Below are 57,671 nucleotides of genomic sequence, written 5' to 3' on the forward strand. Positions count from 1 at the left end.
ATGTGTATAAGAGACAGGATCAGGATATTTCTGTTTTATGGCATCCACAAGCTCTCCTATACTCTTTATATCACCCACTCCAGCCATATCTTTTATACACAGAACAATCTCATCCGTGCCACCGCAGAGCTCAACTATATCCTTTACAACATTAAGATAATAATCCACTGTTGTCCATTCAGCACTTGTGTAGGATATCGCAGGTTCAAAGAGTCTTCCCCTCTTCATAACAACCTCTGCAACTAGCCTCATATTCCTTATATCATTTAAAAAGGAAAAACATCGCCATACATCGATATCAACCTGCGAGACCACATATTCAATTACATTTCTTGGATAGGGTCTGTATCCCCATAGGTTTGTCTCCCTTATCAGGGTCTGGAGCATAACATCAGGCATGAGTTCCCGGAGAATCCTTATTTCCTCAAAAGGACTTTCCCTCCTGTTCATTATTCCAACATGCCATCTGGCTCCACCGTGGCACTCTGCGCTGAAAAGACCCATCTGGTTGTAATAGGGAGCAAGGGTTTTAAGATCATAGATCCTAAGTCTGTTTTTGAAATCAGATTGACCTGCATCCCTCATACCTACAGAGACAAAGCAGACTCCGTTGAGATTCCTTAGAGACCTAACAATTTCTCTCGGTGACATCCCGGGTTTTACAAAGACATAGTTTTCATTGCTCTGAACTTTAGACTTTGGATTTTCAATCTTTCTCATCATCACATCCATGGCTGTGGTCCCAAAGCAGAAATCTCTGCCACGTATCTGGCTACCTTTAATGCCTCATCCTCTGAGGTTTTTTCTGTAAACATAGAAATAAGTTCATTCATATGCTCTTCAATAAACCTTGTCGAGAAATCCCCTTTTATGAAAGATGGATGTCTTATTATGCTTAAAAGTAATGGTGCAAGAGTCTTTATACCCTCTACCCTGAGACCTCTGCTCAGTGCCCTATCCATTACCCTTATTGCATCTTCTCTGTCAGCTCCAGCTGACATAAGAAGCATAAAAAGAGAATCATAATATGGTGGTATGTCTGCACCTTCATAAACTCCTGAAGAAATCCTTACACCAGGACCATGGGGTATCTCCAGTCTTGTGATTGTACCAAAGGAGGGACTGAATGTCTTTGGATCCTCTGCATTGAGTCTCACTTCAAGGGCCCATCTATTTGGATGGATATCCAATTGTTTAAAAGGTAATTTTTTATCCATAGCCACATCAAGCATAAGGCCGACAATATCAAGACCTGTAATTAGCTCAGTAACACCATGTTCAACCTGAAGTCTGGTATTCACCTCAAGAAAATAATATTTCTTTGTATTTGAATCAAAGATAAACTCAACAGTGCCTGCAGAGGTATAATTGATCTCCCTCATAAGTCTTAAAGCAGTAAAACATATCTCCTGTCTAAGGTTATCATCAAGTGTTGGTGAAGGAGCCTCCTCTATAATCTTCTGGTTTCTTCTCTGAATAGTACATTCCCTTTCGAAAAGATGCACAATATTTCCATGTCTGTCACCAATAACCTGTACCTCTATATGCCTTCCTCTTTCAATATATTTTTCCACAAGTATGGTATCATCACCAAAGGCCTTTTTTGCCTCTGAACGAGCCTGATTAAAGGCAAGTTCAAGCTGCTCTTCTCTTTCAACCTTTACCATACCCTTTCCACCGCCACCTGCAGCAGCCTTTATCATTATGGGAAATGCAACGCCTTCATCCTTCATCCACTTTTTAATGGTAGCAACATCTTTGACATCTGTAATACCAGGTATAGTGGGCACATTAGCCTTCTGGGCAATCTTTTTTGCACGTATCTTATCACCCATAAGTCTTATTACCTGGGGCTCTGGACCAATCCATATAAGTCCGGCATCTATAACCATCTGGGCAAAGTCAGGATTTTCAGCAAGAAAACCCCATCCCGGATGAACAGCATTTGAGCCACTTTTTAAAGCTGCCTCTATCATCTTCTCCATATTAAGGTAGGATTCAATAGGTGGAGCTTCACCTATATGGATCGCTGTATCAGCCATAAAGACATGGTGAGCTAATCTATCAGGTGTACTGTAAACAGCTGTGGTCGGTATCTTCCTGTCCCTGCAGGTTAGCATAACCCTAACTGCTGGTACTCCCCTATTTGCGACAAGAACCTTTTTAATTTCAGGCATAATAAATTCTCCTGTAAATACAAAAAAATCCTAAAAAATAAATTAATAAACCTTTTTGAAAATTATAGAGACAAAAAGCAAAATACTTACTGGCGGGGTGGACGGGGCTCGAACCCGCGACCTTCGGCGTGACAGGCCGACGTTCTAACCAGCTGAACTACCACCCCAGAATATATGGTAGGCGGAACAGGGATCGAACCTGTGACCTCAGCCTTGTAAGGGCTGCGCTCTCCCAACTGAGCTATCCGCCCGGAGTGTTTTATTTTAACAACAATACTTATGGATTTGTCAATTATAAAATTTTGAAAATAATCGGAAATAGATTAACACAATCTATTGTCAACCAGGATATTTCATGTTATCCTTATTTCAGGATGTATTCCAGAATACTCGCCACTGTTAATGAACACCTTACCTCTGAGATTGCAGGTCTCTATAGCCTTCATATTGCAAAAGCCTGTAATGCTGTTCTTTACCTGGCCTATATTGCAGAGAAAGGCACCATAGAGTCTGATCTGAAAAAGGCCGAGTCTGCCTTAAAGAAGCTTTTTTACAATGCAGAAAAATCCGGTCTTAAGGTTGAGGCCATATTTGATACAGGAAATTTCAAACAGAAAATAAAGGAGATCGCTGAAACAAAAAAAATTGATATTATATTTGCAGCAACAAGCAGAAGCGGCAAAACCGAATATGGCCTTGGTTCTTCAGCAAAAGCTTTGCTCCGATTACCTTTATCTGTATGCCTCGTACGGGTTGTCCATTTTGGAAAAATTCATCCAGGAAGGATTTTAATTCCTTTGAAATCAAAGATAGATCATATTGAAGAAAGGGCTTATTTTTCCGCCCTTCTTGCAAAGGCCTTTGGCAGTTCAATCCATTTATTTCATATCACAAGGCCTTCAACAGGATTCTTTCATGGTGAAATACACCTTACAGCCTTTGAACTTGAAAAAAGACTGAGCAGGGATATGCTTTCCTTCATAGATAAACTCCAGGAATTAGGTGTAAACTTTGAAAGAAAGTTGAGCCACGGTGCTCCATCGAAGGACATAACCATTGAGGCAGCCTCAAGGAGATTTGACCTTATAATGATGGGAGCGTCCACAAGAAGCTTTATTGGTTCTCTTATTGAAAAGAGTCCCCTTGAATATGTTATAGAAAAAACTCCCTGTAATCTCCTTATCTTCAAACCAAAGAGATGAGAATAAACACTCTTCCAGCAGATGAGGTGCTGAGTATTCTTGGAAGCTCTTCTCAAGGTTTAACAGAGGAAGAGGCAAGAAGAAGACTTTCAGAATTTGGCTATAATGAGATAGAGGAGATAAGAAGAGAATCTCTTTTAAAAAAATTCTTTGAACAGTTTACCCACTTTCTTGCCCTGCTGCTCTGGATAGCCTCCCTTCTCTGTTTTATATATGAATGTCTTTATCCCGGTGAAGGTATGCTTAACCTCGGGATAGCCATTGTGTCCGTTATATTTGTCAATGGAGTCTTTACTTTCATTCAGGAATACAGGGCTGAAAAGGTCCTCAGGATAATGAAGGGTCTTCTTCCATTCAGGGCAAAGGTATTGAGAAATGGAATTTTAAGAGATATTGATGCAAGGGAGATTGTTATTGGTGATATTGTTTGCCTTAATGAAGGTGACAGGATACCTGCTGATATGAGACTAATTGAGTCTGCTTCATTAAGGGTGAGTCAGGCAACACTTACAGGAGAATCAGAGCCAATCATTAAGACTCCTGAACTCTGTGAAAGTGAATTACTGACAAGTCCGAATATCCTTTTTGCAGGCACCTCAGTTATATCAGGTCATGGCAGGGCTGTGGTATTTGCAACTGGCATGAGAACAGAATTCGGTAAAATCGCCCATCTCGCAGGAACTGTGAGCCCTGGAATAAGCCCTCTTCAGAGGGAGATTAAGAGGATAACCAGGATAGTAGGTATAATCGCAACACTCATGGGAATTGTCTTTTTCATTACAGGCTTTCTGGTAAAGAGAACCTTTTTTGAAAACTTCCTTTTTGCTATAGGAATCATAGTTGCAAATGTTCCGGAAGGATTGCTTCCCACAGTTACCCTTTCCCTTGCGATGGGCAGTCAGAGGATGGCAAAAAGAAAGGCACTCATAAAAACACTCACCTCTGTAGAGACCCTTGGCTCAGTAGATGTAATATGTACTGATAAGACTGGAACCCTTACAATGAACAGGATGGAAGTAAAAGAGGTCCTGAACCTCAATGAGGGAAATACTGCTCCATATCCATCCCTTTATGATATAGCTCTCCTGTGTAATAATGCAGAAATCATAAACGATGAACTAAAGGGTGAACCTACAGAAATTGCTCTGTTCCGATGGGCATCAAAAAAAGGCAATCCCTCCAAAATCAGGATAAAGGAGATACCTTTCGATTCAGAAAGAAAGAGGATGAGTACAGTAAACAAAATACAGGAAAAGATATTTTTACTGACAAAGGGTGCACCAGAAAGCCTCCTCACCATAAGCACCCATTGCCTAATAGGAGGGGAAATTAAGGAATTAACACCAGCAGAGCGCGGAAAACTTATTGCGATTTACAATTCAATGATGGACAGGGGATTAAGGGTTCTTGCCTTTGGTTTCAGGGAACTCAATGAAGATGAACTCATTGAGAGTGATATAGAAAAAAAATTAGTACTTGTCGGCCTTATAGGCCTGCAGGACCCTCCAAGGCCTGAGGTACCCGAGGCAATCCGAAAATGCAGAGCGGCAGGAATAAAAGTCATAATGATAACAGGCGATAGCTCAAGAACAGCACTATCAATAGCCAGACAGATAGGTCTTGTAAGGAATACTCCAAAGATAATAGAGGGCAGAGAATTTCACAGCCTCACAGACAGAGACTTAAGGGAGGCAATGAAAAGCGAAGAGATCATCTTTTCAAGGATGACACCTAAGAATAAACTCAGGATAGTTAACATACTCAAAGAAGAAGGTCACAGAGTGGCTGTAACAGGTGATGGAGTCAACGACGCACCTGCATTGAGAAAGGCAGACATTGGCGTTGCAATGGGAAGTGGTACAGATGTGGCTAAGGAGGCAGCAGATATGATTCTTCTTGATGATAACTTTGCCACCATAGTGAATGCAATTGAAGAAGGAAGGGCTGTTTTTGAGAATATAAGAAATTTCATCACATATATATTTGCATCAAATATTCCGGAGATTGTTCCCTATATTGCCTATGTATTACTTGGAATACCTCTACCACTCACAATCATGCAGATACTTGCAGTTGATCTCGGAACAGACCTCTTTCCTGCCCTTGCCCTTGGAGCAGAAAAACCATCTAAGAACCTGATGCAGAAACCTCCAAGACCACCTGAAGAAAGGCTTTTAAACTGGAAGGTTTTATCACGAGCTTATCTCTTTCTCGGTCCAATAGAGGCAATAGCAGGACTTTACGGATATTTTTATGTACTTAAATCAGGTGGCTGGCTATGGGGTACAGTGCTGTCATCTAAGGATATTTTATATCTCAAGGCAACCACTGCCTGTCTTGGAGGAATAATTATAACTCAGATAGCCAATGCCTTTGCCTGCAGGTCATCAGCTGAATCTGTTTTCAGGCTCGGAATATTTTCAAACAGGCTTTTAATCTTTGCTATCTTCATTGAAATAATAATAGCACTCCTTATTATTTATACAGGAACTGGCAATACCTTCTTTGGAACAGCACCTCTTGAGCCAGAGGTATGGCTCGTGCTTCTACCCTTCAGCATAATCTTATTTTTTGCTGAGGAGTTAATAAAAAGTCTTTTCACATTCCTGCCAGGAAGGAGATAGACCGCAACTATCGGGGCTAAATTTAAGTAGTCGCAGAACTTTTTATATTAGAAAAAAAGTATGTCCGGCATATCCATTAAATACCAGCAATTAGGACAAAACCGTCTATAGGGTTACCACTCCTGGTCTTAAATTTCCTTACCTCAAATTCAATAATTTTATACCCAGTGTTTATGACAAGTTCCATAATCTCTTTGGACTCGAAATGGTGTGCAAGATAGAGTATGTTTCCATCTGAATCCCTGACATAGAATGTGCCCTTCTCTAGCCCACAGCTTATACCCTCTTCATATCTCTGTCTGTAAAGGGGAATGTTGTAATTCTGTAAAAAATCAGCAATATAAAGTAGCCCATTATTTCTCAGCAAATCTCTTATCCTTCTAAGCACTTCCACTCTTAAAGCCTCATCCACTAAAGTAGTCATGAAGGCATTCATAATTGCAATATCATAGCAGCCATCAATGTGTGAATTACATATGTCAGCAGTGATAAAGTTTACATTCGGCAGCCTGAGTGACTGTGCCTTCTGGTTTGCCCTTTCAATGGCAGATTGATTAATGTCTACTCCTGTAACACTGTAACCTAGTAAACCAAGAGCCAGAGCAATGTTCCCGTTTCCGCAGCCAACATCAATAATTCTATACTCTGGCTTTAAGTACTTGAATAATAAATAATCTGGTTTTACAGTTGATGGTATGCTTGCTGTCTTGCTCCAGAAATTATCCATATGACCACCTAAATTTACTTACACACTATCTGTAATTAATGAATTCTTTTGGAAGACCAATAGATATCCTTTCACGCCCGAATGCCACAACAGAAAGTTAAAGCTGGAGATATTAAGGTCATTATATTTTTATCTACTTGATAAACAGAATTAAAATCAGAGGCCTGTTACCTGCTATTTTTAAATCATTCCGGCACCGGAGTACCGTTAATGAATATCTCTAAAATCTTTGCTATCGAATTTATCTTGCCAGCTAAAATTCTTTTCTGATAGTCTGGATGGTTCCTGTCTATTTCCTCAGCAAACCAGTTGAACTTCATCACAAGGTCCTCTATGGAATCCACATAGAGACCTACTGCACAGTTATATGAAGGACACTCAAGCACAACAGGTTTTGCATCCTTATCTTCAGGAGGATAAATCTCTCTGTCAACACCTTTTGAGAGATAAAGTGCCATCTCTTCAGGTTGCTCGAAAAATAGAAGCCTGCGTCTCTCATCAGGTGGGTAGAGGCAGCTGTGACATACAGGAGGTTTCATGTTATTATTATACAAGATAAGGTTGTTTTTTATCTATTTGTTCATAAAAAGCTTCTGTGCATAGGGCCCCAAGATTCATATGTTCCGCTAGCCTTATCAAAATGATAAATTGTAACAGATGCATTACTAAAAACCTCTCCGGTAATTAATGCACCAACAACTGGTCCTCTGTAAAATAGATGAATTCTGTCAGCACCTTTCTCCATGGCTCGGGCTTTGAGTCTGTGCAATTCTCTTACAAAATTGTCCAGATCTTCTTTTTTCAACTCTGGAGATGAATATTTTATCAGTTCTGAATTAATACCGTTTTCCTGCAAAAAAAGTCTTACCTGGTTTTCGCTCTCTCCGGGCCCAAAATCTATAAGGATTGCTACCGGTCTGTTTCCCTTTGCAGCTTCAAGACTCTGAATTAATATCTTCTGTCTCTTCTTCTGCGTATATATCATCCACCATGAGGATATTACAGGTAAAGAAACAATTATGCCAATGATTATATTTATCCTATCAAGCAGATCCCATAACATATCCTTATGACCCTTTATGAAAGATTTCGGAGAAGACCTTTGTTAATTCAATCGGTATTATAAACTTTGTAGATTGAGATGTGCCAATACTCCTTAAAGTCTCAAGATACTGAAGGTTCATTGTCTTCTGGTCAATGTCCCGTGCCACTGAGAATATTTTATCAAGGGCAATTGAGTAACCCTCTGCCTCAAGTATCCTTGCCTGACGTTCACCCTCTGCTCTTAGTATCTGAGCCTGCTTTATACCCTCTGCCTCAAGTATCTTTGCCTGTTTTTCTCCCTCTGCCTTGAGTATCTGTGATTGCTTCACTCCTTCTGCCTCTGTTACCATGGCACGCCTGGTCCTTTCAGCTGCCATCTGCTTTGTCATTGCATCCTTTACCTCTTTTGGAGGTGTGATCTCCCTTATTTCCACAGCAGTAACCTTAACACCCCACCTGCTTGTAACCTCATCTAGTTTTATTTGCAATTGTTTGTTTATCTCTTCTCTTTTGGAAAGCACATCATCAAGAGCTATATCGCCTATCACAGCTCTTAATGTTGTAGTTGCAAGTCCCCTTGCTGCAATTTCGAAATTCTGAACGCTAACTATGGAAATTACAGGATCTATTACCCTCATATATATTAGAAAATCTATTGATATGGGAGCATTATCCTTTGTTATACAGGTCTGTTCAGGTATATCAATTACAAATTCTCTTAGATCAACACGCACAGGCCTATCAATAAGTGGAATAATTAGTGTTATACCTGGTCCCTTTGCTCTTTCAAGAACCCTTCCCAGTCTGAATACAACAATCCTTTCATATTCTTGCGCTATCCTGATAGCCGAAACAAGAAAGAGGATTAAAAAAGTAAGAATTACTACAATTGATATGGACAGATTCATTATAGACCCTCCTTTATTTTTTTGTTTATGTCTCTCAATTCGTCTCTGATATCAATAAAAAGATAAATCAAAAAAGCACCAAGGATTACAGCAGCTATACCGAATACTATAATAATTAAAAAACTTATAACATTAAATCTGCCAAATCCCGGTATAGATGCCATCAAGTATGCATACAGAATAGTCGTGATTATCCCAAAAATTACCGCAATACCTACCAAAGGCTGCCCAATTTTTAAGATAAAGTTTTTCATACACTTCCCTCCTATTATTCATTAATTTTAATCTTTGTCTTTTCTATCCTAATACCGTACCTAGTAGCACCATAAATCTTAAATGAGCTTATTTGGCAAAAGGGTAAATATCTTTCATCAATTTCATCTTTGATTGCCTTGTTAATCTTTGTTATATACTGTCTTAAAGATTCAATACCTATTCCATCCCTCCACTTTTCTTTTAAATCTTCAGCCTTAAATGGCTGACCCCAGTAAATCTTCTTATAATCCTCTGCCATCTTTTCAAGAGCCTGCCTTGAGGAAAAGTCAATAAGAACAGGAAAACAATCAATACATTCAAGACAATATAATCTTTCAGGATATTTACAATGCTCTGTCTTTTGTCTGAGAAAGGCTGTATAAATCATTAAGTGCACAGGAATCATTTCTACTGTATGAGAACCAACCATGACAGTCCTTTCCCTGAGGTTTACTTGAAGAACTGGCTGGAGCATAGCGATGTCTATTTCTTTCTGGCCTTCTTCAACGAGCTCTTCAAATTCTTTACCATGAAACTCAATTTTACTTCCTAATCTAATAAAAGGCAATTCAGCAAGTTCAATCTTCGCATTGTCGGTGTTGAGCTCTATAATCTCTCCATCAGACCTTCTGGCTTTAATAATTTTATTTAGCTTTGGCTTATAAAAAAACTCTGGATTTGATTCAAACTCTTGACTCACCAGTACATGATAAAGTCTATCCCAGGGTCGTCCAAAAAGCTGAAGCGCTGAACCAAGATAAAAACCCATTGTCTTTCTTCCACCAGCCAGGGAACAGTGAAGTCTTGATCTCGTATCTTTAGCCTTATCTCTTATAAAACTGGTAATAAAATTACCAGCTAATGTATTATCCTCTTTATCTCTTATATCCTGTAACTCCTCTCCAAAAGCATTCTTTATTACCAATATTGAATCCTTAGTTAGAGGGATCTCAGGAATGCCATATTCTTTCTTAAATTCTTCAAAAATCCTCCTTTCAAAAAAGGCATCTTCAATTGCCTTCTTGCCTGTTGAAGTCGTAATTACAAATATCTCATCTGGATAGACAGGAGGTTCTTTTGTTACAAGGGCATAAAGGGTTTCTGTAATTATCTGAGGTGTTGCACCTGCAACAAAAATAAAAACCTCTTTAAATTTTTCTTCCTTCATGAAAGAATTATAAAAAAATAAATAATCTAAGGCAAGGCTAGAAATGTTTCAGAAATATTTCCAATAATATCATAATCTTATTTGCACTCTGGATATCCGGTTCAGGTTCATGAGTCTTTATGAAAAAAAACATATTAAAACCACCATTACTGATAAAGAATAAAGCAACCTTCTTTACTTTTCGATGAAAAAAAGAGGCGATTCAGCTTAGAAAATGAACCTAGGGACGGTCAAAGCCTTTGCTGATATGTTATTATATTAAAATGATTGGATTTTTACTGAAAAAAATCTTTGGCACCAAGAATGAGAGGGAGCTCAAAAGACTCTGGCCTATTGTCCACAGAATAAACTCCCTTGAACCAGCTGTAGCAGCTCTTTCCGACCTCGAACTCAGAAAGAAGACCGATGAATTCAGAGAACGACTCATCAATGGTGAGACCCTTGATGACCTCCTTCCTGAAGCCTTTGCTGTTGTAAGGGAGGCAGGAAAAAGAACTATCAATATGAGACACTTTGATGTACAGCTCCTGGGAGGTATAGTGCTTCATGAAGGAAAGATAGCAGAGATGAAAACCGGAGAGGGTAAGACCCTTGTCGCAACCCTTCCCCTTTATCTTAATGCTCTTGAGGGAAAGGGCTGTCATCTCGTTACTGTGAATGATTATCTTGCAAAAAGAGATGCCCAGTGGATGGGTCCGATTTACAATTTTCTTGGACTTTCTGTAGGTGTGATTCAGCATGACGCCTCCTTTCTCTATGACCCCAATTATCGCTCCACTGACAAGAGATTTGACAGGCTAAGACCCTGCACCAGAAAAGAGGCCTATCTGGCAGACATAACCTATGGCACAAATAATGAGTTCGGCTTTGACTATCTAAGGGATAATATGAAATATGATATAAATGACTACTGTCAGAGAGAGCTTCATTATGCAATAGTGGATGAGGTTGATAGTATACTAATAGACGAAGCAAGGACACCACTCATAATATCAGGACCTTCAGAGGAATCAACAGGGAAATACTACCATGTTGACAAAGTTGTAAGAAAACTTCAGAAGGACCTTGACTTCACGATTGATGAAAAGGCAAGAACTGTTATACTGACAGAGGCAGGAATCCACAGGGTTGAAAAGCTTCTGGGTGTTGATAATCTTTATGATCCATCAAATATAGATCTTGTCCATCATGTCCTACAGGCACTAAAGGCCCATCACCTCTTTCACAGAGATGTGGACTATGTTGTAAAGGATGGAAAGGTTATTATAGTTGATGAATTCACAGGTAGGCTCATGCCGGGAAGGCGTTGGTCAGATGGTCTCCACCAGGCTATTGAAGCAAAAGAGGGATTAAAGATTGAAAGCGAAAACCAGACCCTTGCAACCATAACATTCCAGAACTACTTCAGAATGTATAAAAAGCTTGCTGGGATGACAGGTACTGCTGATACCGAGGCAGAGGAATTTGCCAAGATATACAATCTTGATGTGGTTATAATACCAACCCATAAACCGATGATAAGGGTTGACCATCCAGATCTTATTTATAAGACCGAGAAGGCAAAGTTTGATGCAGTGGTAAAAGAGATTGAGGAATGCCATAAAAGAGGTCAGCCTGTCCTAGTAGGAACAATATCAATAGAAAAATCAGAACGACTTAGCCAGATGCTGAAGAAAAGGGGGATACCCCATTCTGTATTGAATGCCAAGTATCATGAAAAGGAGGCTGAAATAATTGCACAGGCTGGAAGGCTTGGTGCTGTAACCATTGCAACAAATATGGCAGGTCGAGGCACGGACATCATTCTCGGTGGAAATCCTGAAGGTCTTGCGAGGATCTGGCTCAGGGAGAAAAAATCCGACTGGACGGACGAAGAATTTCAGGAGGCCTTAAAAAAGGCAGAGAAGATATGTGCAGAGGAAAGGCAGAAGGTTATAGAAGCTGGAGGGCTTCATATAATAGGAACAGAAAGACATGAGGCAAGGAGAATAGATAACCAGCTCAGAGGCCGTTCCGGAAGGCAGGGTGATCCAGGTTCATCAAGGTTCTATCTATCCCTTGAAGATGACCTAATGAGAATCTTTGCCTCGGATAGAATCTCTGGCCTGATGGATAGGCTCGGCATGGATGAAACAATACCAATTGAAAACAGGCTTGTCACAAAAGCAATAGAGAATGCCCAGAAAAGGGTTGAGGCACATAATTTTGATATAAGAAAACACCTGCTTGAATACGATGATGTCCTCAACAAACAGAGGACAGAGATATACAGGTTCAGAAGGGAGATACTTGAAAGCGACAATCTAAAGGATCACATCCAGGGCATGATTGAAGATACAGTGGATGAACTCATAAACCTCTACTGTCCTTCTGAATCCCATTTTGAAGAATGGGATCTGAAAGGTCTCAGGGATAATCTCTGGAGTATCTTCTCCTTTAATGAAGAACTTAAACCATCTGAGAATATGAGAGACCAGATAATTGAATCCCTCTTTGAACTTTACAATAGAAAGGAACAGGAAATAGGCCCTGAATTCATGAGATATCTTGAAAAGGTATTCCTTCTCAGTGTTGTTGACAGTCAGTGGAAGGATCATCTTCTTGCCATGGATCATCTTAAGGAAGGGATAGGACTCAGGGGGTATGCTCAGAGGGATCCCCTTGTGGAGTATAAAAGGGAAGCATTCCATATGTTTGGAGAACTCAAGGAAAGAATAAACAGGGAAGTCCTAACAAGACTCTTCAAGGTAGAAATAAAGAAAGAAGAGAAGGCTCCAACTATTAACCTGAGAAGACCTGTTTTTGCTTCAAGCAGCCTGAGCTATAATAAAGATGACGGAAGGGGGCCAAGGGAACCGGTACATGTTAAGAAGATAGGAAGAAATGATCCATGTCCCTGCGGAAGTGGAAAGAAGTACAAAAAATGCTGTGGAGTGAATGCGTAAAATCATACTCATAGGAAAAAATTCCTCAAGGGATGATTACTGGCAGGTTCTACGGGAGCTAGGCCAGGAGGTCCTGAGATTTACAGATGTAAAGACTGCATTAAAATTTCTTAATTCCTCTAATAACAATGCAACACTAATAGTGATTGACCGCGAAGAAATTAAAAATCCACACCATAGAAAATTTAATTATCTTACAAGAAGCATACCAAGAATAATTTTATATGAAAACAACCAGAAAGGTATTCTCCAGCATCTAAGGCACTCCTTCACCTTTCCCCTTTACATACCTAAACCAGAAACTCTACTTCAGGTTTCGAAAAACCTGATCAATATAAAAAATATTCATGAAGAGAATGAATTATTAAGAGCAGAAAACAGAGGTACAAAAAGGGAACTACAGTTTTTTGAAGAGATAAGCAAGATACTGACCTCTTCACTGGAACTTGACGAGATGCTTAAATTCATTATGAAAAAGGCTAAGGAGATAACCCGTGCCGATGCCTGGTCAGTACTTCTACTGGATGAAGAAAGCAATGAGCTTATATTCAAAAATATTGAGGGAAAGAAAAAAAAGGACCTTTACCAGATGAGGGTAAAAATGGGTGAGGGAATAGCCGGATGGGTTGCAAGGGAAAGAGTGCCTGTAATAGTTCCAGATGTATCCAAGGATAGCAGATTCTCCTGCAGAATTGATAAGGTTATTCACTTCAGGATAAGATCTCTACTATGTGTGCCAATCATAAGTAAAGATAAATGCATTGGTGTCATAGAACTTGTCAGCAAGAACAAGGAAAAACCATTCACAAAGGATGATCTTGATTTTATGCTCAAACTCGTTGACCATGCTGCTCTTGCGATTGAGAGAGCAACCCTCTATCAGAAAATGGCAGAGCTTGTCATAACAGATGACCTCACAAAATTATTCAATACAAGATATCTACACAGAACCCTTGATACAGAAATATACAGGTGTGATAGATATAAGACATCGCTTTCTCTTATATTTATGGATGTTGATCACTTCAAACAGATAAATGATACATACGGACATCTTGTTGGAAGCAAGCTCCTTGTGGAAATTGCCCAGCTTCTTTTAAAGCATTTAAGGTCAGCGGATATTGTTGCCAGGTACGGTGGAGATGAATATGTAATAGTCCTTCCTCAGACACCGCCTGATGCTGCTGCAAGGATAACAGAAAGACTCAGAAAAAACATTGAACAGAACATCTTTTTAAGAAAGGATGGTTATTTTATAAAAGTCACAGCTAGCTTTGGAGTTGCCTCCTATCCCGAGAGTGCAAAAACAAAAGAGGAACTTCTCAGACTTGCTGATGAAGCAATGTACCGGATTAAAAACACGACGAGAAACGGAGTTTATGCAATAATCTGATGGCCCTATTCAATTACGCTACAAAGGAGATCATCCTCAAGATTGTCTATTACGGTCCCGGGTTAAGTGGTAAAACCACGAATCTTGAGGTCCTCCATAAATCCTTCTCACCTGAATCGGTGGGAAAGCTCATATCGCTTTCAACAGAGGCAGACAGGACGCTTTTCTTTGACTTTCTTCCAATAGAACTTGGCAGAATAAAAGATTTTACCCTCAGATTTCAGCTCTATACAGTTCCAGGACAGGTAAGATATAACTCAACAAGAAAGCTGGTCCTTAAGGGTGCTGATGCAGTTGTGTTTGTTGCTGACTCCCAGCGGCAGATGAGAGAACAGAACATAGAAAGCTTCCAGAACATGAGGGAGAATCTTATTGAAAATAATATTGACCCTGATGATATTCCAGTTGTCCTTCAGTACAATAAAAGAGACCTGCCAGATATATTATCGGTTCAGGAACTTAATAATGACCTAAATCTTAGATGGTATCCATACATTGAAGCAGTGGCAATTAATGGAACTGGTGTCAAGGAGACCTTTCAGGCGGTAACAGAACTACTCATTAAACACCTTTCAAAAAAATACTCTATTAAAATGAAAGAGGCCGGAATTATAGAAGTAACTCCGCCAGTACAAGCAAAAGAAGGTCCAGCTCTTACTGAAGAGAAAAGAGCCCCAGCGATTGATTCCCATTCCATAATAGAAGATATTTATACAGAACTCAAAAGACTGTCTGAGAGGATAGAAAAGATTGAAAAGATAGTCATTGAAAAAAATCAAAAGGCTCTCACTTCTGAAAGCATCGAGAGTCAATTAATTCAGATACAGAAAAATCTTTCAGAACTTTATAAATCCCATAGGGATATGATAATCCAGTTAAGAACTGTATATGACATCCTGAGCAAGGCTAGACTTGAAAAAAAGGGTATATTTTTCTAACCATGGATGTATCAGATTTTTTCTTAAAACTTCTTGTAATTCTTCTCAGCGCAAAACTATTTGCAGAGTTATTCGCCTTAATGAACCTTCCTACTGTTCTCGGAGAGGTTGTAGCAGGAATAATAATAGGGCCGAGCCTTCTTGGAATAATCGTCCCTGATGCAACATTTTATCTCCTTGCTGAAATAGGAATCCTTCTTCTTCTCTTTGAGGTTGGACTAGAAACAGATGTAGGTCAACTTGTTAAAGTAGGTCTTCAATCATCGCTCGTTGCTCTTACGGGTGTACTGCTGCCAGCCCTTGCCGGCTTCTGGATAAGCAATCAAATCTTTCATCTTCCATTTATTGTATCTCTTTTTATCGGAGGAACTCTGGTGGCAACAAGCATCGGTATTACTGTTAGAGTGCTTGTTGATCTTAAAAAACAACATACAAAGATTGCAAAGATCGTTCTGGGTGCCGCTGTTCTCGATGATATTGCCGGTGTTATAATACTGGCTGTGCTTTATGATTTCGCTGTCACTGGAAAGATTGAGATTATCAATACTGCAAAGGTAATGGGATTCATTACAGTCTTTTTATTAATTGCACCTTTGTTTACGAAGCTTCTTGTTCCAGTTATATCAAGACTTTCCTCCATAAGCAGGACAAAGGGTATGATACCAACTATTATCGTCTCCCTGATTCTCGGGCTCGCGGTCATATCCCATGGTGTTGGAGCTCCTGAAATACTCGGCTCATTTGCAGCAGGAATTGCCCTTGCAAGAAGATTCTTTCTTCCACTTGGTGCTACAATAGAACATTACAGCCATGAGCTTGCAGAAAGAATAGAGGTGAATATGAAGCCAATTATAGACCTCTTTGTACCTGTGTTTTTTGTAATAGTTGGTGCATCAATTAATTTAAAGGTGATTGACTTTACATCTCCCCTCTTCTGGCAGATAGCCCTGTTACTTACTCTTGGAGCAGTTACAGGCAAGATGTTGAGCGGCATATGGGTCAGAGGGGGGATCAAAGCAAAGCTTTCCACCGGAATCGCAATGGTTCCAAGAGGAGAGGTTGGCTTAATATTTGCAGAGGTTGGTAAAAAAAGTGGAATATTTGACGACACCATTTATGCGGTAATGGTATTCGTGGTTGCCCTGACAACTTTATTTGCACCATTATTATTAAGGTATTCAATGAAAGGAGAGAAATAAAATTGAATTAAGACAATTTAATTTAAATTTTATTAAGAGACCCTGGCTGCTAGATAATGTCTTTCTGAATGCATTATTTCTTGCCTGTAAAAAGCCTTGAGCTTCAGATAAAGTTCTGATAGCTCTTTTTCAGGCTCAGAATCCCAGACAATTCCACAGCCAGTATAATAGGATAATCTATCACTGCTACCTATAGCAGTCCTTATAAGGACAGAGAGGACAAAATCTCCATCTGACCTGAGCATACCACCGCAGCCACAGTAATAACTCCTTGGATGTGGCTCAAGACACTCTATCACCTCAACAGCCTTTTTCTTAGGCGCACCAGTGACAGAGGCAGGCGGAAAGGTTGCCTTTATTATATTAATAAAATCGCTTTTTGTAACTGCCTCCACTGTTGAATGCATCTGAAAAAGGGTACGGTATTCGGTAATCTTAAAGAGCTCTGTAACCCTGACGCTTCCGGGTTCGGCAATCATGCCAAGGTCATTTCTCATCATATCAGTAATCATTAGGTTTTCTGCCCTGTCCTTTTCACTATGAATAAGCTCCCGGGCTGAACTGGCTGTACCCTTGATTGGTTTGCTCCTGATGACCTTTTCCTGCTTTTCAAGAAATAACTCCATAGATCCTGAAATTATATAGAAATCTCCTGTATGGAGGTAAAATGAATAGGGAACAGGCTGGTTAAGATGAAAATTGTAGAATAATGATTCAGGAGCTCCATTAAATTTAAAATCAAATCTATTGGTAAGGTTTATCTGGTAAATTGTACCATCTGAAATCAGTTCCTTAATCTTAATAACCCTCTCCTTAAAAGCATGATCCTCAAGTGTAAGAGAAAGAAGATTTAAAAAATAAGGTGATATAACAGGCAGGACCTCCTCAGGATCACCTATCTCTATAAGTATTATTGGAGGTAAAATAGATTTTTTTATCTTCAAATCAAGAAGTTCAGATGTAAGGTCATAGGAAATAATTATAAAATACTCTCTTCCCCTGAAAAGCAGTCTTCTTAATTCTTCGAGATCTGTCAAAAAAAATATTTTTTTTGCTCTGAGCCTGTAAAAAGTATCACCACTCTTACCGAGCCACCTTCCGTTAACAATCAGGACCATTCCCTGTTCTCCTCCTCAATTATCCTGTTGAACTCATCGATTATTTCATGGGCTACCGGAAATTCAATGTCCATAAAACCTGTAACCGGAACGGCACCGGATATGCTGTTTGTAATTATTAGAAAATCAGCATCCATGAGCTCCTGAATGCCAGCTCTGACCTCTTTTATATCAAATCTCTCCATCAATGCACTCAATGTGGTTCCCCTGAGAAGCCCGCATTCAATGGCAGGTGTCATGAAAATTCCATCTTTTATTATTATAATATTTGAAGATGAACATTCTGTAACTTCATCTCTTTCATTTAATATAACAGCATCATCAAATCCCTCTGTTACTGCCTTTCTCTTTACAAGTATATTGAAAAGATAGTTAATGGTTTTGTGATATACAAGCGGATCTCTTGAATTCCTTCTGAAAGGAGAGAGTGTGAGCCTAACGTTCTTAAGTCTTCTGTATGGCTTTACAATCACCATAATTTTATAATTATCAGGAAGGACATCATATCTGGTATCTCCTGAAGAGAAAAGGCAGAATTTCACATAAAGATCTCTTTTTCCGCCTGTCTCTCTTTCTATTTTTTCAAAAAACTCCTCAAAGGATGGACAGGGAATCTTTAAAAAATCTGCTGAATTTCTCAGTCTTCTATAGTGTCTCAGAAGTTTTTCTGTCTTTCCTCTCCAGAGGATGGTCTCGAAGACTCCTTCTCCATAAAGAAGTGTCCTCCACGGTATGGATGAGAGGTCAATCATCCTGTTGCCATCAGGTCAAGAAGAACAAGCCTCAAGGCCTTAAGCGGATCTTCCTCGCGCATTATAGCCCTGCCAAGAACAATATAGTCTGCTCCGGCCCTGAACGCCTCTCGCGGTGTTACAGTCCTATTCTGATCATCAGGTGGATTCCATGACATTCTTATTCCAGGGACAACAACAAGAAAATTTTTGCCGCAGTGATTCTTTATAGTTTCTATTTCCTGACCTGAAGCCACTACACCATCAAGTCCAGCGTTAAAGGCAAGCCTTGAAAGGTGTTTTACATGGGTACGTATGCTGTGGGGTATGCAGAGCTCGTTTCTTACAGCCTCGGGACTCAAACTCGTAAGAAGGGTTACACCTATTAACCTTGGCCTCGGAAGATTTTCCTTAAGACAGGTTTCAACGACTGTATCCCTTGTCCGCCTCATCATCTCAAGACCGCCTGATGCATGCATGTTTAACATAAAAACTCCCAGTCTTGTAGCTATCTTAGCGGTTCTGCTAACAGTATTTGGGATATCATGAAGCTTTAGGTCAAGAAAGACCTTTTTGCCTCTCTTTATTATGTTCTGAACAATATCCGGTCCTCCTGCAGCAAATAACTCAAGTCCTACCTTAAATATCTCTATATCCTCTGAAAATCTGTCGACAAGTTGAAGGGCATATTCTGGCTCATAGGTATCTAGGGCAAGTATTATACGCTCTTTAACCAGCATATCAGACCTTTGGAAGTGTTATACCTTTCTGGGACTGGTACTTACCTGTTTTGTCGGCATAGGATACTTCACAGACTTCTATCCCTTTAAGAAATATGAGCTGTGCAATGCCTTCATTGGCATAAATCTTTGCTGGAAGAGGTGTTGTATTTGATATCTCAATGGTTACATGCCCTTCCCATTCAGGCTCAAGGGGTGTGACATTGACCACAAGACCGCACCTTGCGTATGTAGATTTTCCAAGACATATTACTATTACATCCCTCGGAATTCTGAAGTACTCAACAGAGTATCCAAGAACAAAAGAATTGGGAGGTATTATGCAAACATCACCTTTGAAGTCAACAAGGCTTCTGGAATCAAAATTCTTTGGATCGACAACTGTGGCATTTATGTTTGTGAATATCTTAAATTCATCAGCTATCCTCATGTCATAACCGTAAGAGCTTATTCCATAAGAGATTACCCCTTCTCTGACCTGTTCAGGGCTGAAGGGTTCTATCATTCCTTTCTTAGCCATCTCCCTTATCCATCTGTCGTTCATAACCATGAAGAATCCTCCAAAAGCTATTGTTTTATCTTAAGAAGTTTGTATTCAATGCTATCAACAAGGGCCTGCCAGGATGCCTCAATTATATTCTCTGATACACCTACCGTACCCCATCTTTCATGCTCATCACCTGATTCAATGAGGACCCTCACCTTAGCTGCGGTTCCTTTTCCTGGCTGTAGGACCCTGACCTTGTAATCGTGCAGTTTTACATTTTTTAGGGCTGGATAAAATCTCTCAAGCGCCTTTCTGAGAGCATTGTCAAGGGCGTTTACCGGTCCATCTCCTGTTGCAGCTGTATGTTCTATATGACCGGCTACTTTAACCATTATGGTTGCCTCGCTGAAGGGTTCACTTCCATCCTTTCTCTTCTCCACTATTACCCTGAATCCAAGTAGTTCAAAAAATTTTCTGTAAAGCCCGAGATGCTTTTTCATAAGGAGTTCAAAGGATGCCTCTGCTGCCTCAAACTGGAATCCCTGATTCTCAAGCTCCTTGAGTGTTGATAGGAGGTCTTTCAATTCAGGTGAATCAGTATTAAGCCTTATGCCGAATTCCTGTGCCTTTCTTATAATATTGCTCTTTCCTGCCAGGTCACTGAGAAGCACCCTCTGAGAATTTCCAACAAGCTCTGGCCTTATATGTTCATAGGTCTCAGGATTCTTTAGTATGGCACTTACATGAACCCCGGCCTTATGAGCAAAAGCGCTGTCTCCAACAAAGGGCTGACGCTTGAAATGTCTCAAATTGGCTATCTCGTTGACAAATCTTGAGACATCCCTTAGTTTTCTGAGGTTTTCATCAGAAAGACATCTGTAGCCAAGCTTTATCTGGAGATTGGGTATTACGGAGCAGAGATTGGCATTTCCGCACCTTTCACCAAGTCCGTTTATCGTTCCCTGAACCTGTACTGCTCCTTCCTGAACAGCAATAATTGAGTTGGAGACAGCACAGTCAGAATCATTATGGGCATGAATTCCAATAGGTATTTTTATCTCTTTCTTAACAGCCCTTACGATCTCTGCTATCTCACCAGGAAGGCTGCCTCCATTTGTATCGCACAGTATAATCCTGTCTGCTCCCGCAGATTCTGCTTCCTTAATACATTTAAGAGCATAATCAGGATTCCTCTTATATCCATCAAAGAAATGTTCTGCATCAAAAAATACAAGTGGCACCCTTTTTTTAAGATAGCTTATTGAATCAAAAATGAGTTTCAGATTCTCATCTAAAGTGCACCTCAGTGCCTCCTTTACATGGAAATCCCAGGTTTTCCCAAATATGGTAATGACCTCAGTGGAAGCCTCAAGAAGCTCCTTCATAAGGGCATCCTCAGATGGTCTGTGCCTTGGTCTGCAGGTACTTCCAAAGGCAACGAGCTTTGAATTCTTCAATTTAAGCTTCTTTGCCTTTTTGAAAAACTCTGTCTCTCTGGGATTAGAACCGGGCCAGCCACCTTCAATAAAAGGAATTCCGAATTCATCAAGCTTCTCAGTAATACGGAGCTTATCTTCTACAGAAAAGGATACATCCTCAGATTGTGCACCGTCTCTGAGAGTTGTATCGTATATCTCAATCCTCTTCATAGGTTCGCTGCCTTTCCTAGCTCAAAGGCTTCATGTAGAACCCTTACAGCAAGCTCTGTATATTTTGCTTCAATAAGACAGGAGACCTTTATTTCTGATGTACTTATTGCCATTATATTTATACCATGATTTGCTAATGTCTCAAACATCTTTGCCGCTACACCAGAATGTGTTCTCATACCAACTCCCACAATAGAGACCTTTGCGATATCCTCTCTCATATCAACGCCCTGTGCACCCAGCTCCTTTGCTATACCCTCAGTTATGGCTAGTGCTTTTTTAGCATCTGTTTTGGGTACGGTAAAGGAAATATCTGCTGCCTTTCCATCACTTGATACATTCTGAACAATCATGTCTACAACTATATTGGCATCTGCTATTGCTTTAAAAAGTTTTGCTGCAATACCTGGTCTGTCAGGAACAGCCTTAATAGTAATCTTTGATTGATTCTTGTCATAGGCAACGCCTGATACCACAACCTTTTCCATATCTTTATCCTCCTTTGTTACAAGTGTCCCAGGATTGTCGTTAAAACTTGACCTAACTACAACAGGCACATTGTATTTCATGGCAAACTCCACAGATCTTGTCTGGAGCACCTTTGCTCCGAGACTTGCAAGTTCAAGCATCTCTTCATAGGAAATTCTGTCAAGCTTCCTTGCCTCAGGAACTATATTTGGATCAGTTGTGTAAACTCCATCAACATCTGTGTATATCTCACAGAGGTCTGCATTGAGTGCAGCAGCAATAGCTACAGCAGTTAGGTCAGAACCACCTCTTCCAAGTGTGGTAACATCATCGTTCTCGGTTATCCCTTGGAATCCAGCAACGACCACTATATAACCCTCGTCAAGGGCCTTTTTTGCCCTGTCTGCCTCAATTCTTTCAATCCTTGCCTTTGTGTGAACCGGCTCTGTTATGATACCCATCTGTCTTCCTGTTAGTGCGATAGCTTTTTTACCTAGCGCCTGGATAGCCATAGCTGTTAGGGCAGTGGTTATCCTCTCACCGGATGAAAGCAGGAGATCCATCTCTCTATCACTTGGAGAATCAGAGACCTCATGGGCAAGTTTTATGAGCTTGTCTGTCTCACCAGCCATTGCGGAGACAACCACAACAATCCTGTGTCCCTCATCGGCAGTTCTAACCACTCGCCTGGCCACCGACTTTATCCTTTCAACACTGGCAACAGATGTTCCGCCATACTTCTGGACAATGAGCATATTCACGTTCTCCTTTTAAAAGAGTTTTATCTATTTTACAATAAATTAATCCAGATAGATAAACACCTTAAGCCATCCCTTGCCTAATTGTGTTAAGAGGAGGATGTAAAAAGTTTATAATTCCGAAAAGGATAAAAATCTTAAATCAAGATAATTCCATAATAGTAGCAGCAGAGCTCGTTATCGAGGTCATTTATGAAAGTCCGCTCTATACCATCTTCAAAAATGATTCTAACAAAGCAGAATCCACCTTCGAGAATAGAATGTCTTTCTTCAATGACCTCTCCGACACCCCATTCATGATTCTTTCTGTGTCTTACCCTGTCTCCAACTCTAAGGTACAGTCTCAAATAATCCTCCTTCTTAAAAATACCATAACAGAGAGACTAAACGCTATACCTGAAAATGGAGCAATATGTTCTTGAGTTTAGAGCATCCCTTTAGATTAGAATTATGGATATCAAACTTTTGAAACCGAAAGCTTCAGATATATGAGATCCTGTCTTTTTTCTTTCTATCAGAATCAGGAGAGGAAGGCTTTTCCTGGAAAGGATTTTTTCTGGTAGTTCTTTTTAAGCTTTCTATTCTCTTTGATACATCCCTGAAGGAAGAATCTATACCGTAAACTTCCATGAATAAATCATAGGCCTTTTCAGTATCACCATCCTTCTCATAAACATCAGCAAGCTCGTATTTCATGGCAAGATATTCCTCTGCCTTTCTGTCAAGCCCTCTTAAAGCCTCCTCAAGGGTCTCTATTGCAAGTTTATTGAAACCTTTCTCTTTATAACAAAGGGCAAGCATGCTCATGGATGGTATGAACCGTGCAGGATCTCTCCTTGAAAGCTGAAATTCTTTTATTGCATCATCTATAAAACCCATCTCCTTATAGGCAATACCAAGATTGTAATGAGTCTCAGAATCCTCTTCCTTAACCTGAGCCTCGAGACCCTTTTTAAACTCTTCAAATATATCCATTACTGAATCTGTAAGCTCTGGTTCTTTCTCTTCAATAATTTCTTCTGGTAATAAAGCCTCTGTCAGATTTATAAGCTCGGGCTCAAGCTCTTGAGAAAGGGATGGTGCAGAAATAGAAGACTCTTCCTTAATCCCGGGCTTAAAAGAGCTCTGCATCCTGAGGAGACTTTCAATCTTTTCCGCAATTTCCTCATCTTCCGGAAAAATGTTCTGCAGTTTTCTGTAAAGCTTAAGAGCTTCATCCATTAGACCCTGTTTTTCATAAAACTCTGCCTCAGTGAAGGCTTCGATATATTCATCCCTTAAAGGCTTTTCTCTTTCTACTCTTTCAGCAAGACTTTCTTTAGAAATCTCTTCTTCCAGCTCCGGACTTCCTGTTCCGATAGACTCTGTGAATACCACCAGTCTTGGATCATCAGGATTAATAGAAAGGGCCTCTCTCCTGTATTCCTCTGCCTCATCCATCATACCCTGCCTTCTATATATCTCACTTAGGGCAAGACATTCTGTTACAGCCATTTCTCTATCACCGATCTCTATGTAAAGCTGTTTGAGTTTCAGATGCACCTCAGGTTCCTGAGGATACTGAACTTTAAGTGCCTCCAGCCTCTTTCTTGCCTCTTCATATACTCCAAATTTAAGGTATATATCAGCCTCCTGAAGAAGTTCTTCAAAACCCTTCTCTTCTGTCCTGACTTTAATAACCTCAACCTCCTCTGAAGGTGTCTCAATCTCAAGTAGTTTTGTCCTTACATAAGGATCATCGGGCCTGATGGTCTGGGCCTCTCTATAACAATTTAAAGCCTCCGCAGTCATGCCAGAACTTAAATAAAAATCACCAAGATTTACAAGCTCCTCAAAGGCTTTATCAATATTTCCTGTGTCTCTGTATATAACAATTAATTTTCTCGTGCATTCTGCTGGCTCTATATCTTTAAGTTCTTCAAGAATTGATATTATTCCATTTCTGTCAAAAGAGATTATCTGGTCAAGTGATGGATATATGAGATTCCATGCCTCTTCCTTGCGGTCCTGTTTAAGATAAAGATTTGCCAGATACTTTTTCGCAATAACATTTGAAGGATCAAGTTCTATAAGCTTCTTCAGTTCACCTTCGGCTAATGATACATTGCCACCTTCTACAAGGACATTCACATACTGGGTGAGAAGATTCACATCATCAGGTGAGGTTTCAAGCAACCTCTTCAGGGTTTCAATCGCACCACGGTAATTACCCTGTTTCTGGTAAATCTCTGAAAGACCGAGATTTGCACCTCTCTCAGAAGGATTAATGGATATTGCTTTCTCATAATAATCCCTTGCTTTGTTAAGATCACCTGAATCCTGATAAAGCCTTCCTATTACACTGTACTGCTTCGCTGCCTCACCAGATAGACCCTCTTTATAAAAAAGGTCGGCCACCTTTATCCTCATCTGAAGATTGGAGGGGGAGAGGTTAAGAATTCTCTGATAAACATTAGCAAGCTCATCTCTCTTTTTTTCCCTGGCGAGCATATCAGCAGCAACTAGATAATACTTAATTGCCTCCGGCGTTAAACCCTTTTCCTCGCTCAGCTCACCAAGGGCGATGGTAGCCCTGTAATCGGAAGGATTTAGATTGAGTAATTTTTTATAAATTGCTTTAGCCTTATCGTAAAAACCCTGATCTCTGTATATTCTGGCACCGCGATGGTATATATCGACTGCTTTTCTTGTATCTCCTTTTTTGAGATAAAGATCTCCGAGCATATTGTAGATATTACCATCTTCTAAATCCAGCAGCTTTTCAAACTCAGAGATGGCTTTATCTATCTGGCCTTTCGCTAGATGTCTCTGCGCTTCCTTTATAATACCTGATTTATCCATTTTTTATAATATATCACATATGCGATCATTCTTAAAAGTGCTTCTTGAAAGTTTTATATCTTAATCTGCATAATTAATTATGATAAAGAAGTTACCAGACTTTCTTCCAGAAGGGCTCTATTTTATTGATGACGATCTTAGGATAAGATACGCAAATCCTGAGTTTGAAAGGCTAACCGGTTCAAAAAATGTAGTTGGAAAAGAGCTTAAAAGTGATCTAATTAGATATCAGGATGAGGCGGGTCACGCCCTGGAACTCTATGAGTTTCCAGCCTTCCTATGCTACCAGACTAAAAAAGAGGTAAGAAAAAATCTTTACATTATATCAGCTGGTGAAAGGATTCCTGTGGAGGAGAGGTGCAGACCAGTTTTTAAGGGTGAAAAATTAAGGGGTGTACTTTCTATAATAAAAGATCTCAATCAGGTGGTATCAGTAATTGAAAAAAATCTCTCAGAAAAAAGGCGCCAGAGCCTTATTCCCATCTGTGCATGGTGCAAGAAGGTAAGAACAGGCGATGATTTCTGGGAAAGCATAGAAAGTTATCTCATAAACTCAGGAGCAGGTAACATCACCCATGGTATTTGCCCTGATTGTGCAGAAAAGATATTTGAAAAAAAGGTCTACCTTGAAAGCTATCAGGATATATGCAGGGCAATAAGCAGCAGTCTCTCACTTAAGGAAGTCCTAAATCTAATAGTTACAAATGTTGTGAAGGTTCTAAAAGTAAAGGCCTGCATGCTAAGGCTTCTCAATAAGGAGACCAATAGACTTGAGGTGGCAGCACATTATGGATTGTCTGAAAAGTACATAAATAAAGGTCCGGTGGATTTTGACCAGACCATAAAGGAGTCGTTACAGGGTAAAACAATATCAATTTATGATATCACTCGCGATGAACAGGCAAGATACAGAAAAGAGGCAGAGCAAGAGGGTATAAAAAGCATTATCTCTGTTCCAGTAAAAGCCGGTAAGGAGATTCTTGGTGTACTGAGACTTTATACCTCAGAACCTGTACTATATCTAGAGGAAGATCTGAGATTCATACCGGCTATTGCCGTACAGGCATCTATTGCAATAGTAAATGCCAGGACTTTTGAACTTTCCCTTACTAAGGCGAAGGAATATCTGAGGGTATTTGAAGAGGTCACAAAGGCTGTAACATCAAAGCTAGAACTCCAGGATGTTCTCGATACAATTGTTAAAAAATTACCAGCTGTAATGGGTCTAAGGGCCGCAACGATAAGACTCTTAACTGAAGATGGCTCAAAACTAATACTTGTTGCATCTCATGGATTAAGCAGAAGGTATCTTGAACGAGGTCCTGTAGACCTTGAAGAAAATGTAAAAGAAGCACTTCAAGCAAAACCTGTTGCGATATCCGATGTCACGGTTGATCCAAGGGTAAAATATCAAAAAGAAGCTGAAGAGGAGGGGATAAAAAGCATGCTAACACTACCAATCATTGCCAGGGGCAAGGTTATAGGTATTCTCAGACTTCTGACAGATGTTCAGAGGCAGTTCTCTGAAGAAGAGATAAATTTTGCTGCATCTCTTGCAGAGGTATGCGGAATTGCTATTGATAATGCAAGGTTTTACAATAAAAAACCTTTACTTTAAGAGAAGTGACTTAACAACAGGTAAAATACCGCTACTGTTCTCTTTGATCACTTCATTCTGGCATAATTAATGCTAATAAAATAAATTTGCGGTCTTGACAGACCTTAACATACTGTATTAAGCTTTTTATGTTTCTGAATCTTAAAAGAAAGGGGGTGAAGAAAAAATGAGAATTATAGCAGTTATTGCAATGCTCGTAATCATAGCCTTCGCAGGTTTAGCCCTTGCTACACCACCTGGCAAGAATATCGAATATGCTGGAGGTACTGCCGGTAAAGTTATTTTTGATGGAAAAGCTCATGCAGACAAAGGTGCGAAATGCGCGGACTGCCACCCAAAGATCTTCCAGATGAAAAAAGGTGTAAAAATGACAGTGGCTGATCATGAAGGCGGAAAATTCTGCTTCGAATGTCATAACGGTACAAAAGCTTTCGGCAGCAAGGATAACTGTGCAAAGTGCCACAAAAAGTAATCCTCGGGGCCTCCTTCGGGAGGCCCTTTTTAATTATTAATGGACCTCTCAGGAAGACTAAAAAAAACCTTTTTTATATCTGCTTCAATATTTCTTGCCGAATGCACCGGTGGCCTGCTCAGTAACAGCCTTGCACTTCTAAGTGATGCCGGTCATGTCCTTACAGATACCTTTGCCATAGGATTAAGCCTCATAGCAGCCGAAATAGCAAAGAGACCTTCTGACTTCAGAGCAACCTACGGTTATCATAGATTCGGACTGATAGCAGCAGTGATAAATGGTGTTAGTCTTGTGGGAATTTCTATCTATATTTTTTATGAATCTTATAGAAGATTTCTCAATCCCCAGGATATAGAGCTCTACATAATGCTTCCTGTTGCATTTCTGGGACTGTTAGGAAATCTGTCGATGACATTGATTCTTGGAAAAGGGCATGAGGATCTTAATATAAAAAGTGCCTTGCTTCATGTGTTGGGAGATACATTATCATCAATAGCCGTAATAATCTCCGGCCTGCTGATCCATCTTACTGGATGGAGGATTGTTGATCCCTTAACAGGCATATTAATAGGTATTATAATAATCTTTGGCGGATTAAGGGTTATTAAAGAGGCACTCCACATATTTCTTGAACTAACACCTCCCGGATTTGAACCAGAAGAGATTGTGAGTGATATAAAAAATATATCAGGAGTCCTTGACATCCATGATGTCCATCTCTGGGCAATTACAAAAGGACAGATTGCCTTTTCATGTCATGTCTATGTAAAGGATCAGAAACTGAGCGAACTGGAGTGTCTAAGAAAAGAGATAGAGAAAAGATTAAAAGACAGAGGGATATCTCACATAATTATACAGTTTGAGTGTAAAGAATGTGAAGAGGCACAACTTTACTGCAAGTTATAAGCTTCTCAAGGCATACCTATGCCATCTATTAGAGTATTGCATTTAAGACATCTTGAGTTCTTCATATTTATCTTTAAAAGGGAAAAACCATATCTATGTATTAATAATTCCTTACAGCTGGGACAATAGGTATTCTCTCCTCCTTCTCCAGGAACATTGCCCTCGTAGACATATTTAAGTCCAGCATTAAGACCTATCTCCCTTGCTTTTCTAAGGGTGTTTACAGGTGTGCGGGGCCTATCAAGCATCTGGTATGTTGGATAAAACTGTGTGACGTGCCAGGGTATACCTGGGTCTATTGATTTTATGAACTCAGCAACCCATCTTAGAAATTCCTCTGAATCATTAAGACCTGGAATTATAAGGGTTGTAATCTCCACCCACACACCCAGCTCTTTCATAAGTCTTATTGTATTCAGCACAGGCTCTAACTTTGCGCCTGCTATTTTCCTGTAAAAATTATCATCTCCTTTAAGATCAATATTATTTCCATCAAGATAAGGAGCAATTTCTTTTATTGCTTCAGGAGAGGTATATCCGTTGCTCACAAAGACATTCTTTATACCCTTTTGCTTTGCCAGTCTTGCACAGTCGTAGGCAAATTCAAAGAATACTGTTGGTTCTGTATAGGTGTAGGAAATACTCTCACATCCATGAATTTCTGCCTCTCTGACGATCTCCTCAGGTGTAAGCTCCTCTCCAGGTATATCTTTATAGACCTTAGGATACTGGGATATCTCATAATTCTGGCAGTGCAGGCATTTGAAATTGCATCCAACTGTAGCTATAGAATAGGATCTGGAACCAGGATGGAAATGAAAAAGAGGTTTTTTCTCTATAGGATCAATGTGTCTTGCTATCACCTTACCGTACACTAGACTATAAAGTTTTCCATCTATATTTTCCCTGACAGCGCATATGCCCCTTTTACCCGGCGAGATGGTGCAGTTATGAGTACAGAGAAAGCACCTTACCTTATTTTCCTTAAGCCGTTCATAAAACATTGCTTCTTTCATAAGATGCTCCTATCCGCTGATATCAATGTCTCTGAAAAGAATATGAGGACTGCCTGTACTTCCATAAAATTTCAGATCATCTCCAACAGCAATAACCTTATCAAAAAGATCAATTACATTCCCGGCGATCATGGTCTCCTTTACAGCGAATGCTGGCTCACCCTTTACAATCCATAATCCCGATACACCAACAGAGAAATCACCTGTTACAGGATTTCCTGTATGCATTCCCATCACATCAAGTACATAAAGCATCTCACTTTCTGCATTTATTAACTGAGAAAAGGAAAGAGGTCTGGCCTTCTCTGAAGGTGCAATAAAAAGATTTGATATGCCAACCGATGGCGGATCCAGATAACCTTTCCTTGATGCATTACCAGTACTTACAGATGAAAGTCTTTTTGCTGTGTAAGTATTGTGGAGATATCCTTCGAGGATTCCCTCTTTTATAAGAGGGGTAATTCTTGAGGCAACTCCCTCCCCATCAACTGGTCTCGTGCCCAGTCTCCTGGGAATAAGACCATTGTCCACAATATCTATAATTGAACTGAATACCTTCCTGCCAAGCTTATCTTGAAGCATAGACTTTCCCTTTATTATAGAATCTGCCTGAAAGGATGAGGAGAGAAATCCTAAAAATTCTGAAGCCACAGACTGGTCAAAAAGCAAAGCAGCCTTTCTGGAGGAAAGTTTTCTTGAACCAAGAAGAGAAACAGCCTTTTTCGCTGCCCTCTGGCCAAGTTCTTTCACAGAAAGGTCACCAAAAAATCTGCTCGCCTCAAACTCCCAGGTACTCTGGCTCTCACCTTTATCCTCAGCAACAACCATAATCTGTGAAATGGCAGATGTAGAGCTGTAACTTACATTAATACCATAAGAATTAACTATCGATGTTCTCAAGGTAGTAACGCTAAGAGATGCCTTCCTCGTCTTTTTAATTCTTTTGTCAAAAGAAAGGGCTGATTTTTCCAGCTCCATTACAGTACTGACTAGTAACTCGCTGCTTATATTTTCAATAACTGGATCAAATATCTCGAGGCTTTGAGAGAATACCGATGGTTCCGGTATCGTGAGATATTCATCAGGAGCAACAAACCTTGAGAACTCGATTGCCCTTGCGAGAACGGATTCATAATCTTCTCCTATGGTTGAATAGGCAAAACCGAGCCTGTCACCATGAATTATCCTTATTCCATAACCTGAAAGGTCTGCATCCTCAATGCCTTCTATTTCCTGATCCTTAACCTCGACGGCTCTACTTCTTCCCTCAAGGATATATACTTCCACCTGGTCAATTCCCTTAGACCTTGCCTTCTTCAGAATATCCTGTGCAAAAGAAGTATTAATCTTCATAATAGGTTGCCGATGCTGTATCAGATTCCCAGACTGTCACCGCAGTAACCCTGACGTCATCCCTGTTTACCTTTTTCTTCATTGAATCGTAAATCCACTTTGCAATATTTTCAGAGGAAGGATTCTTTTCTGTAAAAGGAAAGACATCATTAAGGAATTTATGGTCAAGCAGTGAAAGAATATCCTTCAGGTGTTCCTTGAGTTCATGGAAATCTATTGCTATATCTATCTCATTAAGCCTTTCGGCAACCACAAAGACCTGAACCCTCCAGTTATGACCATGAAGTTTTTCACATTCACCCTGATAACCCCTTAGCTGATGGGCTGCCGAAAAATTATCCTCAATCATGAGCTCATACATAAGACCTCCCGATTAAAGAGTCTTTCTGAATATTGCTATATAGGGAAGGTTTCTATATTTATTGTCATAATCAAGCCCGTAGCCAACAACATACTCATTTGGAATAAAAAACCCCCTGTAATCGATCGGCACATCTACAATTCTCCTCTCTTTTTTATCAAGAAAGGCACAGATCTTCAGGCTCTCAGGTGAGCGCTGGAGTATCCTCTCCCTTATAAAATTAAGAGTAATACCCGTATCAACAATGTCTTCTATCAGAAGGACATGCCTGTTTTCAAGGGGCTCTCTAACATCATAATATACCTTTATCTCTCCGGTTGTCTGAGTCTTAACATAGCTTGAGGCTATTATGAAGTCCACTGTAAGTGGAACCTTTATATGCCTTACAAGATCAGAAAAAAATATGAAGGCTCCTTTGAGAATACCTATTGCTAGAATCTCCTTTCCAGCATAATCTCTTGTGATCTCCTCTGCTAAGGCCTTTACCCTTTCCTGAATCTGTTCTGGTGTAAAAAGGGGCTTTCCGATAACCATCTTCACATCCTTTCTGGTGCCTTAACACCGAGAATTTCAAGTCCTTCTTTAAGAATTATACCAACTACCTCTGCAAGACAAAGCCTTGCAAGGGTAAGGTCTCTGTCATCGGTTATAAATCTGTATTTATTGTAATAAGAATGGAAAAGTCCTGCAAGTTCCTGGAGATAAAAGGTTATCCTGTGCGGTTCAAGAGTCCTCAGCGCTACTTCAAAAACAAAAGGATAGAAGATCAATTTTTTTATTAATCTTGTCTCTTCCTGAAGATCGAGAAGCTCAACCCTTGCCTGGCTGACTCGACTCAGGTCAATTCCCTGTTCCACTGCATACCTGAATATGCTCTTTACCCTTGCGTGGGCGTACTGTACATAATAGACTGGATTTTCAGGGGATTGTCTCTTGGCAACCTCTATATCAAAATCAAGATGGCTATCAGGGCTTCTTGTGAGAAAGATAAATTTTGTAGTATCCGTTCCGACCTCATCCATTATCTCCCTTAAAGTGACAAATTCCCCCGCCCTTTTCGACATCTGTACGGGCTTTCCACTCCTCAGGAGATTAACCATCTGCACCAGATAAACCTTCAGCCTCTCTTCAGGATAATCAAGTGCCCTGAGTACTGCCCTGAGTCTCGGTATATAGCCGTGATGGTCAGCACCCCATATGTTTATAAGCAGGTCAAATCCCCTGTCAATCTTATTTTTATGATAGGCTATATCAGAGGTAAAATAGGTATAATCTCCATCACTCTTTCTGAGAACCCTATCCTTATCGTCACCGAACCTTGAAGAAGCAAACCAGAGGGCCCCATCCTTCTCATAGATGTAATGCTTTGACTTGAGGGCATCAAGACTTTTCTGGACATCGCTCCGTCTGTACAGCTCTGCTTCACTCTGGTAGCTATCAAAAAATACTCCAAAGGCATTCAGGTCTTCTTTTATTCTCTCCATCATCATAGATACAGAGGTTTTAATAAAGAATTCTGCCACTTCATTAAAAGAGCTATCTCTGTATGCAGGTCCTATGTCTTTTAATATTCTCGAAGCGATATCCTTCACATATTCTCCCCTGTAACCCTCCTCAGGAAAAGGATATGCTGCTCCGAGGAGTTCCTTGTATCTTGCAAATACACTCTCTCCAAAGAGACTTACCTGTCTGCCAGCATCATTTATATAATATTCAGCGGTCACTGAATAGCCAGCTCTCCTCAGAATATTCACAATCGCCATTCCAGTGGCTGCACCCCTTCCGTGACCGAGATGAAGCGGTCCGGTGGGATTGGCGCTCACAAATTCAACATTAATCTTTTGATAAGAATCTTTCTTTCTTAGTAAGGCTGATTCATCTCCAATTGCCATACGCCTCATCCAGTTGTATAAATAATCCTTTGAAAATCTCAGATTAATAAAACCTGGACCTGCAATCTCGGCAGATTGAAAAAATCTCGAACTTAATCTTTTTATAATCTCGGAAGCTATTTCCTTTGGAGGTTTTTTGATGAGCTTTGCAAGAGACATTGCCTGAGGAGTGGCAATGTCCCCCATATTTTCATCAGGTGGTATCTCGATCTCAACCGATGAAACTGGTGCTATCTCCTTTATAATCTTTTCTAACTCTTCTATTGCTTCTATCATTACTCATTCCTGTTTAACTTCCACTACCCTGTTTGAGTCATCAAGTATTAAAACTTTTGGCCTGAAGTTTTTGAGTTCATTCTCATCAAGGTACGCATAGCTGAATATTATAACCCTGTCACCGGGCATGCCCTTTCTTGCAGTAGGACCATTGAGGGCAATAATACCCGAGCCTCTTTTGCCTTCAATAACATAGGTCTCAAAGCGCTCACCGTTATTAAGATTACTTATCATTACCTGTTCATAAGGAATGAGACCAGCCTGGTCCATAATATCCCCATCAATGGTTATACTTCCCTCATAAAAAAGATTACTCTCAGTAACTGTAGCAAGGTGAATTTTTGACCTCAGGACACAGCGAAGCATAAATCTATTCTATTATCCTTGGTACCCTGAAGAAATTATCCACCCTGTCGGGAGCATTCCTTAAAGCATCTTCAGATAAAAGGGATGACTCCACCCTGTCATCCCTGAAGACATTTTTAAGTGGAATAACATGGGAGGTCGGTTCTATTTTTGACGTATCAAGCTCATTCAGTTTTTCCATATAAGTAAGTATATTGCTGAGCTGAAGGGAAAACCTCTCTTTCTCCTCTTCAGAAAGGGAAAGCCTGGCAAGATGGGCTATGTGGCTTACTTCCTCAAGCGAAATCTTCATCCAAGCCTCTCAAGATTAGCAAATTTCACCGCAAGTCTCTTTATACCAACAGAGGGGAAGTTAACCATAATCTTCTTGTCATCTCCTTCTCCATAGCAATCTCTAACAACACCGATACCCCACTTTGGATGTCTGACCCTGCAGCCTGCTGGATAGGCTATTTCAGCAATCACTGCCTCTTTCCTTGGCTGAGCTATCTGTACATCCCTGACCTTCTCGAAAAGATAACAGCAGTTCTTCGGAATCTCACTAACAAATCTTGATGGTTCCTGCTGCTGAAGTTTAGAATATAGGCGCCTCTGCTTTACCGAGCTTAGTAAAAGCAGATCCTTTGCCCTCGTCATCGCAACATAAAAAAGCCTTCTTTCTTCAGAAAGATCTTCCGGAGTCTCAGCAACCTTAAAATAAGGAAGTATGCCTTCTTCAAGACCTATAATAAATACCACAGGAAACTCAAGTCCTTTAGCAATATGAATTGTCATGAGTGAAACAGCATCCTGAGCTGGCAGGTCATCAAGGTTTGTAAAAAGTGAAACCCTGTCCAGAAAATCCCTTACAGAATATCCCTCTGCAGATGCAAGAAGCTCCTCTATATTCTCTAATCTTTCTTCTTCGAGGCCTTCTGTATAGCCAGTTGCATTAATTATAAACCTGAGCGTTTCCTCTGCGCTGCCCTCTCTGAGAGATGAAAGCTCCTCAACCAGCTTAATAAATTCTATGAGCTTTTCCCTTGAAGTGGATACAAGAATATCAGACCTTGCTACATTTTTTAGAGCTTCAAAAAGACTTATGCCTTTTTTCTTGGCCTCCTGTTCGATCTTTGAAAGCGTCGCCTGACCTATGCCCCTCTGGGGAACATTTATGATTCTTCTGAGACTTATATTATCATTGTTATTAACAGCAAGCTTAATATAAGCAAGGATATCCTTTATCTCCTTTCTCTGATAAAAACTCATTCCACCCACTATCCTGTAAGGTATACCCTCTGATCTAAAGGCCTCTTCAATTGGCCTCATCAGCACATTCAACCTGTAAAGTACAGCAAAATCGCTGAACTGGTATCTACCTTTAAGGAAAAGATCCTTTATTGTCTTTGCAACATACTTTGCCTCATCTATCTCATTTGTGAGTCCCGCATAACATACCTTCTCACCTGCACCCCTGTCTGTCCAGAGCCTCTTTTCCTTTCTGTTTTCATTTTTTGATATTACAGCTCCTGAAACATCAAGGATATTTTGAGTGGAACGGTAATTCTTCTCAAGCTTTATGACCTTTGCATCGGGAAAATCCTTTTCAAAATTTATAATATTGCCAACATTTGCACCCCTGAATTTATATATGCTCTGATCATCATCACCAACAACACATATATTCCTGTGTCTTTCAGCAAGAAGTTTTAATAAATTATACTGGGCAATATTGGTATCCTGGAATTCATCTACAAGAATATAAGAAAAAAGTTCCTGATATCTCTGGAGTATCTTTGGCTCTTCCCTGAATAGCTTTACAGTTAGAAAGATAAGGTCATCAAAATCCAGTGCATTGGCTCTTTTCAATTCCTCCTGGTATCTCCTGTAAATTTTAGCAAGCCTCTCGTCAAAACCATAACTATCCCCTGATGTAATAAACTCCTCGGGGCTGATCAGGCAGGCCTTGAGATAACTTATCCGGGAGGCGATACCCCTGTAAAGGGCTTCATACATCCTGAATTCTTTAAGTATCTGCCTTATGAGATGGCACTGATCCTCTTCATCATAAATGCAGAATTCCGGAGTATATCCAAGTGCCTTTATCTCCTTTCTCAATATCTTGCTACATTGAGAATGGAAGGTACCTATCCAGGATGATGGACAGTCCGTTTTTAGTATCTCCCTTATCCTGGATTTCATTTCATCAGCAGCCTTGTTTGTGAATGTTACCGTGAAGATTGATCCTGCAGGTATTTTTTTGTTCTTTACGAGATAGGCATATTTGTAGGTTATAACCCTGGTTTTTCCGCTTCCTGCACCTGCCAGAACAAGCAGCGGACCCTTACAATGTAAAAGGGCCTCTTTCTGTTGCAGATTAAGGTCATCAAGGAATGAAGGCGTCTTAGACATTAATTAATTTTAACAGAATCTTAATCCTTATGGCAAGAAGTATGTTATAATTTTTTATGGCTATTTTAGAGATAAAGAAATTCCCTGATGAAGTCCTAAAGAGGAAGGCCCTTCCTGTTGAAGAGATAGATAGCAAGCTCCAGAGACTTATAGATGATATGATAGAGACTATGTATGCTGCTCCTGGAATTGGCCTTGCTGCCCCTCAGGTAGGAATATCAAGAAGATTAATAATTGTGGATGTAGGCTACAGGAATGGCAGATCCTCTTTGATAACTATTATTAATCCTGAATTAACACTTTCGCAGGACCTCATTGATTCAGAGGAAGGTTGTCTCAGCCTGCCGGGTCATGTGGTAAATCTTAAAAGATCTGCCAGGGTTATAGTAAAGGGTCTTAACAGAGATGGAAAACCAATTGAGCTAGAGGCAGAGGGGTTACTGGCAAGGGCACTGCAGCATGAGATAGACCATCTTGATGGAATACTCATTCTAGATAGACTTGGACCATTCAGAAGAGAGCTCCTTAAAAAGAAGATTTTAAGAGAAAGACGGGATTCCAGATTATAATGGGTTTAATTTTTTTTGGAACACCTGAATTTGCTGTTCCTTCGCTGAAGGTCCTTCTTGAAAATGAAATAGTAAGTCTTGTAATAACCCAGCCCCAGAAATTCAGGAGAGATGGAACGCCCATACCCATTCCTGTCAAGGAACTGGCAATTGAAAGAAATATTCCGGTACTACAGCCTGAAAGGATAAAGAACCCAGAATTTATAAATATACTGAAAAGATATCAACCCGAGTTTATCATTGTCGTTGCCTATGGGAAGATACTTCCACCGGAGATTCTCAGAATTCCTGAAAGATATGCCATAAATGTCCATGCATCTCTTCTTCCAAAATACAGAGGTGCTGCACCTATTCAATGGTCAATTATTAATGGTGAAAGGATAACAGGAATTACTACAATGGTGATGGATGAGGGACTTGATACAGGTAATATACTCCTTCAGGAAAAAATTGAAATAGGAGAGGATGAAGATGCAGTCAGCCTGTCAAAGAGGCTTTCCGAGCTTGGAGCAGGATTGCTTCTTAAGACAATAAACGAAATAAGAAAAGGTAATATTATTCCAAGACCACAGGTGGGAGAGCCATCCTATGCACCACCGCTAAAAAAAGAGGATGGACTTATTAACTGGAAGAGATCTGCCAGGGAAATTTATAACCTAATAAGAGGCACACAACCCTGGCCGTGTGCCTATACCTTTCTTGAAGGAGAAAGACTAATAATAACAAAGGCCTCAGTCATTGAAGGCAAAGGCGAACCAGGCAGGATAGAGTCTACAGAAAAAGCTTTCATAATCGGTACTGGAGAAGGTCTTCTCAATATTGTTGAAATCAAGCCAGAGGGCAAAAGAGCAATGGATGGAGTGGCATTCCTAAGAGGAAGAAGGCTCCAGAGGGGGGTTATCCTTGGCAAGTAGTTACAGGATAATGCGGGGTTTCGTTCTGAAGATGCTATATCCTGTATTCATGTTCATAGGGGTATTTTTTAAGTCAAAAAAGGAATCCCTCCAGTCACTTATAATAAGATTAAACAACCTGCTTGTACGGTTAGAAAAAATCTCTGCAAAGAAAATATTATTACTGCTTCCCCATTGCATCCAAATAAATGAATGTGCTATAAGACTCACCCATAATATAAAACTTTGCAGGGGATGTGGCAGGTGCGAGATAAAAGATCTAATTGAGATTGGAGACAGATATGGTATAAATCTCTTTGTTGCTACCGGAGGAACACTTGCAAGACGGATTGTCAGGGATGTCATGCCTGAGGCAATAGTGGCTGTTGCCTGCGAAAGGGACCTCTCAAGCGGGATGGTTGATACCTACCCTTTACCCGTAATAGGTATTCCAAATGAAAGACCCTTTGGTCCCTGCATGAATACCAGGGTGGATCTCAGCCTTGTAAAAGAAGCTATAGAATTTTTATCATATAAAAAAGAAAGTTAAACTGCGTTCTTAAAAAATTTCCTGAAAAAGGTAAGGATATGGCATTTTCTTTGAGAAATTCAGAAAGGACTGTAATGATAGCACCTTCTATTCTCAGCGCTAATTTTCTTAAACTTGAAGAAGAACTAACAAAAACAGAAGAGGCAGGGGCTGATATGCTCCATATTGATATAATGGATGGTCATTTTGTCCCCAATATTACCATAGGACCTTTCGTGGTAGAATTCATAAGAAAGGCAACAAAACTGCCTCTTGATGTCCATCTCATGATTGAAGAGCCAGACAGGTATATAAAAGACTTCATATCTGCTGGTGCAGACTGGATTACAGTGCATTATGAAGCCCTTAAACATCTTCACAGAACTATAAACTGGATAAGAGACAGTGGAGCCAAACCCGGTGTTTCCCTCAATCCCGCTACGCCTATCTGGAGCCTGAATCATATCCTTCATGATATTGATATGGTTCTCATCATGTCAGTAAATCCTGGATTTGGTGGTCAGATTTTCATACCTCAGAGTCTTGAAAAGATAAAAATCCTCAAAGAAATGATAAGGGAAAGGGGACTCCATACACTTATTGAGGTTGATGGTGGAATAAAGATTGATAATGCAAGAAAGGTTGCTGAAGCAGGTGCTGATATACTTGTAATGGGTTCAGGTTTTTATAATTCAAAGGATTATAAATCACTGATGAAGGAGTTAAGGGAAGTACTTGAAGGCTGAAGAAATTTTCAATAAAGCAGAAAAATTAAGAGAACGGGCAGAATATAAAAAAGCCCTTCAATTATATAAAAAGGCTTTGATAAATTCCACAAAAAAGGGTGATAAAGAGGCAATACTCTCAACAACGCTCTCAATGGCTGACACCCTTAGAATGCTCGGTGAATTTAATAAGGCTATTGAATATTACAGAAAAGGTTATGATCTTTCAAAGAAACTTAATGACAGGATAGCTTTGGCTGATTCACTCACAGGTAGAGGCCTGAGTCTCAGGGCACTTGGATACTGGAAGGAAAGCATAAAATATTTCAGAAAGGCAAGACTCTTATACAAAAGACTTAATGACAGAAATGGCATTGCCTTTACCCTCTGGGCTGAAGGAGTAAGTTTGAGGATAAAAGGTGACCTTGACGGTGCAATGAAACTTCTCAAAAAAAGTCTGAAGATGTTTACCTCCAAAGAAGCCAGGGCTTACTGTTTAAACAGTCTCGGCGGAACCTCGAGGGTAAAGGGATTTTATGAGCAATCACTGAGATACTACAGAAAGGCTAATGGTATTTTCAAAAAAACAGAGGATAAATTCGGGCTTGCCTATTCTCACTGCGGAATAGGAAATGCCCTGAGGATGAAGGGAGATTACAAAAAAGCTATTTCCCATTTTAACAGGGCATTAAGCCTTTACAGAATAATTGGTGACAGGGTAAGCTCAGCCTATACCCACTGGAGTCTTGGTATGGTTTATCTGTTCAAAAAGAACCTTGAAAAGGCAGAAAAGAATTTTAAAAAGGCAATATCTTTTTTCAGGTCCACAAAGGACAAAAGAGGAATGGTATACGGACTTACAGGACTCTGCCAGATAGATATCCTGAAAGGTAGGCTGTCTGGTGCTTTAAAAAAATTGCAGAAGGCCTACGCGCTTACCAGGGAACTGGAAATAAAACTGGAGGAAGGTTATATCATTTCAATTCTCAAAAAAATGCTTGAACCTGAGGATTACAAACCTCTGGAGATACCCTGATATGTTCACAATCCCCAATTTCATAACCCTTTTAAGAATCTTCCTTGTGCCTTTCTTTGTCATGTCAATTGTCTATAAAAGGTTTGACCTGGGTTTTTATGTTTTCCTGCTAGCCGCTTTAACGGATGCCCTTGATGGCCTCATTGCGAGGCTTAAGAACCAGAAGAGCAGACTCGGTGCATTTCTGGATCCCCTTGCAGATAAACTTTTACTCCTCACAGCCTTTCTATCTCTTACAATCCTTGAGCTCATTCCTAAATGGTTGACCGTGATCATCATAAGCAGAGATCTCATAGTGGTTATTGGATGGATATCCCTTTATATCCAGACCGGCTCTACAAGGGTTGAGCCTTCCGTTCCGGGAAAACTCTCTAATACATTACAGGTAATAACCATTGTTTCTGTACTGATTAACCTGAATTTCTCAATATTTAATGAGGTATTAGAGACCCTGTATGTCCTTACATCCTTTTTTGCTATTTTTTCATGTATACATTATATACTGAGAGATATAAAGGCCTATGAGCAATCAAGTCGTAATTGAAGAAATAGAAGAGAAAAGCCCTGCTGAAAAGGCAGGTCTGAAGAAAGGAGATATCCTTATTTCTATAAACGGCATGAAGATAAGGGATGCAATTGATCTTCTCTTTTACGGAAATGAACCGATTTTATATATAAAAGTTAGAAGAAATAATAAAAGTATTGATTTCAACATAGAAAGAAGAGAAAGAAGGGATCTCGGTATCAAGGTTAATGCCTTTCCTGTCAAAAGGTGCAGAAACAGATGCATCTTTTGTTTTGTTGATCAGCTCCCGAAGGGACTTAGAAAAACCCTTTACATCAAGGACGACGACTACAGATTATCCTTTCTTTACGGAAACTTCGTAACCCTTACAAATCTGAGTGATGAAGACAGGATAAGGATTAAAGAACAACACCTGAGTCCCCTTTATATATCAGTTCACCATACTGATAGAAAAAAAAGAAATATCATGCTGGGCAATCATGATGCGCCTGATATCCTTAAAGAAATAAGAGATTTTGCAAAGGCAAAGATAAAGATGCACTGCCAGATAGTTCTATGCCCAGGGTACAATGATGGAGAGGAACTGAGAAAGACCGTACTGGATCTTACAAGGCTCTATCCCTATGTAAATTCTATAGCTGTGGTACCGGTCGGAATAACAAAGTACAGTAAAAGTTCTCTGAGTCCTGTAAACAAGGAAGATGCCATTAAAGCAATAGAGATAGTTGAGGCTCTTGACAGGAGATTTAAAAAGAGATACGGAAGACACATTGTTTATGCAGCAGATGAGTTATATATAAAGGCAGGAGTCCCTCTACCTGATGTAAAAAGATATGAAGAATTTCCCCAGCTTGAAAATGGTGTAGGACTGGTAACCCTTTTCCTGCATAAGGCACGTAAATTTAAAAAACCTGTACATCATCCTAAAAAAAGGATTATTACCTTTACAGGAGAGGCCTTTTATCCTTTTCTCCGTAACATAATTGAAAAGTTTAAAACAGAATGGAGACTCCCAATTGATCTTTTCATGATCAAGAACAGATTCTTTGGTGAAACTGTTACCGTAGCAGGGCTTCTTACAGGAAGGGATATAATAGAAGGTCTTGCAGATAAAGTTGACAGGGGTGATTACTTACTCATACCTGATGTAACAACAAAGGATGGAGGAGACGAATTCCTTGATGGTCTGACAGTCAGTGATATATCAAGAGCATTATCAGTTGATGTATTTAAGATAGACTCCTCGCCAGAAGGTCTTATAAAGGCACTGGAGGTGATAAGATGACCATTACAGGTAAGACAAAGATAACAGGTCTTATTGGCTATCCTGTAGAACACAGCCTTTCACCGCTTATGCACAACAGAGCCTTCCATACCTTGGGGCTCGATTACTGCTATGTAACCTTTCCAGTTGAACCCTCAAGACTTGAGGATGCTGTCAAGGGTATAAGGGCACTGGGACTTAAAGGTGTTAATGTAACAGTACCTCATAAAGAGGCAGTGATAAAATTCCTTGACAGTATAGATGACGAAGCAGCTGAGATTGGAGCGGTAAATACAATAGTGAATAAGGAAGGACTTCTCCTTGGATACAACACTGATGGAAAGGGATTTATGGCATCCCTTAATGAAAATTTTGTTACAGTAAAAGGCCGTAGGGTTTTTCTCGTAGGAGCGGGCGGAGCTGCAAAGGCAGTTGCTTATTATCTAAGCAAAGAGGCAGAAGAAGTTCTGGTTTATGATATTGACACAAGGAAGGCAGAAGCCCTGGCAGAGGGATTAAAAAAAAATGTTAAGGTCTCTGAGAATAACTCTGCCATTAAAGATGCCGATATAATAATAAATGCAACACCTCTCGGGCTCAAGCCTGATGATCCTGCACCTGTAGAAACTTCTTTATTAAGAAAAGGTCAGGTCGTATGCGATCTCATATATAAAAAAACAAAACTTCTCAAAGAGGCTGAATTAAGAGGCTGTTTAGCTATTGATGGTCTTGGTATGTTGTTGTGGCAGGGTGTTTTTGCCTTTGAACTCTGGACAGGCATAAAACCACCTGTTGAGATAATGAGAAAGGCATTACTTGAATCTGCAAATTAATTTTTTAGATCTCTTCCTTACACTTTTTCAGTTCGGCAAAAGAAAAATGATCATTACTATTTAAAATCATGTATGCTATAATTAAATGTGAAGAAGTTAGGTCTAATCCTGTTCTTTATAATCTCACTAATCATGTGGATTCTTTTTCTTGAAAATCAAAGTACCTTTAAAAATGAACCACTCACTCTACAGGAATTAAGGGATGTAAAGATAGATACAGAAGGTCCTTCAGGAAAACTCTGGAGACTTGAAGCAGAAAGGGCTGTTCTGGAGAGCGATGATAGCGCCATTCTCTATGACATAAAATTCTTTTCTGATAAAAGAGGCATAGAACTAAAAGCACCTTATGGAAGGTATGAGCTAAATAAAGGGCTGGCTGAGATAAATGGTGGTGTACTCATCAAGCTTACTGATGGTTCAGAGGCAAGGATAACTTCGCTGAGAATCGAAAAGGGAGTTATTAAAAGTGAAGAGCCGGTTATAATAAGAAAAGGAAACATTATACTAAGAGGAAGGGGTATTATATCAGATTCAGATAGTAATATCAGAATCCTGAGAGATGTAAGGCTTGAAATAAAATGAAAGAAATTTTAGGCATATTATTAATAATATTTACTTTTTCAATTTCTCAGGCAGCTGAAGAAAAAAAGTCCATAGTAATAACCTCTGAAAGTCTTACCATAAACAAAAAAGAAAATCAGGCAATATTCAGCGGCAGGGTTATTGCAAAAAAGGATGAACTTACAATTTTTGCTGACACCATGATCGTTTATTATGATAATACAGGCACAAAGGTTGAAATAATAGAGGCCACAGGAAACATAAAAGTTTTAAAGGGTACAAGAACAATCCTCTCAGAAAAGGCAGTCTACAAAGCAGAAGAAGACAGCATTACGTTCACAGGTGAGCCTGTTGCTATGGATGGTAAAAATATTATAAAAGGTGATAAGATAATATATTATATCTCTGAAGACCGTTCTGTTGTTTCTAACAGCAAGGTTTTTTTAAAGGAATCTGTTCAGTGATGTTCCAAGCAAAAAATCTGACCAAGAGATACGGTTCAAGACCTGTCGTTATAGACATAAGTCTTCAAGTAAACAGAGGTGAGATTGTAGGGCTTCTCGGTCCTAATGGAGCAGGAAAAACCACAACATTTTACATGCTTATAGGTGTCATAAAATGTGACAGCGGGGCTGTCCTTCTTGATGGTGAAGATATAACAGGCTATCCCATGTATTTAAGGGCTAGAAAGGGTATAGGATATCTACCTCAGGAACCTTCAATATTCAGAAAACTTACAGTTAGAGAGAATATTAAGGCTGTTCTTGAATTCACGGAGGTTGATAAAGAAGGGCTTGATAAAAGAGTTAATGAAATTATTGAAGAGTTCAAATTGAAGGAATTTTCCGAAAGGGAAGGTTACAGGCTCTCAGGAGGAGAAAGGAGGAGGACAGAGATTGCAAGGATGCTCAGCCTTTCACCCTCTTATGTGCTCTTTGATGAACCCTTTGCTGGCATTGACCCCATAACTATAACAGAGCTAAAAAAAATGATAAACTATATCAGGGAAAAAAATGTAGGTATAATAATCACAGATCACAATGTAAGAGATACCCTTTCAATAACAGATAGGGCATACATCATAAATGACGGCAGGATACTGGCGCATGGGACTCCTGAGGAATTGATTAAAAATGAGAGTGTTAAGAAAATCTATCTTGGAGAGGAGTTCAATCTCTGATGCCTATTGAGAGCAGGCTTGACATACGGCTTACCCAGAAGCTGATTCTTACGCCCCAGCTCCAGCAGGCAATAAAACTTCTCCAGATGCAAAAGCTGGAGCTTGTTGAGGCATTAAATCAGGAACTAATTGAAAATCCTTTTCTTGAAGAACTTAATGAAGTAACTGATGAACCAATATCAGCCGAAGCCCATGATATCACGGCTGAGGAAACAGAAAGTCCTCTTGAGAGGCTATTAGAGTTCAGCGTTGATGAATATTTTGAAGAGCGAGCAAGTGATGGAAGAGATCTTGGATATTTTAATCCCGGAACAGTAGAGACACCATCCTTTGAGAAATTTGTCAGCAGAAAACCCGATCTGGCAGAGCATCTTCAGTGGCAGCTCATGCTCTCACATGAATCAGAGGAAGTGAAAAAAGCTGGAGAGATCATTATTGGAAACATAGATGAAAATGGTTATCTCAGAGCCTCAATTGAAGAACTTATTGCCCTTTCAGGGCTTCCTGAGGAGGTTGTAAGAAAGGCAGTTGAATTGATCCAGACATTTGATCCTCCAGGTGTGGGAGCAAGAGATTTAAAAGAATGTCTTCTCATACAGGCAAGGTATCTGGGACTTAAAGATTCCCTTGTAGAAAAGATTATTCTAAATAATCTTGATGATCTTGAAAAAAAGAGATTTATCAATATAGCTAAGCAATACAATGTATCTATTGATGAGGTGAATCAGGCTGTAAAAATTATTCAGGGATTTGACCCGAAACCAGGCAGGAATTACTCATCACAGGAACCAACTTATGTCGAACCAGATGTATTTATAATTAAAGATGATGAAGAGTACAGGATAATACTTAATGATGATGGAGTTCCAAGATTCAGGCTTAATGAAAAATACAGGCAATTACTTATGAACAAGGCCCAGCTAACAAAAGAAGAACGTCAGTTTCTTGAGGATAAACTCCGCTCTGCAATGTGGCTCATAAAAAGTCTTGATCAAAGAAACAGGACGATATACAGGGTAACAGAAAGCATCCTGAATTTTCAGAGAGAATTCTTTGACAGGGGTGTTGATTATCTCAAACCTTTGACCCTTAGACAGGTAGCTAAGGAACTAGGCATGCACGAAAGTACAATAAGCAGGGTCACATCCAATAAATTTCTCGCCTGTCCTCATGGTATATTTCCTTTCAGATTTTTCTTCAGCAGCGCATTGCAGGGTGACTCAGGTGAAGTCTCATCTACCAAGGTAAAGGAATTGATAAAAAAGATAATTTCTGAAGAAGATCCCAGAAATCCTTTGAGTGATCAGCAGATAGTGGAAATATTGAAGAATTCAAATATTCACATAGCTAGAAGGACTGTTTCAAAATACAGGACAGAATTAAAAATACTTTCTCAGAATCAGAGAAAGATATTAGAAAAAAAGGAGGAGCTATGAACATCATCGTCACCGGTAGGAATCTTGAAATTACTCCAGCATTGAGAGATTATGCTGAAAAGAAGATTGCAAAGTTTGAACGCTATCTTTCAAACATCACTGAGGCTATCATTACTCTCAGCATCCAGAAATACCAGCACAAGGCGGAGGTTCTCATTAAGGCGAATGGCTATATGATTCAGGCTGAGGGTGTTACAGGAGAAATCTATTCCTCCATTGATGAAGTGGTTGAAAAACTTGAAAAACAGATAAAGAAATATAAGGAAAAGATAAATTCTCATAGAAAGGGTGAAAATAAGGCCTCTACAGCTGTCACCGGCTCAGGTTCAGAAAAAGAGCCAAGGATAATAAAAATAAAAAGATTTGATATAAAACCAATGAGCCCTGAAGAAGCAGCTATGCAGATGGAACTTCTTGATAAAAATTTCTTTGTCTTTGAAAATGAAAGAACAGGACAGATGAATGTAATTTACAAAAGAAATGATGGAAATTATGGTCTTATAGAGCCAGCGAAATAATCTCTCACGGGCTGAGGTTTAAAGTTTTGCCTCAGCCTTAAAACAATCTTCATCTTAATCCCAGTACATCCTGCATATCATAAAGTCCGGGTGATTTAGAGACCAACCACCGTGCTGCCCTCAAAGCTCCCTTAGCAAAGGTATCCCTGCTTGATGCCCTGTGGGTGATCTCTATCCTTTCCCCTATCCCACCAAAAAGGACTGTATGTTCACCCACTATATCTCCAGCCCTTACAGTCTGGATGCCGATCTCCTTTTTACTCCTCTCACCTATCATTCCTTTTCTTTCATAAACAGCCACCTCTTCAATATTTCTTCCAAGTGCATCAGCTATCACCTGAGCCATCTTCATAGCAGTACCGCTTGGTGCGTCTTTTTTTAATCTGTGATGTGCCTCAATAATTTCCACATCATATTCATCGCCCAGAACTACTGCCACATCCCTTAGAACTTTTAGCAAAAGATTCACTCCAACACTCATATTTGGAGCCACCACACAGGGTATCTTAACTGCAAGACTTCTTAATTCCTCCAACTCTTGTTTTGAAAACCCGGTTGTACCTATAACCATTGCCTTTTTAAGCTCCACAGCAAGCCTTAAGTGTTCCAGTGTTACTGAGGGTGTGGAAAATTCAATAAGTACTTCTGCCTCCTTAATAGCATTCTGTGGCTCATCAGTGAGAAAGACACCTGTTTCTTTAAGTCCCAGAAGAAGACCTATATCCTTTCCGATGAATTCATGACCTCTCTTTTCAAGGGCTCCCTTTAACACAAAACCTTCTTCCTGAATACCGAGTGTTATTATCCTGCTGCCCATCCTGCCCAGTGCTCCTGAAACTGCAAAGGAAATCATAACCATACCTCCTTTAAAATTAATTTCGAAACTTACTTTTCTATTTCTGTCTGTTGTTCTTCTTCTCCGCTAATCTTCTGCTCGGGCTCCACAGGAACAGATATCCTGTATTCCTCAGATGCCCACCTGCCAAGATCAATAAGTTTGCATCTTTCAGAACAGAAGGGCCTCCAGGGATTTTCATTCCAGGTAGTAACTATCCTGCATACCGGGCATATAATATTCATATTGAATTTTAACATAAAATAATCTACCTAAAATAATTTTTATGCTAAAATAAATCATGCTACTTGGAGTGAATGTAGATCATGTAGCTACATTAAGGCAGGCAAGGCTTGCCAAGGAGCCTGATCCTGTTATGGCAGCTACCCTTGCAATACTTGGAGGAGCTGATGGGATAACAGTTCATCTCAGGGAAGACAGAAGACATATTCAGGACAGGGACCTCAGACTTCTAAGAGAAATTGTAACAGTTGAACTGAACCTTGAGATGGCGGCAACACAGGAGATGCTTAGGATAGCCATAGAGACAAAACCCGATCTTGTCACCATAGTACCTGAGAAAAGACAGGAACTCACCACAGAAGGGGGGCTCAATGTAAAGGACAATCGTAATGCTCTCAAAGAATTCATAAAAAAGATAAATGAACATGGTATCCCTGTTAGTCTTTTCATAAATCCATCAACAGAAGACGTTGATATCTCGAAAGAGATTGGTTCTCAGATGGTGGAGATTCATACGGGTATTTATGCTGATGCATCCTTCAGAAATAAACCTGAGGAATTAAGGAAAATACTAAATGCAGTCCAGAGGGCAAGGTCCGTTGGACTTGAAGTGAATGCAGGTCATGGCCTTAATTATCACAACGTAAAATCAGTGGCTCAAATCCCTGGTCTGAGAGGACTTTATATAGGCCACAGTATTGTGGCAAGGGCTGTTCTTGTGGGAATGAAAGAAGCCGTGAGAGAGATGAAGACTCTGATTGAATCAGCTACTAAATAAAGGTCTTCTGTGATAAAAGGAACAGGTATTGATATAGTAAAAATTGATAGAATTAAAAAGGCTGTAGAAAAATGGGGGGAAAAATTTCTTTCAAGGATATTCACTCAAAATGAACTAATATACTGTTTTCAGAAGAATCCTCCCTATGAATCCCTTGCTGTAAGATTTGCTGCAAAGGAAGCCTTCTTGAAAGCAATAAATAAAAGACTCAGTTTCAGTTCAATTGAGATAAAAAATGAACCATCTGGAAAACCTTATATCTCTGTAAAAGATAATCTCCCTGAGAATTTAAGATTTCATATCAGCCTCAGCCATGACACTCAGTATGCAGTTGCCGTAGTAATTGTGGAGGAGATTTCTTGAAGATTGTCACGTCTGAAGAGATGCACCTGATTGATAAAAAAACCATTCAAGAATATGGTATTTCTGCTCTTAATCTTATGGAAAGGGCTGGTAGAGCTGTAGCCCTTAGGATCAAAGAGTTTTTTAAAAAGGGTAATGTCATGGTTATAGCCGGTCCGGGAAATAATGGTGGAGATGGACTCGTTGCTGCCAGGTATCTTAAAAAATCTGGATTCAATGTAAAGGTCTGCCTTTTATTCGATAAAGATAAACTCAGCCCTGAAGCAAAGATACAACTTGAAAGACTAAAAAAAGCAAAAATACCCTTTAAAGTAAGCAGGGATTTAAATAAAGATGACCTCAGAAAGGTGATAATAGTGGATGCCCTTTTTGGAACAGGTCTTAAAAGAGAGATATCCGGTGACCTTGCTCAGCTTGTTGATAAGATTAATTCATCTGGAAATCCTGTGGTAGCAGTGGATATTCCCTCCGGAATATCCTCTGATGACGGCTCTGTAATGGGAAAGGCTATCAGGGCTGATCTTACAGTGACCTTTGGTCTTCCAAAAAGAGGGCATATTTTATTCCCTGGTGCAGAATACACAGGGAAACTTTATGTAGAAAACATAGGATTTCCCGAAGAACTTCTCAATGCACCTTTTATAAAGACAGAACTTCTTACTGAGGATTATATAAGGGCATTGATTCCTCAGAGAAAGAGATATTCTCACAAAGGGACCTACGGACACGTTCTTATAATTGCAGGCTCAAAGGGAAAGACAGGCGCCTGCCTAATGGCAGCACGTGCCGCTCTGAGATCAGGGGCAGGCCTTGTAACAATGGGTGTTCCTGAGACATTACTTTCAGTATTCCAGTCAAGGGTTAGTGATGAGATGTGCCTCGGTCTTCCTGACAGCGGTGATGGCATATTACGCAAAGAGGCATTAAAGGTCATTTCTGACTTTTCAGAAAAAAAGGCACAGGTCATTGCAATTGGTCCAGGTATGGGTGTAACAGAGGATACAAAGGAAATAATGAAGGGATTGCTGCATTCAATGAATATTCCGCTCGTTATTGATGCTGATGGAATAAATTGTCTGGAAGGTCTTACTTTTTTACTTAAAAACAAAAAGCAATGTGTCATAACACCCCATCCAGGAGAATTCTCGAGACTCACAGGTATATCCAGGGAAGAGATTGAGAAAAGAAGGATAGAGCTCTCTTCAGAATTCTCTCTAAAATATGGTGTTACAACTGTGCTTAAAGGAGTACCAACTGTAATTAGCCATGAGGGTTATTCTTATATAAACACTACAGGAAATCCGGGAATGGCAAAGGCAGGAAGTGGTGATGTTCTTACAGGGATAATTGCAGGTCTTATGGCCCAGGGTCTTTCACCGCTCAATGCCTCTATTCTTGGTGTCTACATGCATGGTCTTGCAGGCGATATAGGCTCAAAAGAAAAAGGCCTGTGGAGCCTTCTTGCCTCTGATATAATTGAATATATACCCGGTGCCTTTAAGGAGCTAACCTGTGAATGACCTCATTGTGCCAGAGATCTTTCCAGAAAATATAAAGGCCTTTTTTACAACAAAGGAAAGCCACGACCATATATATCAACTCAGTTACCCAGTATACAAACCAATTCAGAGACATACTTCAGAGGTAATTATCCTTGATGGTATGGAAAGAAGGGTTGCTGATGGAGTGATTACTGATAGAAAAGGAATAGTCCTTGGAGTAGAGACAGCTGACTGCCTTCCCATTCTTCTCTGTGACCCTTCCATACCTGCTGTAGGTGCAGTACATGCAGGATGGAGGGGAACTGCTCAAGGCATAATTAAGAATGCTATAAAAAAATTTAAAGAAGTCTTCTCATCTGATCCATCAAGGATACTGATGGCAACAGGTCCATCAATAGGTCCTTGCTGCTATGAGGTGGAACAATCTGTAATGGAGGCAGTATCTTCACAGACAGGTTCTTTTTATACAGAAAGAAAGGGTAAGTACTATATTGACCTTGTCATGGAAAATATAATACAGGCAGTTTCAGAAGGTCTTAAAAGAGAAAATATCTGGCATTCAGGAGAGTGCACACGATGTTCCAATGAGAGATTCTATTCTTACAGATATCACGGAAAACTTGCTGGCAGGCAAGGAGGATTCATCCTTATTGAAATTTAATCTCAATTGTGGTAACTTTGAATAAGAAACCCCTGAGTGCAGGGTTTAATTCTTCAGGCCACTCAATGGTGGCAGAAGGAGGCCCCAATTGAAAGAACAGGAAATAATTGAGCTTCTAAGAAAAGAAAACGAGGAATTCAGAAGACTCGAACAGGAACACAGAAATCTTGACAATACCCTAAAACAACTGGAATCAAAGAGATATCTAACAAGTGAGGAAGAACTTGAGATACATAATTTGAAAAAACTAAAACTTTCAAAAAAAGACAGAATGCTTGAGCTTATAGAAGAATACAAAAAGAGCCATTCTTTAAATTAATTTTTTATTTTATATAAAATTTCTAGCTCATAGCGGGAGGATTTTTATGCCTTTAAGAAGTTCACGGATAAAAAAAGGACTTGAAAGGGTTCCCCACAGGGCACTACTCTATGCCACGGGCCTTCCTAAATCAGAAATCAACAAACCCTTCATAGGGGTTGCATCAAGTTTTACAGACATCATTCCGGGACATATAGGTATGAGAGATCTTGAAAGATTTATTGAAAAGGGTATTCACACTGGAGGAGGCTATCCCTTCTTTTTTGGAATTCCAGGAATATGTGATGGAATAGCCATGGGACACAGAGGGATGCATTACAGCCTCCCATCAAGAGAATTGATAGCTGATATGGTTGAGACCATAGCAGAGGCCCATCAGTTTGATGGTCTTGTTCTTTTAACTAATTGTGACAAGATAACACCAGGTATGCTAATGGCAGCAGCAAGGATAAATATTCCATCAATTGTTATAACAGCAGGACCTATGCACTCAGGGCTTCTTAAAGGCAAAAGACTCTCCCTTGTTAACGATACCTTTGAGGCGATAGGGAAATTCAAAAAGGGCCTGATATCAGAAAGGGAGCTTGAACAGCTTGAACTCTGTGCATGCCCAGGACCGGGTTCCTGTCAGGGAATGTACACAGCAAATACAATGGCCTGTGTAACGGAGGCACTGGGAATGAGCCTTCCAACCTGTGCCACAAGTCTTGCAATCACCTCCCATAAAAGAAGGATTGCCTTTGAGAGCGGAAGAAGGATTGTGGAGCTTGTAAGGAAAAATATCAGACCGAGGAAGATAATGACAAGAAAGGCTTTTGAAAATGCTATAAGGGTCGACCTTGCACTTGGCGGTTCAACAAACACAGTTCTTCATATCCCTGCAATAGCCCGTGAAGCAGGAGTTGAGCTTCCCCTTGAAGTATTTGATGAGCTGAGCCGTACAACCCCTCATATTGCCAATATGCTTCCAGGAGGAGAACATTTCCTTGAAGACCTTGATGCTGCAGGAGGAATACCTGCTGTGCTTAAAAGACTAGGAAAACTGATTCATAATACAATGACACTCAGCGGCTTTACAACTCACCAGATTGCCGAGAGGGCAGAAATCTATGATGAGAATGTAATTAGGCCTCTTGAAAAGGCTTATCATAAAGAAGGTGGTATAGCTATTCTCAGGGGAAATCTGGCACCTGATGGAGCTGTTGTTAAGCAATCTGCTGTTAGCCCAAAGATGATGGTCTTTGAAGGAGTTGCAAAGGTCTACGATTCAGAAGAAGAAGGCATGAAAGCAATTCTTAATGGAGAGATCAAGCCAGGTGATGTTGTTGTGATAAGATATGAGGGTCCGAAAGGAGGTCCTGGCATGAGGGAGATGCTTTCACCAACAGCAACCATAGCAGGTATGGGACTGAGTGAATCCGTTGCACTTATTACAGATGGCAGGTTCTCAGGTGGAACAAGGGGTCCCTGTATAGGTCATATATCGCCAGAGGCAATGGAGGGAGGACCTATTGCAATAATCCAGAATGGAGACAGAATAAAGATCGATATTCCAAAAAGAAAGATTGACCTTCTTCTTTCTGAAGAAGAAATAAAGAAGAGACTTTCCAAATGGAAACCTCCAAAACCAAAGATAACAAAGGGATGGCTTGCAAGATATGCAAAGCTTGTAACATCTGCAGGCACAGGTGCTGTAATGAAGGAAGAGTAAGCCTTTATATACCAGAAATATTCACCTATCTTACAAAGAACAGAAATGCCTTGAAATGAAGAATGATAAAATGGAATTACTCAATTATGAGTATATTGAATCGTGAAGATTAAAAGAGTCCGAGCTGCCTTTCTTTTTCATATCTATCTGGTAAATAGAGTGTTTCTACAAATTCCTCTTTAATCTCTGATAAAAAGGAGGAAGGTTTCTGAATCTCTGTCTTACCATATAGCTTTCTTCTTCTTGCCTGAAGAAGGTATAATTCTTCCTTTGCCCTTGTCATGGCTACATAAAGGAGTCTCCTCTCCTCTTCTAAATTTTCTGGCTCAATAGGAATCAGACCTTCCTCAAGGCCTGAAATAAAGACTACCCTGAATTCAAGACCCTTAGACATATGAATTGTAAGAAGCCTCACACCCTCAGCCTGAAGCCTGTCTTCTTCAGGACCCGTAAGTTTAAGCCAGCTTATAAGGTCATCAGTTGAAGATGGAATATAATCAGCCATCAGGGAATTTATTATTTTATATTTTTTTCTCAGTTCTGATATAAGCAATTCTAAGGGCTTATCCTTATTTTCTTCAAGATAGAGAATTATTTCTTTTATAGAATCTATAAAAGTCCTTCCCATGGCATAACAGGGTATACCTGCCTTTTTTAATTCAGACTCCATTGCTAACACCTGATTATTTGTCCTAAATAGTACTGCAAAATCGGAGAAAACATAATCACTCCTTTCGGCAACATCCATACCTTTCATAAGGCTGTAATGGCTCATGCCGCCCATCCTTTTTTCTATCTCCTTAACAATAAAATCAATCTCAGCCCTGTCATCAGGCAGGGAAACTATCTTCACAGGGAGTCCCTCTCTTTTGATACTCACAATATTTCTAGGTATCCTCTCTTTATTATTTTCAATAAATGTTTCTGAAGCCTTAACTATAAAAGGCTGGGATCTGTAGTTTTTATCAAGAACAATTTTTACAGCATGAGGATATTCCTTTTCAAAATTGATAAAATTCTCTACATTTGCTCCCCTGAAGCTATAGATTGACTGATCAGGATCACCAACAGCAAATATTTTATCCACAGATAGCATCTTTAGCATTTTGAGCTGAAGAGGATTAATATCTTGATACTCATCCACCAGTAGATACCTCATAGTTCTGCTATATCTACTCTTAAAAGATGGATCGCTCAGTAGCTCTATTGCCCTTATTAAAAGATCATCATAGTCAAGGGCTTTTTTTTCAAGAAGAATTTCATAATAATCGTTAATTATCTTTTTAAGCTTCTCGTCAGGTTTATCAACGAGATTCTTTACCCTTGATATCCTTTCAAGGATAACTGATGGCTTTCCCGCACCAGATATTCTTTTAATGAGCTCTATCTGTTCTTCCCTACTGATAATATAAAAATCTTCACCACTAAATTCTCTTAAGAGCCTTAAACCTAAAAGGTGAAAGGTTCCAGCAAACAATCCATTGAGTCCTCCGTAAAAAGCTCTTATCCGTTGTTTGAGCTCAGAGGCTGCCCTGTTTGTAAAAGTAAGAGCACATATTTCCTCAAAACTTAAGCCCTTTGCTATAAGATAGGCAATCCGCCTTACAATTGTAAGGGTCTTACCTGTACCTGGTCCTGCTACAACAAGTACAGGACAATCAGGTGCTGTAACAGCATGTCTCTGGGATTCGTTTAAACCCTCAAGGATTATTTCTATATCCATCTGCCATCAGTCTCTTTATAAACATTGTTCCATAACTTCCCCTCTTAAGCTCAAAATGAAGATAAAGGGCCTTTCTGTTTTGATAAACCTCATCATCTCTGATATCATAACCCTTCAGATCAGGTATTACTACAAAGGGTCTCGGTGTTGAACTGAAAAAGGCTGCTCTTATTTTTTTAAGATTAAACATTGAAGGCTTGAGTTCCATTTCTTTAAGGATATTATTATAAATCACCTCTGTCAGCTCATCGGGCATCTGTGCTTTATGAGAGGCTGTCGGGATAATCAAACTTCTGAGATATTCAAAGGACTGAGGTTTTCTGTAAAATAGATAATCCCAGTAATTACCCCTGTATCTAATAATCTCATCACCATAAATCATGACTATCCTCTCTGCCATCTTATTCCAGATATAGGATTGAAAGGCTGCGAAGAAAATAGAGAGTTCATATCCCGGGATAGTCTGAATAATCTTGAGAAAAGGTTTTTCTTCTTTTTTGCTTAGGATCCTGAATGCCCTTTTTTCAATAGAGGTTTTTGCTTTTTTCAGACACTCATCCCACTTTCCCCAGTTCTCATAGAAAAACCTCTTTCTCTCTTTTTCCTCCTTCCTGTCCTCTGGATGTACTGCCGTAAGATATATCTTCACTGCACCATTATAATGTTTTTTTAATATTTTTTCTGCAATAAATCCCTGTTCTCTGGAAAAACTTCCGAATCTCTGGTCATCAAAGTAATTTGGATATCCATACTGTTTTACCCACTCTATCTCTCCGAGAGCCTTTTCAGCTTCTTCTTCTTTAAGGTCTCTTACAACGATTTTAAATTCATTTGCCTCAATAAGGTCAGGTCCCATGGGTCTGTCCATGTCACCAACGTATTTCAGACTAAAGGATTCTTCTTCTCTCTCTCTCAATGAGGTATCATCAATGGTTATATACTGAGAGGTAAGGCCATATCTATCCTTTTTACCTCCATAGGAAAACCTCTGAAAGGAAATACCAAAGGCCTTTGAAAGTTTCAAGAGAAGATCCAGAGTATTGTATCCTTTTTTTGTAAGTATATAAACCTTGAATCTTCCACCTTTTCTCAATGGTAGCTTTGCCTTCTCCTGAACAACAAAGTCATCCGGTTTCACCTTTATCTTCATAAATTTTTAGGATAAAAATAGTAATAAAGATTTTCAAGATACTTTCAAAAATATGGTATGCCTCTTTAAAAAACCCAAGGATTTGAAATTAGGAAAGATTTAGGCACAATCACTTCATTATTCCTTTAACTCTTAACAAGTCTACCGCCCCTGGGAATTACAGCTATTCCTGAATGGTCTATATGACATCTGAACCTGTCTTTTTCAGGCTCAAAACCTATCCTTTCGCCTTCCTCTATTGTATTAAGTTTATCAACTATCAATCTCTTTAAAGCTGCACCCTTTTTTATAACCACATCATCCATTATTATGCATTCCTCAATTGTCACATCGTCTTCTATCACAACCCCGCTCCTTATTACAGAATTTATTATCTTCGCCTTTCCAACTACTGTTCCCTCAGCAATTATACTGTTCATTATATCAGCCTTCAATATTTTTGCCGGTGGAAATTCTGAACTTGATGGATGTATGGGCCAGAGTCTGTTATTCAGTTCAAACAATGGTTTTTCTCCAAGCATATCCATATGTGCATTAAAATAAGCCGCTATTGTCCCCACATCGCGCCAGTAACCTTTTTCTTCGTAATCTCTTGTGCCAGGGATTATATTTGTACCAAAGTCGTAGGCAAATACCTTTTTTGTCTCAACAAGGTCAGGTATAATATGGGCACCGAAATCATGCTGTTTTTTATTCTGAGCCTTGATTAATGATTCAATAAGTACATCTTTATTGAATATATAATTTCCCATTGACACATAGGCCATCTTCGGATTATCGGGCATAGGTGAAGGTTTTTTAGGCTTTTCCTGAAAGCCGGTGATCCTCTTTTCCTGATCAGAAACTATAACACCAAATTGTGAAGCTGTCTCAATGGGAACAGGTCTTGCGGCAACAGTTACAAATGCATCCTTCTCAAGATGAAAATCTATCATCTGTCTTATATCCATTCTGTATATATGATCAGCACCAAAGACTATAACAAGTTCAGGATTGAGCTGTTGAATAAGATTGAGATTCTGAAATACTGCATCAGCAGTTCCCTGAAACCACTCAGGACCCATCCTCATCTGAGGCGGAACCACAGTAATAAAATGTTCCTTAACAAGGGGAGACATCACCCAGTTTCTTCTGATATGTTCTATCAAAGACTGGGATTTATACTGCACAAGGAGATACACTGAATAAATATGGGAATTAATAAGATTGCTCAATACAAAATCCACTATCCTGTAACGACCACCGAAGGGAACAGATGGTTTTGAACGAAAGGCTGTTAGCGGAAAAAGCCTCTCGCCTTTACCACCAGCAAGCACAAAGGCAAGCACCCTGGGATGGGGCATATTTAACTCCTTTAAGTTTTTTATTATTTATAGCAGAGGTTTAAACATCTGTCAAGTCAGTGCTTCTAATATTTAGAACAAAGTGTTCCCTGAGCCTGAAGAAATCGGAGATTTTGGTTGAGGTATTTTCGTTAAGCACATCTTCCCTCTTAAATATTGAACATATGATTTCTATCGTCAGATAGAAAAGTTATGTTAAAATTATTCATGCAGCAGAAGATAATGGCACTTATTGAAGGAAGATTATCAGATCCCTTTGAAGTCCTCGGTACTCATAAAAAAGGAGAAAAGATAATCATCAGAACCTATCTTCCACATGTAAAGAATGTCTGGCTTTTGATTGGTAAAAAAAAATACAGATTTAAGGAGATAGAAAAAGGACTCTTTGAGTTAGAACTTGAAGAACTCAAGGAGAAACATTATAAACTAAAGACTATTGATTATAATAACCTTACAGAAGAGTTTATTGATCCCTATTCATTTGATAAACCTATTCTTGGTGACCTTGATCTTCACCTAATTAATGAAGGAACCCATCACAGAATATATGATAAACTTGGTGCCCATATAATGGAGATTGATGGAATCAGAGGAACTCACTTTGCTGTATGGGCACCAAATGCTGAAAGGGTGAGTGTAATTGGAGATTTCAATAGATGGGATTCAAGAATACACATGATGAGACCATTAAAGAGCTCTGGAATTTGGGAGATATTCATACCAGGAGTAAAGGAAGATTCACTTTATAAATACGAAATCAGGTCAAAATACCACAACAACATTATCAGAATTAAGTCCGATCCCTTTGCCTATTATTCGGAATTGAGACCAAAGACTGCTTCCATTGTTGTAAATCTAAATTCTTATAAATGGAATGATGACGAATGGATGGAGCGAAGAAAGTATTCAAATCCCTACGAATCACCCATCTCAATTTATGAAGTACACGC

Annotated in this window: 58 protein-coding genes and 2 tRNA genes (1 of these 60 running past the window's edge); 29 read left to right on the forward strand and 31 right to left on the reverse strand. The window is 39.6% G+C overall.

Annotated features, from left to right (window positions below; all coding sequences use genetic code 11):
* From N2257_02125 to N2257_02140, 4 genes are all read right to left on the reverse strand, one after another.
* The coding region (locus tag N2257_02125; protein ID MCX7793194.1) for a hypothetical protein at nt 1–720 on the reverse strand (720 nt) is incomplete at its 3' end.
* 2 nt (nt 721–722) lie between these two features.
* Complete coding sequence (locus N2257_02130; protein MCX7793195.1) at nt 723–2,177, reverse strand: ATP-grasp domain-containing protein; 1,455 nt, start codon at nt 2,175–2,177, stop codon at nt 723–725.
* Nucleotides 2,178–2,267: 90 nt separating this feature from the next.
* Nucleotides 2,268–2,344 (reverse strand) — tRNA-Asp (locus tag N2257_02135).
* 8 nt (nt 2,345–2,352) lie between these two features.
* Nucleotides 2,353–2,428 (reverse strand) — tRNA-Val (locus N2257_02140).
* Between the two features lie 123 nt (nt 2,429–2,551).
* On the opposite strand from N2257_02140, the gene N2257_02145 reads away from it, so the two are divergent.
* The gene (locus N2257_02145; protein ID MCX7793196.1) at nt 2,552–3,379 is read left to right on the forward strand and encodes a universal stress protein; all 828 of its coding nucleotides are present in this window, start codon (nt 2,552–2,554) and stop codon (nt 3,377–3,379) included.
* Nucleotides 3,376–6,003, forward strand: coding sequence for a cation-transporting P-type ATPase (locus tag N2257_02150; GenBank protein ID MCX7793197.1), 2,628 nt, complete (start codon nt 3,376–3,378; stop codon nt 6,001–6,003). Before N2257_02145 ends, N2257_02150 begins: the two co-directional genes overlap by 4 nt.
* Nucleotides 6,004–6,079: 76 nt before the next feature.
* Here the strand turns inward: N2257_02150 and N2257_02155 are convergent, their stop codons facing one another.
* The 6 genes from N2257_02155 to csm6 all read right to left on the reverse strand — a co-directional run bounded on the left by N2257_02155 (nt 6,080) and on the right by csm6 (nt 10,105).
* Nucleotides 6,080–6,730, reverse strand: a complete 651-nt coding sequence (locus N2257_02155) for a class I SAM-dependent methyltransferase (protein ID MCX7793198.1) — start codon at nt 6,728–6,730, stop codon at nt 6,080–6,082.
* A 185-nt stretch (nt 6,731–6,915) separates the two neighbouring features.
* Nucleotides 6,916–7,269, reverse strand: coding sequence for a hypothetical protein (locus N2257_02160; GenBank protein MCX7793199.1), 354 nt, complete (start codon nt 7,267–7,269; stop codon nt 6,916–6,918).
* A 41-nt stretch (nt 7,270–7,310) separates the two neighbouring features.
* On the reverse strand, nt 7,311–7,793 hold the full coding sequence (locus N2257_02165) for an SAVED domain-containing protein (protein ID MCX7793200.1): 483 nt from the start codon (nt 7,791–7,793) through the stop codon (nt 7,311–7,313).
* Nucleotides 7,794–7,797: 4 nt separating this feature from the next.
* Nucleotides 7,798–8,682, reverse strand: a complete 885-nt coding sequence (locus N2257_02170; protein ID MCX7793201.1) for an SPFH/Band 7/PHB domain protein — start codon at nt 8,680–8,682, stop codon at nt 7,798–7,800.
* Nucleotides 8,682–8,936 (reverse strand): hypothetical protein, encoded by a 255-nt coding sequence (locus N2257_02175; GenBank protein ID MCX7793202.1) that lies wholly within the window; start codon nt 8,934–8,936, stop codon nt 8,682–8,684. Before N2257_02175 ends, N2257_02170 begins: the two co-directional genes overlap by 1 nt.
* A 14-nt stretch (nt 8,937–8,950) precedes the next feature.
* Nucleotides 8,951–10,105 carry a CRISPR-associated ring nuclease Csm6 gene (gene csm6, locus N2257_02180; GenBank protein MCX7793203.1) on the reverse strand — a complete coding sequence of 385 codons (1,155 nt, stop codon included), beginning with the start codon at nt 10,103–10,105 and terminating at the stop codon, nt 8,951–8,953.
* A 263-nt stretch (nt 10,106–10,368) separates the two neighbouring features.
* Here csm6 and secA point away from each other — a divergent pair, with 263 nt between their 5' ends.
* Genes secA through N2257_02200 form a run of 4 tightly spaced genes read left to right on the forward strand, consistent with a single transcriptional unit; the run spans nt 10,369 to nt 16,580 of the window.
* Nucleotides 10,369–13,050, forward strand: a complete 2,682-nt coding sequence (gene secA, locus N2257_02185; GenBank protein ID MCX7793204.1) for a preprotein translocase subunit SecA — start codon at nt 10,369–10,371, stop codon at nt 13,048–13,050.
* Complete coding sequence (locus tag N2257_02190) at nt 13,043–14,443, forward strand: sensor domain-containing diguanylate cyclase (GenBank protein ID MCX7793205.1); 1,401 nt, start codon at nt 13,043–13,045, stop codon at nt 14,441–14,443. The genes secA and N2257_02190 overlap by 8 nt, the downstream gene beginning before the upstream one ends.
* Nucleotides 14,443–15,381 (forward strand): GTPase domain-containing protein, encoded by a 939-nt coding sequence (locus tag N2257_02195; protein MCX7793206.1) that lies wholly within the window; start codon nt 14,443–14,445, stop codon nt 15,379–15,381. The genes N2257_02190 and N2257_02195 overlap by 1 nt, the downstream gene beginning before the upstream one ends.
* A 2-nt stretch (nt 15,382–15,383) precedes the next feature.
* Nucleotides 15,384–16,580 (forward strand): cation:proton antiporter, encoded by a 1,197-nt coding sequence (locus N2257_02200; GenBank protein ID MCX7793207.1) that lies wholly within the window; start codon nt 15,384–15,386, stop codon nt 16,578–16,580.
* A gap of 32 nt (nt 16,581–16,612) precedes the next feature.
* On the opposite strand, the gene N2257_02205 is transcribed toward N2257_02200, so the two are convergent.
* The 8 genes from N2257_02205 to N2257_02240 form a co-directional block, all read right to left on the reverse strand.
* The gene (locus N2257_02205; protein MCX7793208.1) at nt 16,613–17,698 is read right to left on the reverse strand and encodes an anthranilate synthase component I family protein; all 1,086 of its coding nucleotides are present in this window, start codon (nt 17,696–17,698) and stop codon (nt 16,613–16,615) included.
* Nucleotides 17,689–18,450: an aminotransferase class IV gene (locus N2257_02210; protein ID MCX7793209.1), complete on the reverse strand. Its 762-nt coding sequence runs from the start codon at nt 18,448–18,450 to the stop codon at nt 17,689–17,691. Before N2257_02210 ends, N2257_02205 begins: the two co-directional genes overlap by 10 nt.
* The gene (pyrF, locus tag N2257_02215) at nt 18,447–19,169 is read right to left on the reverse strand and encodes an orotidine-5'-phosphate decarboxylase (protein MCX7793210.1); all 723 of its coding nucleotides are present in this window, start codon (nt 19,167–19,169) and stop codon (nt 18,447–18,449) included. Before pyrF ends, N2257_02210 begins: the two co-directional genes overlap by 4 nt.
* Nucleotide 19,170: 1 nt before the next feature.
* Nucleotides 19,171–19,713 carry a dCTP deaminase gene (gene dcd / locus N2257_02220; protein MCX7793211.1) on the reverse strand — a complete coding sequence of 181 codons (543 nt, stop codon included), beginning with the start codon at nt 19,711–19,713 and terminating at the stop codon, nt 19,171–19,173.
* A gap of 23 nt (nt 19,714–19,736) precedes the next feature.
* Nucleotides 19,737–21,305 carry a citramalate synthase gene (cimA, locus tag N2257_02225; GenBank protein ID MCX7793212.1) on the reverse strand — a complete coding sequence of 523 codons (1,569 nt, stop codon included), beginning with the start codon at nt 21,303–21,305 and terminating at the stop codon, nt 19,737–19,739.
* A complete protein-coding gene (locus N2257_02230; GenBank protein ID MCX7793213.1) occupies nt 21,302–22,528 on the reverse strand; it encodes an aspartate kinase in 1,227 nt (408 codons plus the stop codon). The genes cimA and N2257_02230 overlap by 4 nt, the downstream gene beginning before the upstream one ends.
* A gap of 140 nt (nt 22,529–22,668) precedes the next feature.
* Entirely contained in the window at nt 22,669–22,878 is a 210-nt protein-coding gene (locus N2257_02235) for a DUF3553 domain-containing protein (protein MCX7793214.1), read from the reverse strand.
* A 133-nt stretch (nt 22,879–23,011) separates the two neighbouring features.
* Nucleotides 23,012–25,372 carry a tetratricopeptide repeat protein gene (locus tag N2257_02240; protein ID MCX7793215.1) on the reverse strand — a complete coding sequence of 787 codons (2,361 nt, stop codon included), beginning with the start codon at nt 25,370–25,372 and terminating at the stop codon, nt 23,012–23,014.
* A gap of 79 nt (nt 25,373–25,451) precedes the next feature.
* Between N2257_02240 and N2257_02245 the strand changes: the two genes are divergently transcribed.
* The 3 genes from N2257_02245 (at nt 25,452) to N2257_02255 (ending at nt 28,368) form a co-directional block, all read left to right on the forward strand.
* Complete coding sequence (locus N2257_02245) at nt 25,452–26,990, forward strand: GAF domain-containing protein (protein ID MCX7793216.1); 1,539 nt, start codon at nt 25,452–25,454, stop codon at nt 26,988–26,990.
* A 166-nt stretch (nt 26,991–27,156) separates the two neighbouring features.
* A complete protein-coding gene (locus tag N2257_02250) occupies nt 27,157–27,462 on the forward strand; it encodes a cytochrome c3 family protein (protein ID MCX7793217.1) in 306 nt (101 codons plus the stop codon).
* 39 nt (nt 27,463–27,501) lie between these two features.
* Complete coding sequence (locus tag N2257_02255) at nt 27,502–28,368, forward strand: cation diffusion facilitator family transporter (GenBank protein ID MCX7793218.1); 867 nt, start codon at nt 27,502–27,504, stop codon at nt 28,366–28,368.
* A gap of 5 nt (nt 28,369–28,373) precedes the next feature.
* Here the strand turns inward: N2257_02255 and amrS are convergent, their stop codons facing one another.
* From amrS to N2257_02295, 8 genes are read right to left on the reverse strand one after another with little or no spacing between them, the layout of a single operon-like run.
* Complete coding sequence (gene amrS / locus N2257_02260; GenBank protein ID MCX7793219.1) at nt 28,374–29,384, reverse strand: AmmeMemoRadiSam system radical SAM enzyme; 1,011 nt, start codon at nt 29,382–29,384, stop codon at nt 28,374–28,376.
* A gap of 9 nt (nt 29,385–29,393) precedes the next feature.
* Nucleotides 29,394–30,737, reverse strand: a complete 1,344-nt coding sequence (locus N2257_02265) for a TldD/PmbA family protein (protein ID MCX7793220.1) — start codon at nt 30,735–30,737, stop codon at nt 29,394–29,396.
* Nucleotides 30,727–31,098 (reverse strand): 6-carboxytetrahydropterin synthase QueD, encoded by a 372-nt coding sequence (gene queD, locus N2257_02270; protein MCX7793221.1) that lies wholly within the window; start codon nt 31,096–31,098, stop codon nt 30,727–30,729. The genes N2257_02265 and queD overlap by 11 nt, the downstream gene beginning before the upstream one ends.
* 12 nt (nt 31,099–31,110) lie before the next feature.
* A complete protein-coding gene (gene hpt, locus N2257_02275) occupies nt 31,111–31,632 on the reverse strand; it encodes a hypoxanthine phosphoribosyltransferase (protein MCX7793222.1) in 522 nt (173 codons plus the stop codon).
* A 2-nt stretch (nt 31,633–31,634) separates the two neighbouring features.
* The gene (gene argS / locus N2257_02280; GenBank protein MCX7793223.1) at nt 31,635–33,266 is read right to left on the reverse strand and encodes an arginine--tRNA ligase; all 1,632 of its coding nucleotides are present in this window, start codon (nt 33,264–33,266) and stop codon (nt 31,635–31,637) included.
* Nucleotides 33,267–33,269: 3 nt separating this feature from the next.
* Entirely contained in the window at nt 33,270–33,632 is a 363-nt protein-coding gene (locus N2257_02285; GenBank protein ID MCX7793224.1) for an aspartate 1-decarboxylase, read from the reverse strand.
* Between the two features lie 4 nt (nt 33,633–33,636).
* Nucleotides 33,637–33,924, reverse strand: a complete 288-nt coding sequence (gene gatC / locus N2257_02290) for an Asp-tRNA(Asn)/Glu-tRNA(Gln) amidotransferase subunit GatC (protein MCX7793225.1) — start codon at nt 33,922–33,924, stop codon at nt 33,637–33,639.
* Entirely contained in the window at nt 33,921–36,023 is a 2,103-nt protein-coding gene (locus N2257_02295; GenBank protein ID MCX7793226.1) for a UvrD-helicase domain-containing protein, read from the reverse strand. The genes gatC and N2257_02295 overlap by 4 nt, the downstream gene beginning before the upstream one ends.
* A gap of 56 nt (nt 36,024–36,079) precedes the next feature.
* Between N2257_02295 and def the strand changes: the two genes are divergently transcribed.
* The 13 genes from def (at nt 36,080) to raiA (ending at nt 46,093) form a co-directional block, all read left to right on the forward strand.
* Nucleotides 36,080–36,592, forward strand: a complete 513-nt coding sequence (gene def / locus N2257_02300; protein ID MCX7793227.1) for a peptide deformylase — start codon at nt 36,080–36,082, stop codon at nt 36,590–36,592.
* On the forward strand, nt 36,592–37,506 hold the full coding sequence (gene fmt, locus N2257_02305; protein ID MCX7793228.1) for a methionyl-tRNA formyltransferase: 915 nt from the start codon (nt 36,592–36,594) through the stop codon (nt 37,504–37,506). The genes def and fmt overlap by 1 nt, the downstream gene beginning before the upstream one ends.
* Complete coding sequence (locus N2257_02310; GenBank protein ID MCX7793229.1) at nt 37,496–38,035, forward strand: DUF116 domain-containing protein; 540 nt, start codon at nt 37,496–37,498, stop codon at nt 38,033–38,035. The genes fmt and N2257_02310 overlap by 11 nt, the downstream gene beginning before the upstream one ends.
* A 38-nt stretch (nt 38,036–38,073) precedes the next feature.
* Nucleotides 38,074–38,760: a ribulose-phosphate 3-epimerase gene (rpe, locus tag N2257_02315; protein ID MCX7793230.1), complete on the forward strand. Its 687-nt coding sequence runs from the start codon at nt 38,074–38,076 to the stop codon at nt 38,758–38,760.
* A complete protein-coding gene (locus tag N2257_02320; protein MCX7793231.1) occupies nt 38,750–39,775 on the forward strand; it encodes a tetratricopeptide repeat protein in 1,026 nt (341 codons plus the stop codon). The genes rpe and N2257_02320 overlap by 11 nt, the downstream gene beginning before the upstream one ends.
* 1 nt (nt 39,776) lies before the next feature.
* Nucleotides 39,777–40,319 (forward strand): CDP-diacylglycerol--glycerol-3-phosphate 3-phosphatidyltransferase, encoded by a 543-nt coding sequence (pgsA, locus tag N2257_02325; GenBank protein MCX7793232.1) that lies wholly within the window; start codon nt 39,777–39,779, stop codon nt 40,317–40,319.
* Nucleotides 40,297–41,586, forward strand: coding sequence for a DUF512 domain-containing protein (locus N2257_02330; protein MCX7793233.1), 1,290 nt, complete (start codon nt 40,297–40,299; stop codon nt 41,584–41,586). The genes pgsA and N2257_02330 overlap by 23 nt, the downstream gene beginning before the upstream one ends.
* Nucleotides 41,583–42,398: a shikimate dehydrogenase gene (locus N2257_02335; GenBank protein ID MCX7793234.1), complete on the forward strand. Its 816-nt coding sequence runs from the start codon at nt 41,583–41,585 to the stop codon at nt 42,396–42,398. The genes N2257_02330 and N2257_02335 overlap by 4 nt, the downstream gene beginning before the upstream one ends.
* Before the next feature lie 87 nt (nt 42,399–42,485).
* The gene (locus N2257_02340) at nt 42,486–42,980 is read left to right on the forward strand and encodes a hypothetical protein (GenBank protein ID MCX7793235.1); all 495 of its coding nucleotides are present in this window, start codon (nt 42,486–42,488) and stop codon (nt 42,978–42,980) included.
* Entirely contained in the window at nt 42,977–43,423 is a 447-nt protein-coding gene (gene lptA / locus N2257_02345) for a lipopolysaccharide transport periplasmic protein LptA (GenBank protein ID MCX7793236.1), read from the forward strand. Before N2257_02340 ends, lptA begins: the two co-directional genes overlap by 4 nt.
* Nucleotides 43,423–44,139, forward strand: coding sequence for an LPS export ABC transporter ATP-binding protein (gene lptB / locus N2257_02350; protein MCX7793237.1), 717 nt, complete (start codon nt 43,423–43,425; stop codon nt 44,137–44,139). The genes lptA and lptB overlap by 1 nt, the downstream gene beginning before the upstream one ends.
* Nucleotides 44,139–45,575 carry an RNA polymerase factor sigma-54 gene (rpoN, locus tag N2257_02355; GenBank protein MCX7793238.1) on the forward strand — a complete coding sequence of 479 codons (1,437 nt, stop codon included), beginning with the start codon at nt 44,139–44,141 and terminating at the stop codon, nt 45,573–45,575. The genes lptB and rpoN overlap by 1 nt, the downstream gene beginning before the upstream one ends.
* Nucleotides 45,572–46,093, forward strand: a complete 522-nt coding sequence (gene raiA / locus N2257_02360; GenBank protein MCX7793239.1) for a ribosome-associated translation inhibitor RaiA — start codon at nt 45,572–45,574, stop codon at nt 46,091–46,093. Before rpoN ends, raiA begins: the two co-directional genes overlap by 4 nt.
* A gap of 49 nt (nt 46,094–46,142) precedes the next feature.
* Here the strand turns inward: raiA and dapB are convergent, their stop codons facing one another.
* Together dapB and N2257_02370 are read right to left on the reverse strand one after the other, a co-directional pair.
* Entirely contained in the window at nt 46,143–46,946 is an 804-nt protein-coding gene (gene dapB / locus N2257_02365) for a 4-hydroxy-tetrahydrodipicolinate reductase (GenBank protein ID MCX7793240.1), read from the reverse strand.
* A gap of 32 nt (nt 46,947–46,978) precedes the next feature.
* The gene (locus N2257_02370; GenBank protein MCX7793241.1) at nt 46,979–47,173 is read right to left on the reverse strand and encodes a DNA gyrase inhibitor YacG; all 195 of its coding nucleotides are present in this window, start codon (nt 47,171–47,173) and stop codon (nt 46,979–46,981) included.
* A 56-nt stretch (nt 47,174–47,229) separates the two neighbouring features.
* Between N2257_02370 and N2257_02375 the strand changes: the two genes are divergently transcribed.
* The 6 genes from N2257_02375 to ilvD all read left to right on the forward strand — a co-directional run bounded on the left by N2257_02375 (nt 47,230) and on the right by ilvD (nt 52,505).
* Nucleotides 47,230–47,949: a pyridoxine 5'-phosphate synthase gene (locus N2257_02375; protein MCX7793242.1), complete on the forward strand. Its 720-nt coding sequence runs from the start codon at nt 47,230–47,232 to the stop codon at nt 47,947–47,949.
* 9 nt (nt 47,950–47,958) lie between these two features.
* On the forward strand, nt 47,959–48,312 hold the full coding sequence (gene acpS / locus N2257_02380) for a holo-ACP synthase (GenBank protein ID MCX7793243.1): 354 nt from the start codon (nt 47,959–47,961) through the stop codon (nt 48,310–48,312).
* Nucleotides 48,309–49,832 (forward strand): NAD(P)H-hydrate dehydratase, encoded by a 1,524-nt coding sequence (locus tag N2257_02385; GenBank protein ID MCX7793244.1) that lies wholly within the window; start codon nt 48,309–48,311, stop codon nt 49,830–49,832. The genes acpS and N2257_02385 overlap by 4 nt, the downstream gene beginning before the upstream one ends.
* Nucleotides 49,825–50,475, forward strand: a complete 651-nt coding sequence (gene pgeF / locus N2257_02390) for a peptidoglycan editing factor PgeF (protein MCX7793245.1) — start codon at nt 49,825–49,827, stop codon at nt 50,473–50,475. The genes N2257_02385 and pgeF overlap by 8 nt, the downstream gene beginning before the upstream one ends.
* Before the next feature lie 88 nt (nt 50,476–50,563).
* Nucleotides 50,564–50,794: a DUF465 domain-containing protein gene (locus N2257_02395; protein MCX7793246.1), complete on the forward strand. Its 231-nt coding sequence runs from the start codon at nt 50,564–50,566 to the stop codon at nt 50,792–50,794.
* A 46-nt stretch (nt 50,795–50,840) separates the two neighbouring features.
* Nucleotides 50,841–52,505: a dihydroxy-acid dehydratase gene (gene ilvD / locus N2257_02400; GenBank protein MCX7793247.1), complete on the forward strand. Its 1,665-nt coding sequence runs from the start codon at nt 50,841–50,843 to the stop codon at nt 52,503–52,505.
* Nucleotides 52,506–52,614: 109 nt separating this feature from the next.
* On the opposite strand, the gene N2257_02405 is transcribed toward ilvD, so the two are convergent.
* From N2257_02405 to glgC, 3 genes are all read right to left on the reverse strand, one after another.
* Nucleotides 52,615–54,228 (reverse strand): ATP-dependent helicase, encoded by a 1,614-nt coding sequence (locus N2257_02405; protein MCX7793248.1) that lies wholly within the window; start codon nt 54,226–54,228, stop codon nt 52,615–52,617.
* Complete coding sequence (truD, locus tag N2257_02410) at nt 54,206–55,378, reverse strand: tRNA pseudouridine(13) synthase TruD (protein MCX7793249.1); 1,173 nt, start codon at nt 55,376–55,378, stop codon at nt 54,206–54,208. The genes N2257_02405 and truD overlap by 23 nt, the downstream gene beginning before the upstream one ends.
* Nucleotides 55,379–55,503: 125 nt before the next feature.
* On the reverse strand, nt 55,504–56,721 hold the full coding sequence (glgC, locus tag N2257_02415; protein MCX7793250.1) for a glucose-1-phosphate adenylyltransferase: 1,218 nt from the start codon (nt 56,719–56,721) through the stop codon (nt 55,504–55,506).
* 207 nt (nt 56,722–56,928) lie between these two features.
* On the opposite strand from glgC, the gene glgB reads away from it, so the two are divergent.
* On the forward strand, nt 56,929–57,671 hold the start of the coding sequence (glgB, locus tag N2257_02420) for a 1,4-alpha-glucan branching protein GlgB (GenBank protein ID MCX7793251.1). 1,438 nt of this gene lie beyond the right edge of the window; only the first 743 of its 2,181 coding nucleotides appear in the window; its start codon is at nt 56,929–56,931; its stop codon lies beyond the right edge, outside the window.

Source organism: Thermodesulfovibrionales bacterium, from assembly GCA_026417875.1.
Taxonomy (GTDB): Bacteria; Nitrospirota; Thermodesulfovibrionia; order Thermodesulfovibrionales; family CALJEL01; genus CALJEL01.

Bases quoted from the DNA above. Each gene is read 5' to 3' on its own strand.
- hpt (MCX7793222.1), bottom strand. From the start codon at position 31,632: ATGGTTATCGGAAAGCCCCTTTTTACACCAGAACAGATTCAGGAAAGG.
- N2257_02205 (MCX7793208.1), bottom strand. From the start codon at position 17,698: ATGGTCCTGATTGTTAACGGAAGGTGGCTCGGTAAGAGTGGTGATACT.
- lptB (MCX7793237.1), top strand. From the start codon at position 43,423: ATGTTCCAAGCAAAAAATCTGACCAAGAGATACGGTTCAAGACCTGTC.
- pyrF (MCX7793210.1), bottom strand. From the start codon at position 19,169: ATGCTGGTTAAAGAGCGTATAATACTTGCCCTAGATACCTATGAGCCA.
- N2257_02145 (MCX7793196.1), top strand. From the start codon at position 2,552: ATGTATTCCAGAATACTCGCCACTGTTAATGAACACCTTACCTCTGAG.
- N2257_02295 (MCX7793226.1), bottom strand. From the start codon at position 36,023: ATGTCTAAGACGCCTTCATTCCTTGATGACCTTAATCTGCAACAGAAA.
- dcd (MCX7793211.1), bottom strand. From the start codon at position 19,713: ATGAACGACAGATGGATAAGGGAGATGGCTAAGAAAGGAATGATAGAA.
- N2257_02200 (MCX7793207.1), top strand. From the start codon at position 15,384: ATGGATGTATCAGATTTTTTCTTAAAACTTCTTGTAATTCTTCTCAGC.
- N2257_02285 (MCX7793224.1), bottom strand. From the start codon at position 33,632: ATGCTTCGCTGTGTCCTGAGGTCAAAAATTCACCTTGCTACAGTTACT.
- N2257_02190 (MCX7793205.1), top strand. From the start codon at position 13,043: ATGCGTAAAATCATACTCATAGGAAAAAATTCCTCAAGGGATGATTAC.
- N2257_02375 (MCX7793242.1), top strand. From the start codon at position 47,230: ATGCTACTTGGAGTGAATGTAGATCATGTAGCTACATTAAGGCAGGCA.
- N2257_02335 (MCX7793234.1), top strand. From the start codon at position 41,583: ATGACCATTACAGGTAAGACAAAGATAACAGGTCTTATTGGCTATCCT.
- N2257_02245 (MCX7793216.1), top strand. From the start codon at position 25,452: ATGATAAAGAAGTTACCAGACTTTCTTCCAGAAGGGCTCTATTTTATT.
- ilvD (MCX7793247.1), top strand. From the start codon at position 50,841: ATGCCTTTAAGAAGTTCACGGATAAAAAAAGGACTTGAAAGGGTTCCC.
- fmt (MCX7793228.1), top strand. From the start codon at position 36,592: ATGGGTTTAATTTTTTTTGGAACACCTGAATTTGCTGTTCCTTCGCTG.
- truD (MCX7793249.1), bottom strand. From the start codon at position 55,378: ATGAAGATAAAGGTGAAACCGGATGACTTTGTTGTTCAGGAGAAGGCA.
- N2257_02175 (MCX7793202.1), bottom strand. From the start codon at position 8,936: ATGAAAAACTTTATCTTAAAAATTGGGCAGCCTTTGGTAGGTATTGCG.
- rpoN (MCX7793238.1), top strand. From the start codon at position 44,139: ATGCCTATTGAGAGCAGGCTTGACATACGGCTTACCCAGAAGCTGATT.
- N2257_02170 (MCX7793201.1), bottom strand. From the start codon at position 8,682: ATGAATCTGTCCATATCAATTGTAGTAATTCTTACTTTTTTAATCCTC.
- def (MCX7793227.1), top strand. From the start codon at position 36,080: ATGGCTATTTTAGAGATAAAGAAATTCCCTGATGAAGTCCTAAAGAGG.
- csm6 (MCX7793203.1), bottom strand. From the start codon at position 10,105: ATGAAGGAAGAAAAATTTAAAGAGGTTTTTATTTTTGTTGCAGGTGCA.
- N2257_02160 (MCX7793199.1), bottom strand. From the start codon at position 7,269: ATGAAACCTCCTGTATGTCACAGCTGCCTCTACCCACCTGATGAGAGA.
- N2257_02130 (MCX7793195.1), bottom strand. From the start codon at position 2,177: ATGCCTGAAATTAAAAAGGTTCTTGTCGCAAATAGGGGAGTACCAGCA.
- raiA (MCX7793239.1), top strand. From the start codon at position 45,572: ATGAACATCATCGTCACCGGTAGGAATCTTGAAATTACTCCAGCATTG.
- amrS (MCX7793219.1), bottom strand. From the start codon at position 29,384: ATGAAAGAAGCAATGTTTTATGAACGGCTTAAGGAAAATAAGGTAAGG.
- N2257_02370 (MCX7793241.1), bottom strand. From the start codon at position 47,173: ATGAATATTATATGCCCGGTATGCAGGATAGTTACTACCTGGAATGAA.
- N2257_02230 (MCX7793213.1), bottom strand. From the start codon at position 22,528: ATGCTCATTGTCCAGAAGTATGGCGGAACATCTGTTGCCAGTGTTGAA.
- dapB (MCX7793240.1), bottom strand. From the start codon at position 46,946: ATGATTTCCTTTGCAGTTTCAGGAGCACTGGGCAGGATGGGCAGCAGG.
- queD (MCX7793221.1), bottom strand. From the start codon at position 31,098: ATGTATGAGCTCATGATTGAGGATAATTTTTCGGCAGCCCATCAGCTA.
- glgC (MCX7793250.1), bottom strand. From the start codon at position 56,721: ATGCCCCATCCCAGGGTGCTTGCCTTTGTGCTTGCTGGTGGTAAAGGC.
- pgsA (MCX7793232.1), top strand. From the start codon at position 39,777: ATGTTCACAATCCCCAATTTCATAACCCTTTTAAGAATCTTCCTTGTG.
- N2257_02240 (MCX7793215.1), bottom strand. From the start codon at position 25,372: ATGGATAAATCAGGTATTATAAAGGAAGCGCAGAGACATCTAGCGAAA.
- N2257_02210 (MCX7793209.1), bottom strand. From the start codon at position 18,450: ATGATTGACCTCTCATCCATACCGTGGAGGACACTTCTTTATGGAGAA.
- N2257_02255 (MCX7793218.1), top strand. From the start codon at position 27,502: ATGGACCTCTCAGGAAGACTAAAAAAAACCTTTTTTATATCTGCTTCA.
- N2257_02165 (MCX7793200.1), bottom strand. From the start codon at position 7,793: ATGTTATGGGATCTGCTTGATAGGATAAATATAATCATTGGCATAATT.
- N2257_02155 (MCX7793198.1), bottom strand. From the start codon at position 6,730: ATGGATAATTTCTGGAGCAAGACAGCAAGCATACCATCAACTGTAAAA.
- N2257_02195 (MCX7793206.1), top strand. From the start codon at position 14,443: ATGGCCCTATTCAATTACGCTACAAAGGAGATCATCCTCAAGATTGTC.
- N2257_02330 (MCX7793233.1), top strand. From the start codon at position 40,297: ATGAGCAATCAAGTCGTAATTGAAGAAATAGAAGAGAAAAGCCCTGCT.
- N2257_02265 (MCX7793220.1), bottom strand. From the start codon at position 30,737: ATGAAGATTAATACTTCTTTTGCACAGGATATTCTGAAGAAGGCAAGG.
- N2257_02250 (MCX7793217.1), top strand. From the start codon at position 27,157: ATGAGAATTATAGCAGTTATTGCAATGCTCGTAATCATAGCCTTCGCA.
- N2257_02150 (MCX7793197.1), top strand. From the start codon at position 3,376: ATGAGAATAAACACTCTTCCAGCAGATGAGGTGCTGAGTATTCTTGGA.
- N2257_02405 (MCX7793248.1), bottom strand. From the start codon at position 54,228: ATGGATATAGAAATAATCCTTGAGGGTTTAAACGAATCCCAGAGACAT.
- gatC (MCX7793225.1), bottom strand. From the start codon at position 33,924: ATGAAGATTTCGCTTGAGGAAGTAAGCCACATAGCCCATCTTGCCAGG.
- lptA (MCX7793236.1), top strand. From the start codon at position 42,977: ATGAAAGAAATTTTAGGCATATTATTAATAATATTTACTTTTTCAATT.
- argS (MCX7793223.1), bottom strand. From the start codon at position 33,266: ATGATAGAAGCAATAGAAGAGTTAGAAAAGATTATAAAGGAGATAGCA.
- cimA (MCX7793212.1), bottom strand. From the start codon at position 21,305: ATGAAGAGGATTGAGATATACGATACAACTCTCAGAGACGGTGCACAA.
- rpe (MCX7793230.1), top strand. From the start codon at position 38,074: ATGGCATTTTCTTTGAGAAATTCAGAAAGGACTGTAATGATAGCACCT.
- secA (MCX7793204.1), top strand. From the start codon at position 10,369: ATGATTGGATTTTTACTGAAAAAAATCTTTGGCACCAAGAATGAGAGG.